This window comes from Streptomyces sp. NPDC007189, from assembly GCF_040703635.1.
GTDB lineage: Bacteria > Actinomycetota > Actinomycetes > Streptomycetales > Streptomycetaceae > Streptomyces.
In genome coordinates this window covers 228,047-283,971 of sequence record NZ_JBEYEY010000011.1, presented here as the reverse complement: position 1 = coordinate 283,971, position 55,925 = coordinate 228,047, and the positions used below count along the sequence as shown (strand labels likewise).

At 73.0% G+C, this 55,925-nt stretch carries 55 protein-coding genes (2 of these 55 running past the window's edge); 40 read left to right on the top strand and 15 right to left on the bottom strand.

Going from position 1 to position 55,925, the window contains the following annotated elements; translation table 11 throughout:
* From AB0950_RS23570 to AB0950_RS23545, 6 genes are all read left to right on the top strand, one after another.
* Positions 1–46: the final stretch of a DEAD/DEAH box helicase gene (locus tag AB0950_RS23570; protein WP_360161144.1), read on the top strand. The gene continues 2,807 nt to the left of window position 1, outside the view; 46 of the gene's 2,853 nt are visible here — the last part of the coding sequence; its start codon lies beyond the left edge, outside the window; the stop codon is at positions 44–46.
* Between the two features lie 401 nt (positions 47–447).
* Positions 448–2,115 carry an ATP-binding protein gene (locus AB0950_RS23565; RefSeq protein WP_366779344.1) on the top strand — a complete coding sequence of 556 codons (1,668 nt, stop codon included), beginning with the start codon at positions 448–450 and terminating at the stop codon, positions 2,113–2,115.
* On the top strand, positions 2,112–2,516 hold the full coding sequence (locus tag AB0950_RS23560) for a roadblock/LC7 domain-containing protein (RefSeq protein ID WP_360161140.1): 405 nt from the start codon (positions 2,112–2,114) through the stop codon (positions 2,514–2,516). Before AB0950_RS23565 ends, AB0950_RS23560 begins: the two co-directional genes overlap by 4 nt.
* The gene (locus tag AB0950_RS23555; RefSeq protein WP_366779343.1) at positions 2,513–2,929 is read left to right on the top strand and encodes a DUF742 domain-containing protein; all 417 of its coding nucleotides are present in this window, start codon (positions 2,513–2,515) and stop codon (positions 2,927–2,929) included. Before AB0950_RS23560 ends, AB0950_RS23555 begins: the two co-directional genes overlap by 4 nt.
* Entirely contained in the window at positions 2,910–3,530 is a 621-nt protein-coding gene (locus tag AB0950_RS23550; RefSeq protein WP_360161136.1) for an ATP/GTP-binding protein, read from the top strand. The genes AB0950_RS23555 and AB0950_RS23550 overlap by 20 nt, the downstream gene beginning before the upstream one ends.
* Before the next feature lie 59 nt (positions 3,531–3,589).
* Positions 3,590–5,065 carry a cytochrome P450 gene (locus AB0950_RS23545; protein WP_360161134.1) on the top strand — a complete coding sequence of 492 codons (1,476 nt, stop codon included), beginning with the start codon at positions 3,590–3,592 and terminating at the stop codon, positions 5,063–5,065.
* Positions 5,066–5,158: 93 nt separating this feature from the next.
* On the opposite strand, the gene AB0950_RS23540 is transcribed toward AB0950_RS23545, so the two are convergent.
* A complete protein-coding gene (locus AB0950_RS23540; protein WP_360161132.1) occupies positions 5,159–6,109 on the bottom strand; it encodes an RluA family pseudouridine synthase in 951 nt (316 codons plus the stop codon).
* 65 nt (positions 6,110–6,174) lie between these two features.
* Here AB0950_RS23540 and AB0950_RS23535 point away from each other — a divergent pair, with 65 nt between their 5' ends.
* From AB0950_RS23535 to AB0950_RS23515, 5 genes are all read left to right on the top strand, one after another.
* Positions 6,175–6,756: a GNAT family N-acetyltransferase gene (locus tag AB0950_RS23535; protein ID WP_366779342.1), complete on the top strand. Its 582-nt coding sequence runs from the start codon at positions 6,175–6,177 to the stop codon at positions 6,754–6,756.
* A gap of 100 nt (positions 6,757–6,856) precedes the next feature.
* On the top strand, positions 6,857–7,480 hold the full coding sequence (locus tag AB0950_RS23530; RefSeq protein WP_360574034.1) for a PadR family transcriptional regulator: 624 nt from the start codon (positions 6,857–6,859) through the stop codon (positions 7,478–7,480).
* A 171-nt stretch (positions 7,481–7,651) separates the two neighbouring features.
* Entirely contained in the window at positions 7,652–8,659 is a 1,008-nt protein-coding gene (locus AB0950_RS23525) for an ATP-binding cassette domain-containing protein (protein ID WP_366779341.1), read from the top strand.
* The gene (locus tag AB0950_RS23520; protein WP_360161126.1) at positions 8,656–9,432 is read left to right on the top strand and encodes an ABC transporter permease; all 777 of its coding nucleotides are present in this window, start codon (positions 8,656–8,658) and stop codon (positions 9,430–9,432) included. The genes AB0950_RS23525 and AB0950_RS23520 overlap by 4 nt, the downstream gene beginning before the upstream one ends.
* Positions 9,433–9,443: 11 nt before the next feature.
* The gene (locus AB0950_RS23515; RefSeq protein ID WP_360161124.1) at positions 9,444–10,376 is read left to right on the top strand and encodes a 5'-nucleotidase; all 933 of its coding nucleotides are present in this window, start codon (positions 9,444–9,446) and stop codon (positions 10,374–10,376) included.
* Between the two features lie 12 nt (positions 10,377–10,388).
* On the opposite strand, the gene AB0950_RS23510 is transcribed toward AB0950_RS23515, so the two are convergent.
* Together AB0950_RS23510 and AB0950_RS23505 are read right to left on the bottom strand one after the other, a co-directional pair.
* Positions 10,389–11,234, bottom strand: a complete 846-nt coding sequence (locus AB0950_RS23510) for a siderophore-interacting protein (RefSeq protein WP_360574012.1) — start codon at positions 11,232–11,234, stop codon at positions 10,389–10,391.
* A gap of 111 nt (positions 11,235–11,345) precedes the next feature.
* A complete protein-coding gene (locus AB0950_RS23505) occupies positions 11,346–12,275 on the bottom strand; it encodes a 5'-3' exonuclease (RefSeq protein ID WP_360161120.1) in 930 nt (309 codons plus the stop codon).
* Between the two features lie 154 nt (positions 12,276–12,429).
* On the opposite strand from AB0950_RS23505, the gene AB0950_RS23500 reads away from it, so the two are divergent.
* The 4 genes from AB0950_RS23500 to AB0950_RS23485 all read left to right on the top strand — a co-directional run bounded on the left by AB0950_RS23500 (position 12,430) and on the right by AB0950_RS23485 (position 17,019).
* Positions 12,430–13,506, top strand: a complete 1,077-nt coding sequence (locus AB0950_RS23500) for a glycine betaine/L-proline ABC transporter ATP-binding protein (protein ID WP_360574008.1) — start codon at positions 12,430–12,432, stop codon at positions 13,504–13,506.
* Positions 13,499–15,316: an ABC transporter permease/substrate binding protein gene (locus AB0950_RS23495; protein ID WP_366779340.1), complete on the top strand. Its 1,818-nt coding sequence runs from the start codon at positions 13,499–13,501 to the stop codon at positions 15,314–15,316. Before AB0950_RS23500 ends, AB0950_RS23495 begins: the two co-directional genes overlap by 8 nt.
* Positions 15,317–15,727: 411 nt before the next feature.
* Positions 15,728–16,300, top strand: coding sequence for a helix-turn-helix domain-containing protein (locus AB0950_RS23490; protein ID WP_360161114.1), 573 nt, complete (start codon positions 15,728–15,730; stop codon positions 16,298–16,300).
* The gene (locus tag AB0950_RS23485; protein ID WP_360574004.1) at positions 16,300–17,019 is read left to right on the top strand and encodes a helical backbone metal receptor; all 720 of its coding nucleotides are present in this window, start codon (positions 16,300–16,302) and stop codon (positions 17,017–17,019) included. The genes AB0950_RS23490 and AB0950_RS23485 overlap by 1 nt, the downstream gene beginning before the upstream one ends.
* On the opposite strand, the gene AB0950_RS23480 is transcribed toward AB0950_RS23485, so the two are convergent.
* Positions 16,931–18,094, bottom strand: a complete 1,164-nt coding sequence (locus AB0950_RS23480; RefSeq protein ID WP_366779339.1) for a TDT family transporter — start codon at positions 18,092–18,094, stop codon at positions 16,931–16,933. The two genes, AB0950_RS23485 and AB0950_RS23480, sit on opposite strands and share 89 nt — an antisense overlap.
* A 79-nt stretch (positions 18,095–18,173) precedes the next feature.
* Here AB0950_RS23480 and AB0950_RS23475 point away from each other — a divergent pair, with 79 nt between their 5' ends.
* Positions 18,174–19,130 (top strand): LysR family transcriptional regulator, encoded by a 957-nt coding sequence (locus AB0950_RS23475; protein WP_366779353.1) that lies wholly within the window; start codon positions 18,174–18,176, stop codon positions 19,128–19,130.
* 743 nt (positions 19,131–19,873) lie between these two features.
* On the opposite strand, the gene AB0950_RS23470 is transcribed toward AB0950_RS23475, so the two are convergent.
* A complete protein-coding gene (locus AB0950_RS23470) occupies positions 19,874–20,572 on the bottom strand; it encodes a gamma-glutamyl-gamma-aminobutyrate hydrolase family protein (protein ID WP_366779338.1) in 699 nt (232 codons plus the stop codon).
* Positions 20,573–20,619: 47 nt separating this feature from the next.
* Complete coding sequence (locus tag AB0950_RS23465; protein WP_360161106.1) at positions 20,620–21,357, bottom strand: FCD domain-containing protein; 738 nt, start codon at positions 21,355–21,357, stop codon at positions 20,620–20,622.
* A 98-nt stretch (positions 21,358–21,455) separates the two neighbouring features.
* Here AB0950_RS23465 and AB0950_RS23460 point away from each other — a divergent pair, with 98 nt between their 5' ends.
* Genes AB0950_RS23460 through AB0950_RS23450 form a run of 3 tightly spaced genes read left to right on the top strand, consistent with a single transcriptional unit; the run spans position 21,456 to position 24,978 of the window.
* Positions 21,456–22,814 (top strand): glutamine synthetase family protein, encoded by a 1,359-nt coding sequence (locus tag AB0950_RS23460; protein ID WP_366779337.1) that lies wholly within the window; start codon positions 21,456–21,458, stop codon positions 22,812–22,814.
* An 11-nt stretch (positions 22,815–22,825) separates the two neighbouring features.
* A complete protein-coding gene (locus tag AB0950_RS23455) occupies positions 22,826–24,199 on the top strand; it encodes an aldehyde dehydrogenase family protein (protein WP_366779336.1) in 1,374 nt (457 codons plus the stop codon).
* Entirely contained in the window at positions 24,196–24,978 is a 783-nt protein-coding gene (locus tag AB0950_RS23450; RefSeq protein ID WP_360573998.1) for a 3-oxoacyl-ACP reductase, read from the top strand. Before AB0950_RS23455 ends, AB0950_RS23450 begins: the two co-directional genes overlap by 4 nt.
* A gap of 9 nt (positions 24,979–24,987) precedes the next feature.
* On the opposite strand, the gene AB0950_RS23445 is transcribed toward AB0950_RS23450, so the two are convergent.
* Entirely contained in the window at positions 24,988–26,190 is a 1,203-nt protein-coding gene (locus tag AB0950_RS23445) for an amino acid deaminase/aldolase (protein ID WP_360161099.1), read from the bottom strand.
* A gap of 1,237 nt (positions 26,191–27,427) precedes the next feature.
* Between AB0950_RS23445 and AB0950_RS23440 the strand changes: the two genes are divergently transcribed.
* Positions 27,428–28,318 carry a hypothetical protein gene (locus AB0950_RS23440; protein WP_360573996.1) on the top strand — a complete coding sequence of 297 codons (891 nt, stop codon included), beginning with the start codon at positions 27,428–27,430 and terminating at the stop codon, positions 28,316–28,318.
* On the top strand, positions 28,315–29,508 hold the full coding sequence (gene mycP / locus AB0950_RS23435) for a type VII secretion-associated serine protease mycosin (protein WP_366779335.1): 1,194 nt from the start codon (positions 28,315–28,317) through the stop codon (positions 29,506–29,508). Before AB0950_RS23440 ends, mycP begins: the two co-directional genes overlap by 4 nt.
* Before the next feature lie 52 nt (positions 29,509–29,560).
* Here mycP and AB0950_RS23430 read toward each other — a convergent pair whose 3' ends face one another.
* Entirely contained in the window at positions 29,561–30,520 is a 960-nt protein-coding gene (locus AB0950_RS23430) for a serine hydrolase (RefSeq protein ID WP_360161093.1), read from the bottom strand.
* A gap of 193 nt (positions 30,521–30,713) precedes the next feature.
* Between AB0950_RS23430 and AB0950_RS23425 the strand changes: the two genes are divergently transcribed.
* The gene (locus AB0950_RS23425) at positions 30,714–31,445 is read left to right on the top strand and encodes an SseB family protein (protein ID WP_366779352.1); all 732 of its coding nucleotides are present in this window, start codon (positions 30,714–30,716) and stop codon (positions 31,443–31,445) included.
* A gap of 1 nt (position 31,446) precedes the next feature.
* On the opposite strand, the gene AB0950_RS23420 is transcribed toward AB0950_RS23425, so the two are convergent.
* Entirely contained in the window at positions 31,447–31,812 is a 366-nt protein-coding gene (locus AB0950_RS23420) for a DUF1844 domain-containing protein (protein ID WP_360161091.1), read from the bottom strand.
* A gap of 377 nt (positions 31,813–32,189) precedes the next feature.
* Between AB0950_RS23420 and infC the strand changes: the two genes are divergently transcribed.
* The 7 genes from infC to pheT all read left to right on the top strand — a co-directional run bounded on the left by infC (position 32,190) and on the right by pheT (position 39,665).
* On the top strand, positions 32,190–32,858 hold the full coding sequence (gene infC, locus AB0950_RS23415) for a translation initiation factor IF-3 (protein WP_360161089.1): 669 nt from the start codon (positions 32,190–32,192) through the stop codon (positions 32,856–32,858).
* 113 nt (positions 32,859–32,971) lie between these two features.
* A complete protein-coding gene (gene rpmI, locus AB0950_RS23410; protein WP_003977225.1) occupies positions 32,972–33,166 on the top strand; it encodes a 50S ribosomal protein L35 in 195 nt (64 codons plus the stop codon).
* 97 nt (positions 33,167–33,263) lie between these two features.
* On the top strand, positions 33,264–33,647 hold the full coding sequence (gene rplT, locus AB0950_RS23405) for a 50S ribosomal protein L20 (RefSeq protein WP_004002577.1): 384 nt from the start codon (positions 33,264–33,266) through the stop codon (positions 33,645–33,647).
* A 197-nt stretch (positions 33,648–33,844) separates the two neighbouring features.
* Positions 33,845–34,699 (top strand): RNA methyltransferase, encoded by an 855-nt coding sequence (locus tag AB0950_RS23400; RefSeq protein WP_360573991.1) that lies wholly within the window; start codon positions 33,845–33,847, stop codon positions 34,697–34,699.
* Positions 34,700–34,750: 51 nt separating this feature from the next.
* Positions 34,751–35,884 carry an ATP-binding protein gene (locus AB0950_RS23395; protein ID WP_360161084.1) on the top strand — a complete coding sequence of 378 codons (1,134 nt, stop codon included), beginning with the start codon at positions 34,751–34,753 and terminating at the stop codon, positions 35,882–35,884.
* 137 nt (positions 35,885–36,021) lie between these two features.
* The gene (gene pheS, locus AB0950_RS23390) at positions 36,022–37,143 is read left to right on the top strand and encodes a phenylalanine--tRNA ligase subunit alpha (RefSeq protein ID WP_360161082.1); all 1,122 of its coding nucleotides are present in this window, start codon (positions 36,022–36,024) and stop codon (positions 37,141–37,143) included.
* Positions 37,143–39,665 (top strand): phenylalanine--tRNA ligase subunit beta, encoded by a 2,523-nt coding sequence (pheT, locus tag AB0950_RS23385; protein ID WP_366779334.1) that lies wholly within the window; start codon positions 37,143–37,145, stop codon positions 39,663–39,665. The genes pheS and pheT overlap by 1 nt, the downstream gene beginning before the upstream one ends.
* Positions 39,666–39,722: 57 nt before the next feature.
* Here pheT and AB0950_RS23380 read toward each other — a convergent pair whose 3' ends face one another.
* The gene (locus AB0950_RS23380) at positions 39,723–40,409 is read right to left on the bottom strand and encodes a hypothetical protein (protein ID WP_366779333.1); all 687 of its coding nucleotides are present in this window, start codon (positions 40,407–40,409) and stop codon (positions 39,723–39,725) included.
* Between the two features lie 154 nt (positions 40,410–40,563).
* Between AB0950_RS23380 and AB0950_RS23375 the strand changes: the two genes are divergently transcribed.
* The 3 genes from AB0950_RS23375 to AB0950_RS23365 all read left to right on the top strand — a co-directional run bounded on the left by AB0950_RS23375 (position 40,564) and on the right by AB0950_RS23365 (position 43,707).
* A complete protein-coding gene (locus AB0950_RS23375; protein WP_360161074.1) occupies positions 40,564–41,646 on the top strand; it encodes a PP2C family protein-serine/threonine phosphatase in 1,083 nt (360 codons plus the stop codon).
* Between the two features lie 118 nt (positions 41,647–41,764).
* Positions 41,765–43,105, top strand: coding sequence for a transcriptional regulator (locus tag AB0950_RS23370; protein ID WP_360161072.1), 1,341 nt, complete (start codon positions 41,765–41,767; stop codon positions 43,103–43,105).
* Positions 43,106–43,170: 65 nt separating this feature from the next.
* Positions 43,171–43,707 carry an NUDIX domain-containing protein gene (locus tag AB0950_RS23365; protein ID WP_360161070.1) on the top strand — a complete coding sequence of 179 codons (537 nt, stop codon included), beginning with the start codon at positions 43,171–43,173 and terminating at the stop codon, positions 43,705–43,707.
* 12 nt (positions 43,708–43,719) lie between these two features.
* Here AB0950_RS23365 and AB0950_RS23360 read toward each other — a convergent pair whose 3' ends face one another.
* Both AB0950_RS23360 and AB0950_RS23355 read right to left on the bottom strand, forming a co-directional pair.
* Entirely contained in the window at positions 43,720–43,977 is a 258-nt protein-coding gene (locus AB0950_RS23360; protein WP_360161068.1) for a hypothetical protein, read from the bottom strand.
* Between the two features lie 214 nt (positions 43,978–44,191).
* On the bottom strand, positions 44,192–45,067 hold the full coding sequence (locus AB0950_RS23355) for a 3-hydroxybutyryl-CoA dehydrogenase (RefSeq protein ID WP_360161066.1): 876 nt from the start codon (positions 45,065–45,067) through the stop codon (positions 44,192–44,194).
* Positions 45,068–45,237: 170 nt separating this feature from the next.
* Between AB0950_RS23355 and AB0950_RS23350 the strand changes: the two genes are divergently transcribed.
* Entirely contained in the window at positions 45,238–46,467 is a 1,230-nt protein-coding gene (locus tag AB0950_RS23350) for a family 10 glycosylhydrolase (RefSeq protein WP_366779332.1), read from the top strand.
* On the opposite strand, the gene AB0950_RS23345 is transcribed toward AB0950_RS23350, so the two are convergent.
* Positions 46,437–46,658: a DUF1918 domain-containing protein gene (locus tag AB0950_RS23345; RefSeq protein WP_360161062.1), complete on the bottom strand. Its 222-nt coding sequence runs from the start codon at positions 46,656–46,658 to the stop codon at positions 46,437–46,439. The genes AB0950_RS23350 and AB0950_RS23345 overlap by 31 nt on opposite strands.
* A 20-nt stretch (positions 46,659–46,678) precedes the next feature.
* The gene (locus AB0950_RS23340) at positions 46,679–47,590 is read right to left on the bottom strand and encodes a DMT family transporter (RefSeq protein WP_360161060.1); all 912 of its coding nucleotides are present in this window, start codon (positions 47,588–47,590) and stop codon (positions 46,679–46,681) included.
* Here AB0950_RS23340 and AB0950_RS23335 point away from each other — a divergent pair.
* Together AB0950_RS23335 and AB0950_RS23330 are read left to right on the top strand one after the other, a co-directional pair.
* Positions 47,589–49,115 carry a PLP-dependent aminotransferase family protein gene (locus AB0950_RS23335; RefSeq protein ID WP_366779331.1) on the top strand — a complete coding sequence of 509 codons (1,527 nt, stop codon included), beginning with the start codon at positions 47,589–47,591 and terminating at the stop codon, positions 49,113–49,115. The two genes, AB0950_RS23340 and AB0950_RS23335, sit on opposite strands and share 2 nt — an antisense overlap.
* 73 nt (positions 49,116–49,188) lie before the next feature.
* Positions 49,189–49,782, top strand: a complete 594-nt coding sequence (locus AB0950_RS23330) for a histidine phosphatase family protein (protein ID WP_360161056.1) — start codon at positions 49,189–49,191, stop codon at positions 49,780–49,782.
* Here AB0950_RS23330 and AB0950_RS23325 read toward each other — a convergent pair.
* Positions 49,779–50,231 (bottom strand): DUF6314 family protein, encoded by a 453-nt coding sequence (locus tag AB0950_RS23325; RefSeq protein WP_360161172.1) that lies wholly within the window; start codon positions 50,229–50,231, stop codon positions 49,779–49,781. The genes AB0950_RS23330 and AB0950_RS23325 overlap by 4 nt on opposite strands.
* 282 nt (positions 50,232–50,513) lie before the next feature.
* Here AB0950_RS23325 and AB0950_RS23320 point away from each other — a divergent pair, with 282 nt between their 5' ends.
* The 5 genes from AB0950_RS23320 to argJ form a co-directional block, all read left to right on the top strand.
* On the top strand, positions 50,514–53,057 hold the full coding sequence (locus AB0950_RS23320) for a YfhO family protein (RefSeq protein ID WP_366779330.1): 2,544 nt from the start codon (positions 50,514–50,516) through the stop codon (positions 53,055–53,057).
* 24 nt (positions 53,058–53,081) lie between these two features.
* Entirely contained in the window at positions 53,082–54,032 is a 951-nt protein-coding gene (locus tag AB0950_RS23315; protein WP_360161052.1) for a glycosyltransferase family 2 protein, read from the top strand.
* A complete protein-coding gene (locus tag AB0950_RS23310; protein WP_360161050.1) occupies positions 54,032–54,409 on the top strand; it encodes a GtrA family protein in 378 nt (125 codons plus the stop codon). Before AB0950_RS23315 ends, AB0950_RS23310 begins: the two co-directional genes overlap by 1 nt.
* A 44-nt stretch (positions 54,410–54,453) precedes the next feature.
* Positions 54,454–55,482 carry an N-acetyl-gamma-glutamyl-phosphate reductase gene (gene argC, locus AB0950_RS23305; RefSeq protein WP_360161048.1) on the top strand — a complete coding sequence of 343 codons (1,029 nt, stop codon included), beginning with the start codon at positions 54,454–54,456 and terminating at the stop codon, positions 55,480–55,482.
* A gap of 88 nt (positions 55,483–55,570) precedes the next feature.
* A protein-coding gene (gene argJ / locus AB0950_RS23300; protein ID WP_366779329.1) for a bifunctional glutamate N-acetyltransferase/amino-acid acetyltransferase ArgJ crosses the window boundary here: on the top strand, positions 55,571–55,925 show its start. It continues 824 nt past the right edge of the window; the window shows 355 of its 1,179 coding nt (coding positions 1–355); the start codon lies at positions 55,571–55,573; the stop codon falls past the right edge of the window.

Below are 55,925 nucleotides of genomic sequence, written 5' to 3'. Positions count from 1 at the left end.
GGATCAGCTGCTGCGGGGCGTGGTCGCCTACTCGTCGGTCGGCTGATCCGCCGCATCGCGGGTGCGGGTGAACTGCGGCCGGCCGCGCAGTTCCCCGCGCCCGCTTCCGCGTTGCCCCACCCGGCGCCCTGACGGGCCGCGACTCACCTGCTCATTCACTCATCACGGTGAGTCGCTTTCGCATGCCTGTACGGCGTGACCGAACGTGTTCGAACGAACGCCCTTCGTATAAATGGAGCCGAGCGTACTCCTGTCGTACGGGCGATTTCAGGTGCTTGCCGAATATGACACGGCGATGATCCGGTCGGACTAAGCTCGCCCGCGGCGCACCCAGTTGAGGTGAATTCGTGCGCCTGTTCCCAATGATGCGTTAGATCCCGACAGTTCCATGAACCTTCCCCCCGCAAGCTCTTCCGACACCCAGCCGATTCGTCTCAGAAGGCATCCATGGTGAGTGTGCAGAAGCCTCCCGGTGGCCGTGAACGTCCCTACGCGCGCGTGCTGTTGCCGCCGGCCATAGTGATGGCCGCCGCGATCGGCGCGGCCCTCGCCCTGGGCCCGGCGTCGGCCCGGATCGCCGTCGGCGCGGTCGGCGCCGTGGCCCTGCTCCTGATCGTCGCCACGGGCGCGGAGGCCGCCCGCCGCGGCAGGACGCTGCGCGCCGAACGGGCCGAGAACGCCCGGCACACCGCGTATCTGGAGCACCGGCTCGCCGCCCACGACGAGCTGATGATGCGCTTCGCCACCGAGGTCATCCCCAACGGCCATCTGCGGCTGCGGGCCGGCGAACCGCTGCGCGACGTGATGGTCAACGGCTACGACGTCGACCCCGAACTGCGCGGCCTGCCCGACTCCTACCGCGAGATGTTCCGGGCCGCGATGCGCGGCGCCGACCGCGAGATCTCGATGCGCGACGCCACCGAGCGCTCCTACGTGAGCGTCGCCCGCCGCGTCCAGGCCATCGTCCACCAGCAGTCCAACGAACTGCGGGAGATGGAGGAGGACCACGGCCGCAACCCCGAGGTCTTCGACGACCTGCTGCGCATCGACCACGGCACCTCGCTGATCGGCCGTCTCGCCGACACCATCGCCGTCCTCGGCGCCGGCCGACCCGGTCGCCAGTGGCCGCTGCCGGTCTCCCTCTACAGCACGCTGCGCGGCGCGATGTCGCGCATCCTGGAGTACCGCCGCATCCAGCTCAGCTCCATCGTCAACATCAACATCAAGGGCACCAGCGTCGAGCCGGTCATCCACGCCGCCGCCGAACTCCTCGACAACGCCACCCGCTACTCGCCGCCCACGGCCAAGGTGCACGTCACCGCCACCGAGGTGCAGGCCGGTATCGCCATCGAGATCGAGGACGCCGGCGTCAGCCTCACCGAGGAGTCCCGCGCCCGCATCGAGAAGATGATCGAGGACGCCAAGAACCTCGACGACGCGCACAACCTCGGCGACAGCCCGCGCCTCGGCCTCGCCGTCGTGGGACGGCTGTGCCGGATGTTCGACATGGAGGTCTCGCTGCGGGCCTCCGCCTACGGCGGCTGCCGCGCGATCCTCATCGTGCCGCGCGTGATGACGACCACCGAGCCCGGCGTGGGCGCCGCCCACGGCATCGGTGCGACCGGCACCCCGATGCCCGAGCTGGGCGCCGTCGAGGGCCCCAAGCGCCCGCCCAAGCGGCGCCGCCCCACCAGCCCCAAGATCCCGGCCGGGATCTCCATGGAGGACGACGTCCCGGTGGTCACCGAGTGGACGGCCGGCGGCCTGCCGCAGCGCCGCAGCCGGGTGAAGACCCCGATCAGCCAGCGCTTCGCCGAGCAGGCCGAGATCGAGCAGGCCGAGCGCGAGGGCAGGCCGACGATCTGGTCCCAGCCCCGGCCCGAACCCGAGCCCGAGATGGACCCCGAGATCAAGAAGCTCAGGGAGCGGCCCATCGGCCAGGGCATCGAGGACTTCTGGAACGGCCTGCGCAAGGGCATGCCCGAGGACGCCACCGGGCCGGAACTGACCGACTTCACGCGGCACCCGGAAAAGTACGTGCACCTGCTCAACGACTACGCGGACGAGCCCGCCGAGGGCGCCATCGAGGCCGACGACGAGGGGGACCTCAAGTGATCCAGCAGCGAGGCAACATCGACTGGATGCTCAAGCAGCTCAACGACGGCGTGCCGGGCATCGAGATGATCGTGGTCCTCTCCGCGGACGGGCTGCGCATCGCCCGCTACGGCGGCGAACCCGACGCCGCCGACCGGGTGGCCGCCGCCTGCGCGGGCGTGCAGAGCCTGGCCGGCGCCATCATCCAGGAACTGCCGGGCGCCGGTGACCTGAAGGTCGTCGTCTTCGAGATCGACGGCGGCTACTTCTACCTCATGAACGCCGGAGACAACGCCTACCTCGCCGTCCTCGCCGACGTGACCTGCGAACCCGGCCGGATGAGCGGCATGATGCGCGACCTCGTCGTCCGGATCGGCGCCCATCTCACCAGTCCGCCGCGGCGGAACGGGCAGACCGTATGACTCCTCCACGACGCAAACGGCGCGAGCCGGCCCCCCCACCGACACCCCGGCCGGCGCCGCCCCCGCCCGCGGAGGGCCAGGCCCCGCCCAAGAACCCCGAACGGCTCTACGCCGTCGCCGGGTCCGAGGACGGCGCACGCGCCGAACTCGACCTCGTGACGCTGATCGTGGCGCGGGACGCGCCCGAGCCGGCCGCCTCACCGGAGCAGACCGCCGTCCTGCGGCTGTGCGCCAACCCCCTGTCCGTGGCCGAGCTGTCGGCCTACCTGAACCTGCCGTTCAGCGCGATGACCGTCCTGATCACGGAGCTGATCACGGCCGAACTGGTGCAGGTGCGCGCCCCGGTCGTCCGCCAGGCGCTCCCCGACCGTTCACTCCTCGAAGCGGTGATGCATGGACTTCAACGCCTCTGACACCATCCCCGGCCCACGCACCGAGGACCACCTGCCGCACACCGCCCAGGCCGCGGTGAAGATCGTGATCGTGGGGGGCTTCGGCGTCGGCAAGACCACCATGGTTGGTTCCGTCAGCGAGATCAGACCGCTGACCACCGAGGAGACCATGACCCAGGCCGGCATCGGCGTGGACGACAACTACGGCTCCGAGTCCAAGACGGCGACCACCGTGGCCATGGACTTCGGCCGGATCAGCATCAGCGACAAACTGGTGCTCTACCTCTTCGGCACCCCCGGCCAGGAGCGCTTCTGGTTCCTGTGGAACGGGCTGTTCGAGGGCGCGCTCGGCGCGGTCGTCCTCGTCGACACCCGGCGCCTGGAGGTCAGCTTCGACGTGATGGGCCGGCTGGAGGAACGCGGCGTGCCCTTCGTCGTCGCCATCAATTCCTTCCCGGACGCGCCCCGTTACCCCGTCGACGAACTGCGCACCGCGCTCGACCTGACCCCGGAGATCCCGATCGTCGACTGCGACGTACGCCGCCGGGCCTCCAGCAAGGAGGTCCTGATGACCCTGATGCGCTTCCTGCACTCCATCGCCCTGTCCCGCGCCCTCGCCTGACCGCGCGCCGACCGACGACCCCGACCCCCGCACCGTCCTTATCGCTCCGGAGCGACACCGTGACGTCTGAAACCCCCTCGCTGACCGACACCGACCCCACCCCCGGACCGCCGCCCGGCTGCCCCGCGCACGGCCTCGGCCCCGGCGGGCTGCGCCGGCTCTACGGCCCCGACGCCGAGGACCTGGGCGCCCTCTACGAACGGCTGCGCGAGGAGCACGGCCCCGTGGCGCCCGTGCTGCTCCACGACGACGTACCGATGTGGGTGGTCCTCGGGCACGCCGAGAACCAGCACCTGGTGCGCAGCCCCTCCCTCTACACCCGGGACAGCCGGATCTGGAGCCCGCTGCAGGAGGGCATGGTCAAACCCGACCACCCGCTCATGCCGCACATCGCCTGGCAGCCGATCTGCTCGCACGCCGAGGGCGACGAACACGAGCGGCTGCGCGCGGCGGTCACCGCGGCCATGGCCCCCATCGACCACCGCACCCTGCGCCGTCACATCGGCCGCTACACCCAGGGCCTGGTCAACAGGTTCTGCGAGCGCGGCCGGGCCGACCTGGTCTCCCAGTTCGCCGACCATCTGCCGATGGCCGTCATGTGCGAGATCCTCGGCATGCCCGAGGAGTACAACGACCGGATGGTGCAGGCCGCGCGGGACGCCCTGAAGGGCACCGAGACCGCCCTGCAGAGCCACGCCTACGTCATGGACGCGCTGAGCCGGCTCACCACCCGGCGCCGCGCCCAGCCCGAGGACGACTTCACCAGCCACCTCATCGCCCACCCCGCCGGACTCGGCGACGACGAGGTCCGCGAACACCTGCGGCTCGTCCTCTTCGCGGCCTACGAGGCCACCGCGAACCTGCTCGCCAACGCGCTGCGCATGGTCCTGACCGAGCCGGGCTTCCGCGCCCGGCTCAGCGGCGGCCAGATGACGGTGCCGGAGGCGATCGAGCAGTCCCTGTGGGACGAGCCGCCGTTCAGCACCGTGTTCGGCTACTACGCCAAGCAGGACACCGAGCTGGGCGGGCAGCGCATCCGCAAGGGCGACGGGCTGCTGTTCGCGCCCGCGCCGGGCAACCTCGACCCGCGCATCCGCCCCGACCTGTCCGCGAGCATGCAGGGCAACCGCTCCCACCTCGCCTTCGGCGGCGGCCCGCACGAGTGCCCCGGCCAGGACATCGGCCGGGCCATCGCCGACGTCGGCGTCGACGCGCTGCTGACGCGGCTGTCCGACATCCAACTCGACTGTGCTGTCGAGGAGTTGCGCTGGCGTTCGTCCATCGCCTCGCGGCACCTGGTGGCCCTGCCCGTGCGCTTCGAGCCGAAGCCGCAGCAGGACGTCAACATGCTGCCGAAACCCGCGGCCGTCCCGCCGCAGCGCACCTGGCAGACCGGCGCCCAGGTCCCCGGCCGGACCGCTGCCGCAGAGCCCGCCCACCCCGCCGCGCCCGCGCCCTTCGCCGCGGCACCGCAGACGGCGCCGCGCCGGCCGGGCGTCTGGCGGCGGCTGCTCGACTGGTGGCGGGGCGAGTGACGGCCGCTTCGCGGTGAGGCGGCGGGCGCGGCCGCCGGCCGTGTGAGGCGGCAACCGTACGTCAACGCGGCCTCACGCGCGTTCGGTGCGTCTCTAGCCCCGGCCGGCCCAGGCGTCGTACGACTCCCACGCCTGGAGCACGCGTCCGCTGACGAACGTGTGCTCCACGCCGGTGACCGGATCGGTGAACTCCAGCCTGCGGGCGAGCAGTTGCAGAGGGCGCCGGAAGTCGCCGGGCGGCACCGGGGCGGTCACCTCGGGATACAGCGGATCGCCGAGGACGGGTACGCCGAGCGCGTTCAGATGCACCCGCAGCTGATGGGTCTGCCCGGTCGCCGGCAGCAGCCGGTACCGGGCGAGACCGCCCCGGCGCCCGGCCAGTTCGACGTACGTCTCGGCGTTCGGCTCGCCCTCCACCTCCCGGGCCGCCTGCACTCCGCGCTCCTTCACGATCCGGCTGCGTACGGTCCGGGGCAGCTCCAGCGCGGGGTCGTACGGCGCGACCGCCTCGTACTCCTTGCGCACCCGCCGGTCCCGGAACAGGGTCTGGTACGCGCCGCGCTCCTCGGGCCGGACCGTGAACAGCACCAGCCCCGCCGTCAGCCGGTCGAGGCGGTGCGCGGCGGTCAGCGCCGGCAGGCCCAGCTCGCTGCGCAGCCGGGCCAGCGCGGTCTCGGCGACATGGCTGCCGCGCGGGGTGGTGGCCAGGAAGTGCGGCTTGTCGGCGACGACGATGTGCTCGTCCTGGTGGACGACCTCCACCGGGTACGGCACCGGAACCTCGGCCGGCAGTTCGCGGTGGAACCACACGAACATCCCCGGCACGTAGGGCGCGTCCGGCGGCACCGGCCGCCCGTCGGCGCCGACGACCGACCCCGCGTCGAACATCGCCTCGACCATGCCGGGCGCGGCTCCCGTCAGCCGCTGCACCAGATGCTCCCGCACGGTGGCCCACGTCCCGCCGTACGGCAGCCGCACCCGCACGGCGTCGACGCCGTCGCGCTGGGGGAGCGGGGCGGGCGGGGGCGGCGTACGGCGTCTCATCGGGGTCAAGGGTACGAGGCCGAATTCGGTGGGCGGCGGGGCCCGCGGTCGGCAGGATGTCGATCATGCCGTATCTCACCAGGCCGGTCGTCCCGGCCGGCACCCTCGCCCGCATCCCCCAGCCCGGCCTGCCCACCGGCGACGGCCTGCTCCTGCGCCCCTGGCAGGCGAAGGACGCGCCCGCGGTGTACGCCGCCTTCCAGGACCCGCTGATGCGCCAGTGGCACATCAGGTCCGCCGACTCCGAGGAGGAGGTCACCGGCTGGATCACCCAGTGGCAGAACGGCTGGAAGGACGAGCGCGAGGCCCACTGGGCCGCCGTGGACGCGGACACCGACGAGCTGCTCGGCCGGGTCGCGCTGCGCCGCGTCCTGCTCGGCGACGGCTGCGCCGAGGTCGCGTACTGGACGGTGGCACGCGCGCGTGGACGGGGTGTCGCGGTGCGGTCCGCCACCACGCTGTCCCGCTGGGCGCTGGACGAGATCGGCCTGCACCGGCTCGAGCTGTCACATGCCACCGCCAACCGGGCCTCCTGCCGGGTCGCGGTGAAGGCCGGATTCGTCGCCGAGGGGACCCGGCGCAGCGCGCTGCTGCATGCCGACGGCTGGCACGACATGCACCTCCACGCGCGCGTGCGGGGCGACTGACCGTCCGTCCATACGCGATACATCGTGTGCATTGACCAACGCGACTGGAACGCGATATGTTCGCTCACGGATATTCGGGAACGAGGTGATCGCCGTGGCCATGAAGCGTCGCAAGCTGGGCAACCCGCTGGCGCTCGCGGTGCTGGCGACCCTCTGGCAGAAGCCCATGCATCCGTACGAGATCGCCCAGACGCTGCGCCGCCAGGGCAAGGACACCAGCACGAAGATCAAGTACGGCTCGCTCTACACGGTCGTGCAGAACCTGGAGAAGCACGGCTTCGTCGAGGTGACCGACGTGGAGCGGGCGGGCAACCGCCCCGAGCGCACGGTGTACGGGCTGACCGACGCCGGGCGCGAGGAGCTGACGGAGTGGCTGTCGGACCTCATCGCCGTCCCGGTGAAGGAGTACCCGATCTTCGAGACCGCCCTCTCGCTCATGGGCGCCCTGCACCCGGACGAGGTGGTGCGGCTCCTCGAGGAGCGGCTCACGGCGCTGGAGATCCAGGTGGCGAGCGGCAGAGGCGCGCTGCAGAAGCTGTACGAGACGCTGCCGCGGCTCTTCCTCGTCGAGACCGAGTACCAACTGCACATGACCGAGGCGCAGGCCGCATGGGTCCGCGGCTTCCTGGCCGAGATCAAGGAGGGCACGCTGCCGAGGGTCGACGACTGGCGGCGCTACCACGAGACGGGGGAGCTGCCGCCGGACATCACCGCGACCCCCTGACCCAGAACACGACCCCGGCGTGGCTGTTGCAGCAGCTCCGCCGGGGTCTCGAACCCCGAATCGGATCCGCCGTGCGGCGGCTCCGGGCGATCGAGGTGCGGCACACCCAGGATAGCCCGGCGCTCTTCACGCGGATCTTCCGTCCTTCGCACCCGCAGGAGAGCAGTCGTCATGAACACCCGTGCGCCCGCAGTCGAGGCGCGCCAGCTGACCAAGACCTATCCCGGTGGTGTCACCGCGCTGAGCGGCATGGACATCACCGTCGCACCGGGCACCGTCTTCGGGCTCCTCGGCCCCAACGGTGCCGGCAAGTCCACCACCGTCAAGATCCTCACCACCCTCGCCCGCCCCGACTCCGGCACCGCCACCGTCGCCGGGCACGACGTGCTGCGCCACCCCGACCGGGTGCGCCGCGCGATCGGCGTGGTCGCCCAGCGCTCCGGCGCCGACCCGGTCGCCACCGGCCGGGAGAACCTGCACCTGCAGGGCCGGCTGTACGGACTGACCGGCGCGGCGCTGAACCGCCGGGTGGACGAACTGCTGGAGCGGTTCGCCCTGGCCGACGCCGGCCGCCGGCAGGTCAAGGGCTACTCGGGCGGTATGCGGCGCCGCCTCGACGTCGCCCTCGGGCTGGTGCACCGGCCCGAGGTGCTCTTCCTGGACGAGCCGACCACCGGCCTCGACCCCGAGGCGCGCACGGCGATGTGGGAGGAGATCGCCCGGCTGGCCGGCGAGGAGGGCCTGACGATCCTGCTCACCACCCACTACCTTCAGGAGGCCGACCGGCTCGCCGAGCGCGTCGCGATCGTCGACCGCGGCCGGATCGTGGTCGAGGGCACTCCGGACGCCCTCAAGGGCGAACTGCGCGGCGACGCCGTCCACCTGGAACTCGCCGAACCGGTCGGCGAGGCCGGCCGCACGCCGCTCACCGGCACCCTGACCGCCCTGCCCGGCGTGCACGAGGCGCTGTGCGAGGGGCGCCGGATCAGCGTCCGCGCCGACGACGGCGCGGCCCGCGTGCCCGCGCTGCTCGCCGCGCTGGACCGGGCCGGGGTCACCGTGACCTCGGCCACCGTCGCCCGGCCCTCGCTGGACGACGTCTACCTCCGTCACGCGGGCCGCCGGTACACGGAGGCCGAGGCGGAGACCCGGAGCGTGCTCGCCGGAGGTGCGCGATGAGCGCCGCCCTCACCCAGACCTGGTACATGACGCAGCGTCAACTGCGCGTGTTCGCCCGGCAGCCCGCCTACGCGGTCATCACCCTGATCCAGCCGGTGATCTGGCTGTTCCTGTTCGGCAGCCTCTTCAAGAAAATCGTCCAGCTGGGCGGCTTCGGCACCACCTCCTACCTGGACTACCTGGTGCCCGGCGTGGTGGTGATGAGCGCACTCAGCTCCAACATGTGGGCGGGGATGGCCACCTTGGAGGAGATCCAGCGCGGCACCCTGGACCGGTTCCTGACCACCCCGGTCAGCCGGGCCGCGCTGATGAACGGCAACGTCGTCAACAACGGCCTGGTCACCGCGTTCCAGTCGGTGGTCATCGTGCTGCTCGGACTGCTCGGCGGCGCCGACTACCCCGGCGGCACCGGCGGTGTGGCGGTCCTGGTGCTGGCCGCCGTCCTGCTCGGCACGGTCTTCGGGGCGCTGTCCAACGCGCTCGGCATGCTCGTGGGCGAACGGGAGTCGATCATCGGCATCAACACCTTCCTGCTGCTGCCGCTGACCTTCCTGTCCAGCGCGTTCATGGCGCCCTCGCAGATGCCCGGCTGGATGCGGCACATCGCCGACTTCAACCCGCTCAACTGGGCCATGGTGGCAGGCCGTTCGGCGATGTCCGCACAGCCCGACTGGGGCGTCGTCCTCGGCCGCGGCGGCGCGCTGCTCGGCCTGGCGACCGTGGCGGTGTGGCTGTCCATCCGCACCTTCCGCTCCTACCAGCGGTCGGTGTGATGATGTAGGGCATGCCGCCCTACGACCTCGCGAACCGGCTCGTCGTCGGTGTCGCCTCCAGCGCCCTGTTCGACCTGAGCGAGTCGGACGCCGTCTTCCGCGAGCAGGGCGAAGAGGCCTACCGGGCCTACCAGGAGGAGCACGTCGACGACACGCTCACGCCCGGTGTGGCGTTCGCGTTCATCCGCAGGCTGCTGTCCCTCAATGACCTCGGCGAGCCCGACGACCCGCTCGTCGAGGTCATCATCCTCTCCCGCAACGACCCCGACACGGGCCTGAGGGTCATGCGGTCCATCCAGGCCCATGAACTGCCGGTCACCCGGGCCGTGTTCATGCAGGGACGGTCGCCGCACGCGTTCATGACCGCGCTGAACATGTCCCTGTTCCTCTCCGCGAACGGCGACGACGTGCGCGCGGCGGTCACCGCCGGCCTGCCGGCCGGACATGTGCTCGGCTCGTCGTACGCCGACGACCCCGACGACCCGGAACTGCGGATCGCGTTCGACTTCGACGGCGTCCTCGCCGGCGACGCCGCCGAGCGGGTGTACCAGTCGGGCGGCCTGGAGGAGTTCCGGGCCCACGAGACCCGTAACGCGGCCACCCCGCACGACCCCGGGCCGCTGCGTGACTTCCTCGCCGGGGTGAACCGGATACAGCGCCGGGAGGAGGAGCGGCGCAGGACCGACCCGGACTACCCGAGCCGGGTCCACGTCTCCATCGTGACCGCGCGGGCGGCGCCGGCGCACGAGAGGGCGGTGCGGAGCCTGAAGCAGTGGGGCCTGACCGTCAACGGCGCCTTCTTCCTCGGCGGCATCGACAAGGGCGCGGTGCTGAAGGTGCTCAGGCCCCACATCTTCTTCGACGACCAGGTGACCCACCTGCGCAGCACGTCCCGCACCACGCCCAGCGTGCACGTCCCGTTCGGAGCGATCAACCAGCCCTGAGCGGGCGTACGTTCACGCCGCCGCCGCGCTGCTCTCCTGCTCGGCCTCGATACGGGCGTTCCACTCCCGCTTGGAGGCCTGCCAGCCGTCCTCGTTGTGGCCCAGGCGCCAGTAGCCGGAGATCGACAGGTCCTCACGGGGGATGTCCAGCTCCACCCGCAGCAGCCGGCGCAGCTCCTTCACGAACCCCGCCTCGCCGTGCACGAACGCGTGCACCCGGCCCTCGGGGAACCGAAGCCCGCGTACGGCCTCGAGCAGCGCCTCGCCGACCGGCCGGTCCCCGCGGTGCAGCCAGACGACCTCCACATCGGAGTCGATCTTCTGCTCCTCCTCGGGGCCGGACACCTCCACGAAAGCATGGGCGCGGGCGCCTGTGGGCAGCGCCTCCAGGGACCGGGCGATCGCGGGCAGCGCGCTCTCGTCCCCGGCGAGCAGATGCCAGTCGGCGACCGGGTCGGGCGCGTAGGCGCCGCCGGGGCCCATGAAGCGCACGGTCTCGCCCGGCCGCACCCGCGTGGCCCACGGCCCGGCCAGGCCCTCGTCGCCGTGGACGACGAAGTCGAGGGTCAGCTCGCGGTGCCCGGGATCCCAGGCGCGCACGGTGTAGGTGCGGGTCACCGGCCACTGCTCGCGCGGGAACTCCGCCCGGATCCGCTCCAGGTCGAAGGGCTCGGGATAGGTGACGCCCGCGGGGCCGAAGAGGAGCTTCACATAGTGGTCGGTGCAGGTGTCCGCCGAGAAGTCGGCCAGACCCTCCCCGCCGAGCACCACCCGCTGCATGTGCGGGGTCAGCCGCTCGGTGCGGACCACATGGGCGGTGCGGGTCTTGCGCGGCTTTCGCGCGGGACGCTCTGCCATCACGACCTCCAGCAAGATGGTTAGGTTTACCTAAGTTAGCATCCCCTCAGTGGTAACACCTCTTCCTCGAGTACCGCCGGAGAGACCTTTGCCGGAATATTCCGATCAAGGTCATGCACGCGGCTCGGTGAGGGTGGTCACCAGCCGCTGCAACGAGCCCCCGAGCCCCCACCGCTTGGCCAGCTGCTCCAAGGCCGCCGGGTCGCGCGGGGCGCGCGGCAGCACGGTGTCGACCTCCGGCAGCGGCACGTCGTCGGCCACCCGCACCACCTTCGGCGCGACCGCGACATACGGCCGGGCCTCGTCGAGCCGCCTGCGCTGCGACGGCGTGAGCTTCGCCCCCGGGTCGTCGACCGCCGTCATGATCCCGGCCAGGTCCCCGAACTCGGCGAGCAGCTTGGCGGCCGTCTTCTCGCCGATCCCGGCAACCCCGGGCAGGCCGTCGCTCGGATCGCCGCGCAGCAGCGCCAGATCCGCGTACCCCCGCCCGTCGACGCCATACTTCTCGCGCAGCACCGCCTCGTCGGTCAGCTGCAGCGAGCCGACCCCCTTCAGCGGATACAGCACCCGCACCCCGCGCGCGTCGTCCACCAGCTGGTACAGGTCCCGGTCGCCGGTGACGATGTCCACCGGGCCCGTGGCGCGCGCGGTGAACGTGCCGATCACGTCGTCCGCCTCGTACCCCGCGACGCCCACCCGGGCGATGCCGAGCGCGTCCAGCACCGCCTCGATGACCGGCACCTGCGGGGACAGGGTGTCCGGCACCTCCTCCGCGTCCGGCGCGTCCTCGTGCTCCTCGGCGACCCGGTGCGCCTTGTACGTGGGGAGGAGGTCCACCCGCCACTGCGGCCGCCAGTCGGCGTCCATGCAGGCCACCAGGTGCTCGGGCCGGTGGTCCTTCACCAGCCGGTCGATGAAGTCCAGCAGCCCGCGCACGGCGTTCACCGGCGTGCCGTCCGGCGCCTTCACGGAGTCGGGCACGCCGAAATAGGCGCGGAAGTACAGCGATGCGGTGTCGAGGAGCATGAGTCGTCCGGTCACGCTCGCATCATGCCGCACCGCACCGACAGTCACCGGCCGGCGACGGCAGCCGGCGTGAGGGGAGACCTGGTGTGAAGTGAGCCACTTAAAAGTTTGACCATCTCGATCGTGGGGAGGCGCGGCCACTGTCCACACCCCCAGACGAGAGGTACGCGTGCACCCCAGGCTTGAGGCCGAGCACCTGTTCAAGGTCTTCGGCAGACGACCGGACCGAGCGGTGGACCGCTTGCGGCAGGGCGCCGACCGGGAGGAGCTGCGCGCCGACGGCACCACCGCCGCCGTGATCGACGCCTCCTTCCGCGTCGAGGAGGGCGAGATCTTCGTCGTCATGGGCCTGTCGGGCTCCGGCAAGTCCACCCTGCTGCGCATGCTCAACGGCCTGCTGGAGCCGACCGCCGGCAGTGTCCGCTTCGACGGCCGGGACCTCACCGGGCTCACCGTCCGCGAGCTGCGCGAACTGCGTTCGAAACGGATCAGCATGGTGTTCCAGCACTTCGCGCTGTTCCCGCACCGCAGCGTCCGCGACAACGCCGCCTACGGCCTCGCCGTGCAGGGCGTGCCCCGCGCCGAGCGCGAGCGCCGCGCCGACGAGGCGCTCGCCCTGTGCGGCCTGGCCGGCTGGGAGGACTCCTGGCCCGACGAGCTGTCCGGCGGCATGCAGCAGCGCGTCGGCCTCGCCCGCGCCCTCGCCACCGACGCCGACCTGCTGCTGATGGACGAGTCCTTCAGCGCGCTGGACCCGCTGATCCGCCGCGACATGCAGGACCAGCTCCTCGAACTGCAGAAGACGCTCAAGAAGACCATCGTCTTCATCACCCACGACCTCAACGAGGCCATGCGGCTCGGCGACCGCGTCGCCGTCATGCGCGACGGCCGCATCGTGCAGACCGGCACCGCCGAGGACATCCTGCTGCGCCCGGAGAACGACTACGTCGCCTCCTTCATCCAGGACGTCGACCGCTCCCGCGTGCTGACGGCGGGCGCCGTGATGGACTCCTCGGTCACCGGCGACGCGCCCCTGTGCCGCTGCGAGACGGTCACCCGCGAGACGCCGTTCGTGGAGCTGTGCGCGATCAGCGCCCGGCTGTCGCACCGCGTCTCGGTGGTGGACGAGGCGGGCCGGGTGATCGGTGCCGTACCCCGGCAGCGGCTGGTCGGCTTCCTCGGCGACGAGACGGCCGAACCCGCGCCCTGCGACAACCCGGACGGGAAGGTGATCGGCCGTGCCTAGGATCCACCTCGGCGACTGGGTCGACTCCGGCGTCAACTGGCTGGTCGACCACCTCTCCTGGCTCTTCGACGCCATCCGGGCGGTCATGGAGGGCATGTACGACGGCATCGACGCCGTGCTCGGCGCGCCCCAGCCCCTGCTGATGGCCGGCATCCTCGCCGTCATCGCCTGGTGGCTGCGCGGCCTCACCGCCGGCGTCCTCGCCTTCGCCGGGTTCGCGCTGGTCGACTCGCTCGCCCTGTGGGACCAGGCGATGTCCACGCTCGCCCTGGTCCTGGTGGCGACCGTGATCGCGCTGGTGATCTCCCTCCCGCTGGGCGTCTGGGCCGCCCGCTCCAGGACTGTCGGCGCCGCCGTGCGCCCGGTCCTGGACCTGCTGCAGACCATGCCGTCGATGGTCCTGCTGATCCCGGCCATGCTGTTCTTCGGCCTCGGCACCGCGGCGGGCGTCGTCGCCACCCTGATCTTCGCGCTCGCCCCCGGCGTCCGCATGACCGAGCTGGGCATCCGCCAGGTCGACGCCGAACTGGTCGAGGCCGCCGAGGCGTTCGGCACCACCCCGCGCGACATCCTGTGGCGGGTCCAGCTGCCGCTCGCCCTGCCGACCATCATGGCCGGCGTCAACCAGGTGATCATGCTCGGCCTGTCCATGGTCGTCATCGCCGGCATGGTCGGCACCGGCGGCCTCGGCGGCGCGGTCAACGAGGCCATCGGCCAGCTCGACATCGGCTACGGCTTCGAGGCGGGCGTCGGCATCGTCGTCCTCGCCATCTACCTCGACCGCGTCACCGGCGCCCTCGGCACCCAGCTGTCGCCGCTGGGCCGCAGGGCCGCCGCCAAGGCACGCACGCGTGCGCGGTCGTACCGGCCGCGCCCGGCGGTCGCCGTCGTCGGCGTGGTCGTCCTCGCGCTCGTCGCGGGCGGCCTCGGGATCTTCGGCTCCGGCGCCGGCACCACCTCCGAGGCCTCCGGCACGAACGTCGGCAAGGGCAAGGAGATCCGCATCGGTTACATCCCCTGGGACGAGGGCATCGCCTCGACCTTCCTGTGGAAGGAGATCCTGGAGGAACGCGGCTTCAAGGTCGCCACCACCCAGTACGCGGCCGGCCCCCTCTACACCGGCCTCGCCACCGGCCAGCTCGACTTCGAGACCGACTCCTGGCTGCCCACCACCCACGCCGAGTACTGGAAGAAGTACGGCAAGCAGCTCGACGACCTCGGCTCCTGGTACGGCCGGACCTCCCTGGAGCTGACCGTCCCGTCCTATGTGAAGGACGTGAACTCCCTGGCGGACCTCAGGGCCCACGCCGCCGAGTTCGGCGGGAAGATCGTCGGCATCGAGCCCAGCGCGGGCGAGATGGGCCTGCTCAAGAGCAAGGTCCTCAAGGCGTACGGCCTGGACGGCTCCTACCAGGTGATCGACGGCTCCACCCCGGCCATGCTCGCCGAGCTCAAGCGCGCCTACGCCAGGAAGCAGCCGGTCGTCGTCACCCTGTGGTCCCCGCACTGGGCGTACAGCGACTACGACCTGAAGAAGCTCAAGGACCCCGAGGGCGCCTGGGGCAGCGGCGACGGCGTGCACACCCTGGCCCGCAAGGGCTTCGCCGCCGACAATCCGCAGGTCGGCCGCTGGCTGAAGCACTTCTCCATGACCGAGAAGCAGCTCACCGGCCTGGAGGCGCGGATCCAGAAGGCCGGCAAGGGCCACGAGCAGGACGCCGTCCGCGGCTGGCTGCGCGAACACCCCGGCCTGGTCGACACCTGGGCCCCGGTCGCCGGGAAGGACGTCAAGAGCCGGGCGGCCGGCTGAGCCGAGAGCCTGGCGGCCGGGTGACCTGACGACTGGCCCGGACCGCCTCCCGAGGGGCGGGCACCGCCGGACGCCACCGTGCGCCCGGCACGTGCCCGCCCTCGCGGATTTCCGGCACGAGAAGAATCCGGCCAATCACCGTACGTGACGACCGTCGGCCCGTGCGGGGGCCTGCGGCCCGGCTGGACGGGGTGTTCGCCACCTGCCGGCCGGGAGTTCCGGTGGCTCCTGGCCCCTGGCACACTGGCGCGAACCGCGAGGGCGGGGGACTGGACACCATGCCGGGTTTGTGACAGCCGCGTGAAACGGTTTGCCGAACATGCGTAGGGTGCAGAGAAGTCATCAGAAGGGGTGCGCCGCAGAGCGGGCACCCGGAGAGCGGCACGACGAGCGAGGGAGGGAGCCGGAGCGATGGGCGACCACAAAGAGCAGCAGCCCGTGCGGGTGGGCGCGGCCGTCCGGCGGCGCCGTCGTGCCCTGGAGCTGACCCTCGCCGTCGTGGCCGAGCGCAGCGGCCTTTCGGTGCCCTTCCTCAGCCAGGTCGAGAACGACCGGGCCCGGCCCAGCCGCACCTCGCTGGAGCGGCTGGCCGATGCCCTGCGCACCACCGCTGTGGAACTCCTCGCCGCCGCCGATCCGGCGGCGAGCGTGGACGTCGTCCGCGCCGACCCGGCAGTGGAGGACGACTTCGCGCCCCGCACCCGCTCCCTGGTCCGCGGCCACCACCAGCTGCACGCCTCCGAGTTCACCGGTGACCACGACGCGGGCCGCGAGTTCCAGCACCGCAACGACGAGCTGATGTACGTCGCCGACGGCGCGGTGGAGATCGAGGCGGAGGGGCGCGCCTACCGCCTGGGCCGGGGCGACACCCTGTACCTGACGGGCGGGGTCAGGCACCGGTGGCGGGCGACGGTGCCGGACACCCGGGTGGTGGTCGTGGCGGTCGCCGAGCACATCGAGGCCGTGCAGGACAGGTCCCGTTAGTGCGGGTCGTCTCCCTGGTCCCGTCCCTCACGGAGGCGGTGGCCCGGACCCTGCCCGGCGCGCTCGTGGGCGCCACCGACTGGTGCACGCACCCGGCGGACCTCGACGTCACCAGGATCGGCGGCACCAAGAACCCCGCACTCGACCGCGTCCTCGCCCTCGCCCCCGACCTCGTGATCGCCAACGAGGAGGAGAACCGCGCCCCCGATCTCGACGCCCTGCGCGCCGCGGGCCTTGCCGTGCTGGTCACCGAGGTGCGCAGCGTCCCGCAGGCCTTCGCCGAGCTGGACCGGGTGCTTCAGGCGTGCGGCGCGCGCGGGCGGCCCCGCTGGCTGAAGGAGGCGGAGGCGGCCTGGGAGGCGCTGCCCGCACCGGACGGGCGCAGGACGGCGGTCGTACCGGTCTGGCGCCGGCCCTGGATGGTGCTCGGCCGGGACACCTTCGCCGGTGACGTGCTGGCCCGTCTCGGCGTCGACCACCTCTACGCCGGCCACCCCGACCGCTACCCCCGCGTGCCGCTGGACGAGCTGCGGGCGGCGGCGCCGGACCTGGTGGTGCTGCCCGACGAGCCGTACCGCTTCACCGCCGACGACGGCCCCGAGGCCTTCCCCGGCCTGCCCTGCGCCCTGGTCAGCGGGCGGCATCTGACCTGGTACGGCCCGTCCCTGAGCGAGGCGCCGAGGGTGCTGTCCGAGGCGCTGCGAGCAGCGCGCCGCTGAGCAGGCCGCGTACGGTGCCGGAGGCGGCCGCGAGCCAGCCGGCGGCGAGCAGCGCGTAAAGCCCGACGGCCAGCCCGTCGTACACCACGAGACCGGTGTGCCGGGCGAGCGCCATGGCGCCGGTGACGCACGTGCCCACCGGGAAGGTGAACGCCCACCAGGTCAGCGCGAACCCCATGCCGTGCCGGCGGGCCCGCACCACGTGCGCCGCCGCCAGCGCGAGCCACAGCAGCGCGAACCCCATGACCGGCACCCCGTACAGGACGGCGAAGACGTCCAGGCCGCGCGCGTACGGCGCCGGTACGACCCGCGCGGCCGCGTCCGCGATGTTGCCGACCGCGGTGGTGGACTGCCCGAGCGGGCCCAGCACCAGGAACAGCGTCGGGGTCAGCGCGGGCGGCAGCGGACCGGAGAGTAGCCGGCCGAAGACCAGCGGCAGCATCAGCAGCGTCGCGAACAGGCTCAGCCCGAACAGGGCGAGACAGCCCAGCAGCAAGGTCGCGCGGGCCTGGCCCGGCGGCAGATGCGGCACCAGCAGCGGGCCGAGCGCGGCCGACACCATCGGCGCGACCAGCGGCAGCAGCCAGGCGGGGGCCGCCTGCGCGGGCTCCACCCGGTGCCGTACGGCCATCAGGTACGGCACGGCCACCGCGGCCGCCAGCCCCACCGCCGTACCCGCGGTGAACAGGACGGCGTCCAGCACGACGGCCGTGCGGTCGCCGATCACCTGCTGCCCGGCGGTCAGGGCCCCGCCGCCGACCGCCAGCAGGGCCATCGACAGACAGCCGTAGAACGGGGCCACGGCCGGGTCGAGGAGATCGGCGCGGGCCTGGTCGCGGTGGTGGGCCCAGTGCAGGGACCGGGCCGCCAGCAGGGCCACCAGCAGGATCAGGGACAGCACCCAGCAGGCGCCGAAGACGGCGCGCAGCACCGCCGCGTGGGCGGGCAGCGCCACGCCGGCCGAGCCGAGGACGGCGGTGCCCATGACGGCGGCGTACCAGTTGGGGCCCAGGTGGCGGACCCGGGCGGCGGGCGTGACGGAGACGGCGGACAAGGGCTGGGCTGCGGTGACCATGGCCCCACGGTCCCGCCGTCCATCGCGCCTGACCAGGGAGTTCCGTCCTATGAGGACATAAGCTGGTCTTATGAGCGAGATGGCGGGGCGGCGAGAGTGCACATCGGATCGCACGGCACCGGACCACGCCGAGCCCGACCGCACGGCATCACTGGCCCACCGGGTGCCCGACCTGGCCGCCCTGGAGCTGCTGCTGGCGGTGGCGCGGCTGGGCAGTCTCGGGGCGGCGGCGCGCGAGGTGGGGATCACCCAGCCCGCCGCCAGCAGCCGGATCCGGTCCATGGAACGGCAGCTCGGCGTGGCCCTCGTCGACCGCTCGCCCCGCGGCTCCCGGCTCACGGACGCCGGCGCGCTGGTGACGGACTGGGCCCGCCGCGTGGTCGAGGCGGCGGCCGCCTTCGACGCGGGCGCGCGGGCGCTGCGGGACCGGCGGGACTCGCGGCTGAGGGTCGCGGCGAGCATGACCATCGCCGAGTACCTGCTGCCCGGCTGGCTCCTCGCCCTGCACGCCGAGCGGCCCGACACCGCGGTGTCGCTGCTCGCGGGCAACTCGGCGAAGGTCGCGGAACTGCTGCTCGCGGGCGAGGCGGACCTCGGGTTCGTGGAGGGCCTGTCCGTGCCCACGGGGCTCGATTCCGCCGTCATCGCCCGCGACCGCCTGATCGTCGTCACCGCGCCGGCCCATCCCTGGGCCCGCCGCCGGCGCCCCCTGACGGCGGACGAGCTGGCGGCCACCCCGCTGATCCTCCGGGAGCGCGGCTCCGGCACCCGCCAGGTCCTCGACGCGGCGCTCGGCGGTCTCGCCCGCCCCCTGATCGAGCTGTCCTCCACCACGGCGGTCAAGGCCTCCGCGGTCAGCGGCGCCGGCCCCTCGGTCCTCAGCGAACTCGCGGTGGGGGAGGAACTGGCCATGCGGCGCCTGGTCAGCATCCCGGTCGAGGGCGTCTCGCTCCGCCGCGACCTACGCGCGGTCTGGCCGACGGGCCACCGCCCCACGGGCCCGGCGCGGGAGCTGCTGTCGCTGACGCGGGGATGACGCGCGCTCCGCGGCCGGGCGGAACGCGTCCCGCGCCCGGTACCGGCAGGGCGCCCAGCGCTGCTGCCGGCCCCCGCGGGCGGGTTGCCGCGACGCTGACAAGTCGACGGTGCTGCAACGCCCCAGGGGCGCGGGGAACTGCGCGACCAGCCACAACGCACCCGCACCCGGCAGACGGCCCGCAGCGCGACGGCGATACCCGCCCGGCACCCATAACGCACCCGCAGCCCGCAGACGGCCTGCGCGCGGCGGCGATACTCGCCCGGCACCGACAATGCGCCGGCACCCGCAGACGTCCCGCAGCGCGACGGCGATACCCGCCCGGCACCCACAACGCACCCGCAGCCCGCAGACGCCCCGCGGCGCGGCGGCGATACTCGCCCGGCACCGACAATGCGCCGGCACCCGCAGACGTCCCGCAGCGCGACGGCGATACCCGCCCGCACCCACACGCACCCGCAGCCCGCAGACGCCCCGCGGCGCGGCGGCGATACTCGCCCGGCACCGACAATGCGCCGGCACCCGCAGACGGCCCGCAGCGCAACGGCGATACCCGCCCGGCACCCACAACGCACCCGCACCCCGCAGACGGCCCGCGGCGTGTCGGCGACGCCGGCCCGGTACCCACAGTCGGCGCCAACCGTCATACCGCGGCGGAGCCGGCGGCAGCCACACGGCAGTCGGCGCCAACCGTCATACCGTGGCGGAGCCGGCGGCAGCCACACGGCAGTCGGCGTCAACCGTCATACCGTGGCGGAGCCGGCGGCAGCCACCAGCGCGCGCATCACCCGCACGTCCTCGCCCATCTCCGGGTGCCACTGCACGCCCAGCGCCCAGCCCCGGCCGGCCGGCAGCTCGATCGCCTCCACCGTGCCGTCCGCCGCGTAGGCCGACGGCACCAGGCCCGCACCGAGGCGGTCCACGGCCTGGTGGTGGTAGGTCGGCACGGTCGTCTCCTCCGGGACGATCCCGGCGTACAGGGTCCCCGGCACCGGCTTCACCGGGTGGCCGCCGAACACGCCGACCACCTCCGCGTGCCCCTCCAGGTGCTGGACCAGCGTCCCGCCGAGCGCCACGTTCAGCAGTTGCATGCCCCGGCAGACGCCCAGCAGCGGCACCCCCGCCGCCAGCGCGGCGTCGATCAACGCCAGCTCCCACGCGTCCCGTTCGAGCGCAGGGGGCCCCGTGCGCGGGGAGCGCTCGGCGCCGTACCGGGCCGGGTCCACGTCCGGGCCGCCGGCGATGACCAGCCCGTCCAGCCGGGCCACCGTCTCCGCGGCGCGCTCGGGCGCGTCCGGCGGGAGCATCACGGCCAGGGCGCCGGCCCGCTGCACCAGCCGCGGATAGCCGGCCGGCAGCAGCGCCGCGTCCAGCTCCCACACCCCCCACCGCGCGGCGGACTCCAGATAGGTGCTGACGCCGATCAGCGGTCGTACGGTCATGCCGCCCTCCCCGGGAGTCAAAGGTTTCATTGCGTACCTTTCCAGGGTCATGCGAGGAAGCCCCGCAGCAGGGCCGCCGTGCCCGCGCAGTGCTCGCGCATCATCTCCCGCGCGCCGTCCGCGTCCCCGTCCAGCACCGCTTCCACCAGCGCGGTGTGCTGGCGCTGCGAGTGCTCCAGGTTGCGCACCAGCAGCGGGATGCAGTCGAGCAGGTCGTTCACCTGCGCCCGCACCGCCGCGTACTGCGCGGTCAGCGAGGGGGAGCCGCACAGCTCGGCGAGGGTCAGGTGGAGCAGGGTGTCCAGGCGGCGGTAGTCCGCCAGCGGGGCGTCGTGCGTGCGGGCCAGCGCCTCGCGCAGCCGGTCCGCCCGGCCGTCCGTGAGACCGTGCGCCGCGCACAGCCCGGCCGCGCCCACCTCCAGCACCTCACGGAACCGCAGCACGTCCTCGAGGTCGACCCCGGCGACCCGCCGGCGCAGCTCGTCCTCGCCGCCGCCGTCCGCGCGCGGCAGCACGAACGTTCCGCCGTAACGCCCGCGTCGCGCCTCCACCAGCCCCTGGTCCTGGAGCACCTTCAGCACCTCGCGCAGCGTCACCCGGCTGATCCCGAGCCGCTCCGCCAGCTCCCGCTCGGCCGGCAGCCGCTCGCCGCCCGGCACCAGGCCGAGCCGTACGACCTGGAGGATCTGCTCCAGCGCCTCCTCGAAGCCGTTGCCCGCCCGCACCGGCCGCAGCACCGCGGCCAGCCGGTCGCCCACCCCCTGGGGGTGGCTCTCCCACGACATCCGGCCGTACCCCCTTCCCAGGCAATGGTTGTGAGCAATACCTTATGGCTCCCGGCTCGGCCGAAAAAGCGCTTCAGGCGCCGAAGGAGGCTTCTCCCGTGGCAGACCGCACACCCCCGCTCAGCGTCGAGGAACTGCACGCCCTCGTCGCCAGCGGTGAGATCGACACTGTCGTCCTGGCCTTCCCCGACATGCAAGGGCGCCTCCAGGGCAAGCGGTTCGCCGCCCGCTTCTTCCTCGACGAGGTCCTGCACCACGGCACCGAGGGCTGCAACTACCTCCTCGCCGTCGACACCGAGATGAACACCGTCGACGGCTACGCGATGTCCTCCTGGGACCGCGGCTACGGCGACTTCGCCCTGCACCCCGACCCCGCCACCCTGCGCCGCATCCCCTGGCACCCCGGCACCGCCCTGCTCCTCGCCGACCTCGCCTGGAACGACGGCTCACCGGTCGTCGCCGCCCCGCGCCAGATCCTGCGCCGCCAGCTGGACCGGCTCGCCGCACTCGGCTACACCGCCCAGGTCGGCACCGAGCTGGAGTTCATCGTCTTCAAGGACAGCTACGAGGCGGCCTGGGACGCCGGTTACCGGGGCCTCACCCCGGCCAACCAGTACAACATCGACTACTCCGTCCTCGGCACCGGCCGCATCGAGCCCCTGCTGCGCCGGCTGCGCAACGAGATGGCGGGCGCCGGCCTCACCGTCGAGTCCGCCAAGGGCGAGTGCAACCCCGGCCAGCACGAGATCGCCTTCCGCTACGACGAGGCCCTGCGCACCTGCGACCAGCACGCCCTGTACAAGACCGGAGCCAAGGAGATCGCCGCCCAGGAGGGTGTCTCGATCACCTTCATGGCCAAGTACAACGAGCGCGAGGGCAACTCCTGCCACATCCACCTCTCGCTCGCCGACGCAGACGGCAACAACGCGATGGCCGACGGCGACGGGATGTCCGAGGTCATGCGCCGGTTCCTCGCCGGGCAGCTCGCCGCCCTGCGCGACTTCTCGCTCCTGTACGCCCCGAACATCAACTCCTACAAGCGGTTCCAGCCCGGCTCCTTCGCCCCCACCGCCGTCGCCTGGGGCCACGACAACCGCACCTGCGCGCTCCGGGTCGTCGGCCACGGCCGCTCGCTGCGCTTCGAGAACCGCCTCCCCGGCGGCGACGTGAACCCGCACCTCGCCGTCGCCGGCCTGGTCGCGGCCGGCCTGTACGGCATCGAGCACAAGCTCGAACTCCCCGAACCCTGCCCCGGCAACGCCTACACCGCCGACTACGAGCACGTCCCGACCACCCTGCGCGAGGCCGCCGAGCTGTGGGAGAACAGCCCCATCGCCAAGGCCGCCTTCGGCGACGAGGTCGTGGCCCACTACCGCAACATGGCGCGCGTCGAGCTCGCGGCCTTCGACGCCGCGGTCACCGACTGGGAGCTGCGCCGCTCCTTCGAACGCCTGTGAAAGGTCATCCCGTGACTGACCCGCACCAGCTCGTCGTCCTCAACCCCGCCACGGAGGAGGTCGTCGCCACCGTCCCGGCCGCGAGCGAGGAGGACGTGGCCGCCGCCGCCGTCCGGGCCGTACGCGCCCAGACCGGCTGGGCCGCACTCGCCCCCGCCGACCGGGCCCGGCTGCTGCGCCGCTTCGCCGACACCGTCGACGCGCACCTCGAGGAACTCGCCCGGCTGGAGGTCCGCGAGGCCGGCCACACCGTCGGCAACGCCCGCTGGGAGGCCGGCAACGCCCGCGATCTGCTGCTGTACGCGGCCGGCGGCGCCGAACGCCTCCTCGGCAAGCAGATCCCGGTGCCCGGCGGCTGGAACGTCACCTTCCAGGAGCCCCTCGGCGTCGTCGGCGTCATCGCCCCCTGGAACTTCCCCATGCCGATCGCCGCCTGGGGCTCCTTCCCGGCGCTCGCGGCCGGCAACGCGGTCGTCCTCAAACCCGCCGAGACCACCCCGCTCACCGCGCTCCGCCTCGCCGAACTCGCCCTGGAGGCAGGGCTGCCCGAGCACGTCTTCCAGGTGCTGCCCGGTCACGGCCACACCGCCGGACGCGCCTTGGTCGACCACCCGGACGTCGCCAAGATCGTGTTCACCGGCTCCACCCGCACCGGCCGCGAGGTCATGGAGCGCTGCGCCCGCCTGGTCAAGCCGGTCACCCTCGAACTCGGCGGCAAGAGCCCCAACATCGTCTTCGCCGACGCCGATCTCCCCAGTGCCCTGGACCCGTTCTCCTTCCTGGACAACTCCGGCCAGGACTGCTGCGCCCGCACCCGCATCCTGGTGCAGGAGCCGGTGCTTCAGGAGGCCCGCGCGTTCCTCGCCGACGCCCTGGCCTCCGTCGTCGTGGGCGACCCGGCGGACGAGAAGACGAAGATGGGCCCGCTGATCTCTCGTCAGCAGCTCGACCGGGTGCGGTCGTACGTCCCCGAGGACGCCCCCGCCCTGCGCGGCAGCGCCCCCGACGGCCCCGGCTTCTGGTTCCCGCCGACCGTCCTGACGGGGGAGCGGTACGACAGCCGGGCGGCCCGCGAGGAGATCTTCGGGCCGGTCGCCGTCCTCCTCCCCTTCACCGACGAGGCCGACGCGATCCGGCTCGCCAACGACACCCCCTACGGCCTCTCCGGCTCCCTGTGGACCCGGGACCTCGGCCGCGCCCTGCGCGTCTCCCAGGCCGTCCGCGCCGGCAACCTGTCCGTCAACTCTCACTCCAGCGTCCGCTACTGGACCCCGTTCGGCGGCTACAAGCAGTCCGGCCTCGGCCGCGAACTCGGCCCCGACGCCCTGACCGCCTTCACCGAGACCAAGAACGTCTTCATCAGCACGGAGGGCCCCGCACAGTGACCGAAGACATCATCTGCCGCCGCCTGAGCGGTCGTACCGCCGTCGTCACCGGCGCCGGCAGCGGCATCGGCCTCGCCACCGCCCGCCGGCTCGCCTCCGAGGGCGCGCACGTCGTCTGCGCGGACGTGGACGAGGTCCGCGGCAAGGCCGCCGCCGACGAGATCGGCGGACTCTTCGTGAAGACGGACGTCACCGACCCCGAGCAGGTCGAGGCGCTGTTCAAGGCGGCGTACGACACCTACGGGAGCGTCGACGTCGCCTTCAACAACGCGGGCATCTCACCGCCCGACGACGACTCCATTCTTCAGACCGGCCTGGAGGCCTGGAAGCGGGTCCAGGAGGTCAACCTCACCTCCGTCTACCTGTGCTGCAAGGCCGCCATCCCCTACATGCGCCGCCAGGGCAAGGGGTCCATCATCAACACCGCGTCCTTCGTGGCGCGGATGGGCGCGGCCACCTCGCAGATCTCCTACACGGCCTCCAAGGGCGGCGTCCTCGCCATGTCCCGCGAGCTGGGCGTGCAGTTCGCGCGGGAGGGGATCCGGGTGAACGCCCTGTGCCCGGGTCCGGTCAACACCCCTTTGCTGCAGGAGCTGTTCGCGAAGGACCCGGAGCGGGCCGCCCGCCGTCTCGTCCACATCCCGGTCGGGCGGTTCGCCGAGGCCGAGGAGATCGCCGCCGCCGTCGCCTTCCTGGCCAGCGACGACTCCTCCTTCGTCAACGCCACCGACTTCCTGGTGGACGGCGGCATCGCGGGCGCGTACGTCACGCCCCTGTAGGCCGGCCGGTCACAGGAAGGTCCGCCCCTCACCCCGGTAGGTGGGCGCGGTCGCGGTCACCGCGTCCCCCTCGACGAGGTGCAGGGTGTCGAACCGCTCGCACAGCTCGCCCGCCTTGGCGTGCCGGAACCACACCTTGTCGCCGATCAGCAGATCGTCGGCGGGCGAGCCGAGCAGCGGGGTCTGCACCTCGCCGGGGCCCTCCTGGGGGTCGTACGCCAGGCCCTCAGGCAGGTACGGCACCGGCAGCCGGTCGGGTCCGGCGGCCCCGGAGGCCGGGTAGCCGCCGCCGAGCACGGTGACCACCCCGACGCCCGGCCGCCGTACGACGGGCAGGGCGAACAGGGCCGCCGGACGGCCGGTGAACGACGTGTAGTTGTCGAAGAGCCGGGGCACGTACAGGCCCGAACCGGCGGCTATCTCCGTCACGGCGTCCTCGGCGGCGGTGTGCTGCACACTGCCCGTGCCGCCGCCGTTGACGAACTCCAGGTCCGGGACGACCGCCCGCACCGCGCACACCACCGCGGCCCGCCGGTCGGCCAGTTCGCGCCGGGCCGCGGCCTGCATCAGCCGGATCGCCCGGGACCGCAGCGGCCGCCCGGCCACCGCGTCCCCGACGCCCGCGATGTGCCCTTCGTACGCCATGATCCCCACCAGCCGGAAACCCGGCCGCCGGGCCACCGAGCGGGCCAGCTCGGCCAGTTGGTCGGGGGAGTGCAGGGGGCTGCGCCGGGCGCCGACCCGGACCCGGCCGCCGAGCAGCTTCAGCGAGGTGTCCAACTCCAGGCAGACCCTGACGACTTCCCGCCCGCCGTCCCGCGCGGCGTCGATGAGGTCGAGCTGCGCGGGGTCGTCGACCATCACGGTGACGGCGCCGGCGAGCTTGGGGTCGGCGGCCAGCTCGGCGTAACCGGCCCGGTCGGCGGACGGATAGGCCAGCAGGATGTCGTCGAACCCGGAACGCGCCAGCCACAGCGACTCCGCCAGCGTGAACGACATGATCCCCTGGAAGCCGTCCCTGGCCAGAACCCGCTCCAGCAGGGCACGGCAGCGGACCGACTTGCTGGCGACCCGGACCGGCTTGCCCGCGGCCCGGCGGACGAGATCGGCCGCGTTGGCGTCGAAGGCGTCCAGGTCCACGATCGCGAGAGGGGCGTCCAGATGGGCGGTGGCCCGGTCGTAACGGGCCCGGTCGGCGGCGCGCGCAGTCATGACGGCAGCCTGCCAGACAGGATTACCGCAGGGTAGGGGGACGTTCCGGGCAGATGCCCCGGCACCCCGGACTGGTTCTGATTCCGGTCCTCAGAGCCCGTAGAGTGACGCGCACGTACGCGGAAGGCGCCCGGCCGCTTCACCTGAACCGGGATGCCGGTCCCGCCGTACGGGTATGCGTGCCCGGGACGGAGCTTCCGCGCCGGGCGCGACCGGGCGGCACAGCGGCCCGCGCACAGCAGGACGGCCCGGGCACGAGGAGAGGACGGCCCGGGGACGAGGAAACGGGGGGTGCATGACCACGGAAGCGCGCCACGCTCCCATCCCCCCACGCCCGTCCGCTCCCCCCGCCGACCCCGACGACGAGCCCTCGGTCTTCACCCCCCGCCAGGGCCGCCCGCAGCGGGGCGACGCCGTGCAGCAGGAGGACGCGTCCGGGGGCGGTACCACGCAGCAGGGGCACGCCTCCGGAGGCACCGCCCCGGGCCAGGACCGTGCGTCGGCTGGGGATTTCGCGGGCCAAGGGGCGCCTTCTGCCGCGGCGTCCGCAGGCAACGGCCCGGCCACTGCCAGGGGATCGGCGGGTAAGGGCTCGCCCTCCGGTGGGCGGGCCGCTGGCGGCGGCGCGTCGGACGGGCAGGCCGCCGCGCGTGACGGCCGGACGTCCGGGGGCTCCGGTTCCGGCCTCGGGCAGCAGGTTCGGCCGGGCGCGCCGCGGCCCGTCGTGCCGGCGGCCGGTGTGCCCGTGAGCCCGCCCCCGCCACCCGCCTCGGCCCGGTTCCCCGACGCTCCGCCGAGCACGGGGCGTGAGGCACACCGGCCCGCAGAGGATCCCCGGCGGCCGGGAGCCCCGGCGGAGGCCCCCTCCGAGACGACGGCCCGGCTCCGCCCGATCACCACGTCGGAGACGAGCGCCCAGCCCGGGTCGGCCGGCGCGCCCGGGCCCACGGCCCCGCCTCGCCCTGCCAGCGCGTCCAGGCCTACGGCCCAGCCCGGCTCCGTCACCGCGTCCCGGTCCTCGGCCGCACCTCGCCCTGACGCCGCCTCCCGGCCTTCGGTCCCGCCTCGCCCTGCCACCGCGGCCGCGCCCCGCCCCGCCACCCCGTCGGAGACCACCGCCCGGCTCCGTCCGGTTACCGGTGCCCCGGAGGCGCGGCGGGGCGGGGCGGGGCCTGCTGCCGGGGTGGGTCGTACCGGGGCCGGTGCCGTGGGTGCGCAGGGGCGGGCCTGGAGTCCTATGGCGCCCGCTCATCCCGTCGGGCCGCCGCCCGGTGTGGCCGGGCCGGATCCGGCGCTGTCGTGGGGTGCCGGGGCGGCCGTACGGCCCGTGGTGTCGTTCGGGGAGCCGGAGGCCTTCAGCGAGCGGCCGGGGCACCGGGTGGCGCCCCGGACCGCCGTCGCCGCCGCCTGCCTCGTGCTCGGTCTCGGCCTCATCGGCGGCGCCGCGACCGGGAGTTGGCTCACCGACGGCGGCGGGGACGCCGGCGCCGGCGACCACTTCGCCACCGCCGGGGCGCTGTGGCACAGCGTGCCCGTCGACCAGCTCTTCCCGCCCACCGTCCAGGGCCCCGGCGCCGGCCCCGGCGGCGCCGACCGCACCTGGACCCGGATCGCCGTCGCCCCGGACGGCGGCTGCGCGCACGCCTTCGACCCGCTCCTGCAGAAGGTGCTCGCCCCGGTCGGCTGCCGGCGGCTCCTGCGCGCCACCTACACCGACGCCACCCAGAGCTATGTCACCACCGTCGGCCTGCTGTTCACCAAGGCCGACCCCGCCGCCATGTCCGCGCTCGCACACCGCTTCCGCACCGAGCGCCTGGACCGGCGCGCCGACCTGATGCCACGGCCGTACGCGGCCAAGGGCACCGCCGCCGCCGGCTTCGGCGACCGGCAGCGGGCCTCCTGGACGATCTCCGTCCTCACCGACGCCCCCGTCGTCGTCTACGCCGTCTCCGGCTGGGCCGACGGCCGCGACGTCGACACGCCCCAGCCCGCCGCCGACGCCGTCACCGACGGCGCCACCACCGCCCCGGCCCAGGCCGGTCTCGGCAACGAGGCCCAGGGCCTGGCCGACCGCATCGAACGGCGGCTGCGCCAGAACCTCGGCACGGCCACGGAGAAACCCTCATGAGGCGAACGAGGCCCGCGCCCCGCGGCCGCCGCACGGCCCGCGCCGGCGCCGCCCTGAGCCTGCTGCTCACCGGCGCCCTCACCCTGCTGCCCGTCACCGAGGCCCACGCCGACGGCATCCGCGCCCAGCAGTGGGGCCTGTCCGCGCTGCACCTGGACCAGGCCTGGCGCGTCACCAAGGGCCGGGGCGTCACCGTCGCCGTCCTGGACACCGGCGTCGAGGCCGACCACCCGGACCTCGCCGGCAACGTCCTGCCCGCCAAGGACATGATCGGCTTCGGCGCCAGTCAGGGCGACCGCGACTGGGCGCGGCACGGCACCGCCATGGCCGGCATCATCGCCGGGCACGGCCACGGCCCCGGCGGCAGCGCCGGTGTCATGGGCGTCGCCCCCGAGGCGAAGATCCTGCCCGTGCGCGTGATCCTGGAGGACGGCGACTCCGCCCGCGCCCGGGCCCGCACCACCCGCGGCAACGCCCTCGCCGACGGCATCCGCTGGGCCGCCGACCACGGCGCCGACGTCATCAACCTCTCCCTGGGCGACGACTCGAACTCCGCGCACCCCGAGCCCAGCGAGGACGAGGCCGTGCAGTACGCCCTGAAGAAGGGCGTGGTCGTCGTCGCCTCCGCGGGCAACGGCGGCGACAAGGGCGACCACATCTCCTACCCGGCCGCCTATCCCGGCGTCATCGCGGCGACCGCCGTGGACCGCTACGGCACCCGCGCCTCCTTCTCGACCCGCCGCTGGTACGCGGCGGTCAGCGCGCCCGGCGTCGACGTGGTCATCGCCGACCCGGACCACAAGTACTACGCGGGCTGGGGCACTTCGGCCGCCTCCGCCTTCGTCTCCGGCGCGGCGGCCCTGGTCAGGGCGGCACACCCCGAGCTGAGCCCGGCCCAGATCAAGAAGCTCCTGGAGGACACCGCACGGGACGCGCCGGCCGGCGGCCGGGACGACTCCCGCGGCTTCGGCATGATCGACCCGGCGGCGGCCCTGCGCGCGGCGGACCGGCTGAAGCCGCGGAGCCTGCGCGCGGCGTCGTACGGGAAGACGTACTTCGGCGACGGGCCGGACGCCCCCAAGACCGCCTCCTCGACCGCCGACTGGGCGGGCCCCCTGGCCGGCGGCACCGGCGGGGTCCTGCTGGTGGCGGGCGTGGTACTGTGGCGGGGGCGTCGGCAGACGGCCTAGGCGCGCCCGGTACGCCACGGCCACCCCTGGTCTCCCGCCGCAGTCCACCCCGTCACGTGCCGGTGAACGCCGACACCGCCGCCTTGGCCGCCGCCTCCACCAGTGCGATGCCCTTCGCCTGGCTCTCGGTGCCCTTCGACAGCACCGCCACCAGATAGTCGGTGCCGTCCACCGTCACCCGCCCGATGCTGTTCACGTCCCACAGGCCCGTCGTACTGCGCGCCAGCCAGCCGTTCTTCAGCAGCGTCGAGGCGTTGCCCTCCGCGACGGCCGACACCCCCCACCGCTGGTCCGGCTCGACCGACTTCATCAACCCCTGCACATAGCTCCGGGAGGCCGCGCTCAGCTCGGACTCCTCCCCGAACACCTGCTGGAGCAACAGCAGTTGGTCGGCGGCCGTGGTCTGCGTCAGCCCCCACAGCTCGCCCTCGCCGCCGGAGGTCGAGGTCAGCCCGAAGCGCTTGTTCGCGGCGTCCAGGCCCTCCGCCCGCCCGATCGCGCCCCACAGCGCCGTCGCCGACGCGTTGTCGCTGTTCTCGATCATCTTCGTGGCGTACGCCTTCTCGGCCGTCGTCAGCCGCCGGTCCGCGTCCTGCGCCTGGAGCAGCAGCGCGGCCAGGATGTCGACCTTGACGATGCTGGCCGTGTCGAAGGCCGCGTCCCCGTACGCGGCGCTCTCCCCGGAGTCCACCGCCAGCACCGCCGCCGACACCCGCGCGCCCGCCGGCACCTTCACCGCCGTCATCGCCTTGCTCAACAGCGCCGTCCGGTCCACCGCCGGCTCCGTCACCGGTTCCACCGAGGCCTCCTCGCCCGCCCCGGCCGAGGGGGAGGCCGGGGGCGTCGCCGCCGACGATACGGCCGCCGTCTGCGGGTGCGCCCGCGCCTTCACGTACACCGTGCCCCCGGCGGTCACCCCGGCCACGGCGACCAGGACGAGCACGAGGGACGGAAGCGGACGGCGCCGGGACGGGCGCGCACGACGGCCATGGCGGGCTCTGGGGGACTCCATGCCCGCGATGCTCGGCGCGCGTGCTGTGCGCTCCGTCGGTCCGGGCTGTGACAGGGATCAGGGAATGCTGAGATTCCTGTGAAGACTCCCGTGCCCACGGGCCGCGTACCGGCCGATGGGGTGGATGACCGTGCCGATGGGCCAGGTGACCGTGCCGATGGGCTCGATGACCGTGGCGATAGGGTCGGTGACCGTGGCGAACAAGAACATTCCCGACCCCGGCTTCTCCGGCGACGACGGCTCCGCCGACCCCCGGCTGAGCGCCGCGCTCGCGGCCTGGGCCGAGGACCGCAGCGCCCTCGGGCCGGTGCTTAAGGCACTGAAGGGCGCCCGCCTGCTCGTCCCGGTCGTCGCCGTGCTCGGCGAGGTGGAGGAGGACGAGAACGGGCTGCGCCGCGAGAAGACCAGCGACATGGCCGTACCCACCCTGAAGGCCGGCGACCGCACCGCGCTGCCCGCCTTCACCTCCACCGACTCCCTGGCCCGCTGGGACCCGGCGGCCCGCCCGGTCGCCGTACCCCTGCACCAGGCGCTGCAGGCCGCCGCGCACGAGAAGGCCGACACGGTGGTGCTGGACCTCGCCGGGCCCGTGCCGTTCGAGCTGACCGGCCCGGCGCTGCTGGCCCTCGCCGAGGGCCGCACCAGCACGGACCCCCTCGCCGACCCGGCGGTGACCGAGGCCGTCCGTACGGCCGTGGCGGCGGAGCCCGCCGTGCTGCGCGCCCACCTCGGGCCCGGACGCGCCGACGGCACCCTCGCCCTCGTCCTCGACCCGGCCGCCCCGCCCGCCGAGGCCGCCCGCGCGGTCGCCGAGCGCCTGGCGGCCGACGAAACGCTGAGGGCCCGCCTGGTGCGCGGCCTCGACCTGGCACTGCTGCCGGCCGGGACCATGCCTCCGGGCGAGCCCCTGTACGTGAAGGAATAGATCAGCCGTAGATCGGGCCGGTGTACTTCTCGCCCGGCCCCTGGCCCGGCTCGTCCGGCACGACGGACGCCTCGCGGAACGCCAGCTGCAGCGACTTCAGGCCGTCGCGCAGCGGGGCCGCGTGGAAGGAGCTGATCTCCGTCGTGCTCGCGTCCAGCAGGCCGGCGAGCGCGGTGATCAGCTTGCGGGCCTCGTCCAGGTCCTTGTACTTCTCGCCCTCCTCGCTCAGCCCGAGCTTCACCGCGGCGGCGCTCATCAGGTTGACGGCGACCGTCACGATCACCTCGACGGCGGGGACCTCGGCGATGTCCCGGGTCATCGCGTCGAAGTCGGGGTTCTCGGGATTCTCAGGAGGGGTCTCACTCATGCCCCACACGATAGGCGGTGCCGGATCACCGCTTCGCCCGAGCCTTGTCGAGCGCTCTCCGGTTCGCCCTTGTCAAGCGATCCTGCTAACCTGGTTCACGACCGGCCGGGCATGCCCTGCGTGCAACAGAGCTCCCGGCCCACAAGTGGAGGCTCCGATCTCCCACCTGACCGTCCTTCGGGACGGCGGGTCACCCGGTCAGGCGGCCACCATCGTTCCGTACGGACGATGGAGTCGCCCGAAAGCGCGCCCCGCGGCATCGCGGCGGTGCTCCGGTAGTGCTTTGGAGCCCCGCCTGTGATCGTCCGGGGCATTTTTGCTGCTTCGGCGCGGTTAGGTCTAACGAAAAGACATACGCGGCTGTCCGCCAGACAACCGTGTGGTGCTACCGAGGAGGATCCATCAGCGCCGAGCCCCGCATCAACGACCGGATTCGCGTTCCCGAGGTGCGACTTGTCGGTCCCAGTGGCGAGCAGGTCGGCATCGTGCCGCTCGCGAAGGCACTGGAGCTTGCGCAGGAGTACGACCTCGACCTGGTCGAGGTCGCGGCGAACGCCCGTCCGCCCGTGTGCAAGCTCATGGACTACGGGAAGTTCAAGTACGAGTCGGCCATGAAGGCCCGTGAGGCGCGCAAGAACCAGGCGCACACGGTCATCAAGGAGATGAAGCTCCGGCCGAAGATCGACCCGCACGACTATGACACCAAGAAGGGTCACGTCGTCCGGTTCCTCAAGCAGGGCGACAAGGTCAAGATCACGATCATGTTCCGTGGTCGCGAGCAGTCCCGTCCCGAGCTGGGCTACCGACTGCTGCAGCGCCTCGCGGAGGACGTCCAGGACCTCGGTTTCGTCGAGTCGAACCCGAAGCAGGACGGCCGCAACATGATCATGGTCCTCGGTCCGCACAAGAAGAAGACCGAGGCCATGGCCGAGGCCCGGCAGGCACAGGAAGCCCGCAAGGCGGAGGCGAAGGCCCACCCCGGTCGTTCGCAGAACCCCGCCGAGGCCGAGGCCGAGGCGTCCGCCGAGGAGCCCGCCGAGGCGTGATCCCGGGGGACACCCGTCCCCAGTGGATGTAACCGAAAGAAGAGCGACGCTCCACAGTGCCCGGTTTTCGCGACCGGGCACCGGAGCGCCACCGACGAGGAGATAACGGCGCTATGCCGAAGAACAAGTCGCACAGCGGTGCCAGCAAGCGCTTCAAGATCACCGGCTCCGGCAAGGTGCTCCGCGAGCGCGCCGGCAAGCGCCACCTGCTCGAGCACAAGTCGTCCCGCGTCACGCGTCGCCTCACCGGCAACGCCGAGATGGCCCCGGGCGACGCCGCGAAGATCAAGAAGCTTCTCGGCAAGTGACCTGCGGCGCCGCCTGAGCGCCGTACGTCTGGACCGGGACCGAATCGTTTCCGGGTCGTGTGAGGACCACCACGACCCCGCTACAAGGAGTTAACAAGTGGCACGCGTCAAGCGGGCAGTCAACGCCCACAAGAAGCGCCGGGCGATCCTCGAGCAGGCCTCCGGCTACCGCGGTCAGCGTTCGCGCCTGTACCGCAAGGCCAAGGAGCAGGTCACCCACTCGCTGGTCTACAACTACAACGACCGCAAGAAGCGCAAGGGCGACTTCCGTCAGCTGTGGATCCAGCGCATCAACGCCGCTGCCCGCGCCAACGGCATCACCTACAACCGCTTCATCCAGGGTCTGAAGGCCGCGAACGTCGAGGTCGACCGCAAGATCCTGGCCGAGCTGGCCGTCAACGACGCGGGCGCGTTCGCCGCACTCGTCGAGGTCGCGCAGAAGGCGCTGCCTTCGGACGTCAACGCGCCCAAGGCCGCGTGACGCTGCGCTGGCTTTAGCCGACGTTCACTGGGACCCGCAGGCTTTTGTGGCTTGCGGGTCCTGTTGTTGAGTGGCTCGGTCGTTTTCCGGCCGCGGGCCGGTGGGGGCTGGTCGCGCAGTTCCCCGCGCCCCGTTCGGGGCGCTGCCAGCCCCCGGTGCCGCAAAGTGAAGACTTTCTCGAAGGTGAAGAACACAGGATGTCCAGCCCCGAGCTGATCTCGCCCCGGTCCGCGCGTGTCTCTGCTGCTCGGCGGCTTGCCAAGCGGAATTTTCGGGGTAAGGACCGGCTGTTTCTGGCGGAGGGGCCGCAGGCTGTCCGGGAGGCGGCTGGGCATCGGGTCGGTGCTGCTCCCAGCCTGGTCGAGCTGTTCGCCACGGTGGAGGCCGCGGAGCGGTACGCCGATATCGTCGGGGCCGCGCGGGACGCGGGTGCGCGGGTGCAGCTCGCCTCCGAGGAGGTGATCGCCGACATCTCCACCACCGTCACCCCGCAGGGGCTCGTCGGGGTGTGCCGGTTCCTGGACGTGCCGTTCGAGGAGATCCTCGCCGCCCGGCCGAAGCTGGTCGCCGTGCTGGCGCATGTGCGCGACCCCGGGAACGCCGGGACCGTGCTGCGGTGCGCCGACGCCGCCGGGGCCGAGGCCGTGATCCTCACCGACGCCTCCGTCGACCTGTACAACCCCAAGGCCGTACGCGCCTCCGTGGGCTCCCACTTCCATCTGCCGGTCGCCGTGGGCGTGCCCGTCGAGCGGGCCGTCGAGGGGCTGAAGGACGCCGGTGTGCGGATCCTCGCCGCCGACGGGGCGGGGGACCGCGACCTGGACGAGGAGCTGGACAAGGGCAGCATGGGCGGGCCGACCGCCTGGGTGTTCGGCAACGAGGCCTGGGGGCTGCCGGAGGAGACCCGCGCGCTCGCCGACGCCGTGGTGCGAGTGCCGATCCACGGGAAGGCCGAGAGCCTGAACCTCGCCACCGCCGCCGCCGTATGTCTCTACGCGTCGGCCCGTGCGCAGCGCGCCTCCGGAGGGTGCCGCTCCGTCACCCAGAGCTAGTAGGGTGACCAGCTCGGGGCCCTGCGCCGTCGAAAGAGGTGGGGTACGGGGATGAGTGTGGCCGGCACGAGCACCGCGCCGGAGGGACGGGACGCGCGGGGCGCATCCGCGTCCCGGTGCGCAGAGCACCCCGGCATCGACCCCGACCAGCTGCCCGACGGCCTCGTCGTCGCCGACGAGGAGGGCCGTGTCGTCTGCTTCAACGCCGCCGCCGCACGGATCGCCGCCGTACGCCCCGCCGACGCCCTCGGCCAGCCCCTGGAGAAGGCCCTGCCGTTAGAGGACCTGGAGGGCCGCCGCTGGTGGCAGCTCACCGATCCCTACGGCGGCCTCGCGACCCGCACCCGGCAGCCCGAGCGCAATCTGCTGCTGCCCGGAGGCAGGGAGGTGCTCGTCTCCGTCCGGTACGTGCGAGAGCGGCCCCTGGGGCCCGTCCAGCGGGTCGTCGTCTCGCTGCGGGACACCGAGGCCCGCCGCCGCACCGAGCGCAGCCACGCCGAGCTGATCGCCACCGTCGCCCACGAGCTGCGCTCGCCGCTCACCTCGGTGAAGGGCTTCACGGCCACCCTCCTCGCCAAGTGGGAACGCTTCACCGACGACCAGAAGCGGCTGATGCTGGAGACCGTCGACGCCGACGCCGACCGCGTCACCCGGCTCATCGCCGAGCTGCTGGACATCTCGCGGATCGACTCCGGGCGGCTGGAGGTGCGCCGCCAGCCCGTCGACATCGGGGCCGCCGTCTCCCGGCACATCCAGGCCTACGTCACCGCCGGCCAGCCCGCCGACCGCTTCCTGCTGCGCATCGAGCAGCCGCTGCCCGCCCTGTGGGCCGACCCCGACAAGATCGACCAGGTGCTCAGCAACCTCATCGAAAATGCGGTGCGGCACGGCGAGGGAACCGTCACCATTGACGTCATGCCCTGCGCGTCCCCGCGCGAGGGCGAGCAGACCGGCACGTCGGTCACGGTGAGCGACGAGGGTCCCGGCATCCCGGAGGAGTCCATGAACCGCGTCTTCACCCGCTTCTGGCGGGGCAGCAAGCGCGGTGGCACCGGCCTCGGGCTGTACATCGTCAAGGGCATCGTCGAGGCCCACGGCGGCACCATCACGGTCGGCCGCGCCCCCGGCGGCGGCGCCGAGTTCCGATTTACGTTGCCCGTGGCGGCGCCGGCGTATCTCGCCTAGTGGCCCACGGGCGCATTCGTCTGCCTCCACCCCGTTAGACTCGGCCTTTGGCACCTTTGCGTCCTTCACGCGGCTGTCACAGCGCTGAGAGTCGGTGTCGGGGACCATCCGCCAGCCAATCGGAAGCACGGGAAGAGATGTCGGCACCCAATAAGTCGTACGACCCTGTCGAGGTCGAGGCGTTGAAACCGGAAGAGATCGAGCGCATGCGGGACGAGGCGCTCGCCGCCTTCGCCGCCGCGGACTCCCTCGACGCGCTCCACGAGGCCAAGGTCGCCCACACCGGCCCCGCCTCCCCGCTGGCCCTCGCCAACCGCGAGATCGGCGCCCTGCCCCCGCACGCCAAGGCCGACGCCGGCAAGCGCGTCGGCATGGCCCGCGGCGCCGTCAACAAGGCCCTCGCCGCCCGCCAGGCCGAGCTGGAGGCCGAGCGCGACGCGCGCGTGCTGGTGGAGGAGGACGTCGACGTCACGCTGCCGTACGACCGCGTCCCGGCCGGCGCCCGCCACCCCCTCACCACGCTCTCGGAGCGCATCGAGGACATCTTCGTGGCCATGGGCTACGAAGTCGCCGAGGGCCCGCAGGTCGAGGCCGAGTGGTTCAACTTCGACGCCCTGAACATCGGCCCGGACCACCCGGCCCGCGGCGAGGCCGACACCTTCTTCGTGCAGGGCCCCGACGGCGGCGCCGAGTCCGGCGTGGTGCTGCGCACCCACACCTCGCCGGTGCAGATCCGCTCGCTGCTGGAGCGCGAGCTGCCGGTGTACGTGATCTGCCCCGGCGTCGTGTACCGCACCGACGAGCTGGACGCCACCCACACCCCCGTCTTCCGCCAGGTGGAGCTGCTCGCCGTGGACGAGGGCCTGACCATGGCCGACCTCAAGGGCACCCTGGACCACATGGTCCAGTCGCTGTTCGGCGAGGGCATGAAGACCCGGCTGCGGCCGAACTTCTTCCCCTTCACCGAGCCCAGCGCCGAGATGGACATGCTCTGCTACGTCTGCAAGGGCGAGTCCGTCGGCAACCCCGACCGGCCCTGCCGCACCTGCTCGTCCGAGGGCTGGATCGAGCTGGGCGGCTGCGGCATGGTCAACCCGCGGGTGCTCACCGCCTGCGGCGTCGACCCGGAGAAGTACAGCGGCTTCGCCTTCGGGTTCGGCATCGAGCGGATGCTGATGTTCCGCCACAACGTCGAGGACATGCGAGACATGGTCGAGGGTGACGTCCGGTTCACCCGGCCGTTCGGGATGGAGATCTGATGCGGGTCCCGCTTTCTTGGCTGCGGGAGTACGTCGACCTGCCGGCCACCGAGACCGGCCGCGACGTCCAGGCCAAGCTCATTTCGGCCGGCCTGGAGGTCGAGACCGTCGAACAGCTCGGCGCCGACCTCAAGGGCCCGCTGGTCGTCGGTCAGGTGCTGACCATCGAGGAGTTGGAGGGCTTCAAGAAGCCGATCCGCTTCTGCACCGTCGACGTCGGCCGGGCCAACGGCACCGGCGAGCCCCAGGAGATCGTCTGCGGCGCCCGCAACTTCTCCGTCGGCGACAAGGTCGTGGTCGTCCTCCCCGGCGCCACGCTGCCCGGCGGCTTCTCCATCGCCGCCCGCAAGACCTACGGCAAGACGTCCCACGGCATGATCTGCTCCAGCGACGAGCTGGGCATGGGCGACGACGGCAGCCACGGCATCATCGTGCTGCCGCCGGAGACCGAGGTCGGCAAGGACGCCATCGAGCTGCTGGAACTGGTCGACGAGGTCCTGGACATCGCCGTCACCGCCAACCGCGGCGACTGCCTGTCCATCCGCGGCGTCGCCCGCGAGACCGCCATCGCCTACGGCCTGCCGCTGCGCGACCCCGCCCTGATCGACGTGCCGGCCCCGAACGCCTACGGCTACCCGGTCCAGGTCACCGACCCCTTCGGCTGCGACCGCTTCACCGCGCGCACCGTCACCGGCCTGCGCCCCGAGGCCCGCTCCCCGATCTGGCTGCAGCGCCGCCTGCAGAAGGTCGGCATGCGCCCGATCTCGCTCGCCGTCGACGTCACGAACTACGTGATGATGGAGCTGGGCCAGCCGCTGCACGCCTACGACCGCTCCCTGGTCCAGGGCACCATCGGCGTGCGCCGCGCCCAGGAGGGCGAGAAGCTCGTCACCCTCGACGGCGTCGAGCGCACGCTGCACGCCGAGGACCTGGTCATCACCGACGACCGCGGCCCGATCGGCCTCGCCGGCGTGATGGGCGGCGCCAACACCGAGATCGCCGACCACGAGATCACGGAGAACGGCTCGAACGGCACCACGGACGTGGTCATCGAGGCGGCGCACTTCGACGCCGTCGCGATCGCCCGCACCTCCCGCCGGCAGAAGCTGCTCACCGAGGCGTCCCGCCGCTTCGAGCGCGGCGTCGACCCGCAGGCCGCCGCGGCCGCCGCGCAGCGCACGGTGGACCTGCTGGTGCTGCTCGCGGGCGGCACGGCGGAGGCCGGTGTCACCGAGATCATCGCGCCCTCGGCCCCGCGCACCATCACCATCCCGGCCGACCACCCGGACAAGGTCGCGGGCGTCGTCTACGGCCGCGAGACCGTCGTACGCCGCCTCCAGCAGGTCGGCTGCGACGTCTACGGGCAGGACGAGCTGATCGTCACCGTCCCGTCCTGGCGGCCCGACCTGGTCGACCCGAACGACCTGGCCGAAGAGGTCATCCGCCTGGAGGGCTACGAGAACCTGCCCTCCACCCTGCCCAAGCCGCCCTCCGGCCGCGGCCTGACCCAGCGTCAGCGGCTGCACCGCCGGGTCGGCCGCGCCCTGGCCGGCGCCGGCTATGTCGAGGCGCCGAACTACCCCTTCCTCGGCGAGCAGGTCTTCGACCAGTTCGGCCTGGAGACCGACGACCCGGCCCGCCGCGTCGTCAAGCTGGTCAACCCGCTCAGCGACGAGGAGCCCGCGCTGCGTACGACGCTGCTGCCGGGCCTGCTCGGCGCGCTGCGGCGCAACGACGGCCGGGGCTCGCACGACCTGGCGCTGTTCGAGACCGGGCTGGTGTTCCAGCCCCGCGAGGAGCAGCGGGTGGCCACGCATCTGCCGGTCGACCGGCGTCCCACCGACGAGGAGATCGCCGTGCTGAACGCCGCGCTGCCCGAGCAGCCGCGGCACGTGGCCGTCGTCCTCGCCGGCGCCCGCGAGCAGGCCGGCTGGTGGGGCAAGGGCCGTCCGGCGGACTGGGCCGACGCGGTCGAGGCGGCGCGCGTCGTCGCCCGTGAGGCCGGTGCCGGACTGACCGTCCGCAAGGGCCAGTACGGCCCCTGGCACCCCGGCCGCTGCGCCGAGCTGGTGATCGGCGCGGACGGCGCGGAGCGGGTCGTCGGCCACGCGGGCGAGCTGCACCCGCGGGTGCTGAAGGCCCTGGGGCTGCCGGAGCGCACCTGCGCGATGGAGCTGAACCTGGACGCGCTGGAGACGGTGGGCGACGGCGTCCCGCGGGCGCCGCGGATCTCCACGTTCCCGGTCGCCACGCAGGATGTCGCGCTCGTCGTCGACAAGCCGATCCCTTCCGGCGAGGTCGAGGCGGCGCTGCGCGAGGGCGCGGGTGAACTCCTCGAGTCCATCCGGCTGTTCGACGTCTACGAGAACGCCGAGCAGCTGGGCGAGGGCAAGAAGTCCCTGGCGTACGCGCTCCGCTTCCGCGCGGCGGACCGCACGCTGACGGTGGACGAGGCGTCGGCGGCCCGCGACGCGGCGGTCGCCCTCGCGGGCGAGCGGACCGGGGCGGTGCTTCGGGGCTAGTCGCCGTAGGGGTTCTGTGCGCGGCCGGCTGCGGGTCTTCCGTGGCCGGCCGCGCCGTCAGCAGACGCTGAGTTCCCGGATGCCCTCCCGCGCACGTGCCTCCGCGTGCTGGTTGCCCAGTCTCCGGGCCAGAGCGAGGGCCTCGTGGTGCAGCCGTAGGGCCTCTTCCGGGCGGCCGGCGAGGCGGTGGGTCTCGGCGTAGCCGTCGAGGAAGTGGATCTTCCAGTGTTCCTCGAACAGCTCGTCCAGCAGCGCGAACGCCTCCCGGTGGCTGGCCGGCGCCAGCGCCCGGCGCAGCTGCTCCGCCGCCTCCTCGCGTTCCTCACCGGCGACGGCCAGGCCGAGCGTGATCCGGGCCGTCAGACCGGGCGGCCAGGACGGATCGGCGTGGGGGAGGGCCGGCACCGCCCGGGCCCGCTGCGCCGCCTCCGTACGGTGTCCCAGCTGGAGCATCGTCCCAGGCCTCCGCCGCGGCCGCCTGCGCCGCGCCCGCCGGGCAGCCGGCCTGCTCCTACAGCTTCCCGGCCAGCCGGAAGAGGCCAGCGGCTCCTCCACCTGGCCCGCGTCCCGGCTCAGATAACCGCGGCGGACGGCGAGTTCGGCTTCCGCGCGCGGGTCGCCGGTCCGGGAGAGCAGGCGCCCGGCGGTCTCGTACGCGGCGGCGGCCTGAGCCGTCCGGCCCGCGTTGTAGCGCGCGAAGCCCAGATCGCTGTGCGCCTGGGCCGGTTGCACCGGATCGTCCACGCATAAATGCAGGTTGACCGGCGTGGGCTCACTCGATCGGGTGGGAACCGGAGGCGATCCGGTCTCCCCGGGCCATGCCCTCGACAGAATCGGACCGGCCTTTCGGGGTCGGTCCGTCTGCCCTGTCAGGGACTCTCCATGGGGGACCAGTGGCATGATCCGCATCAAGGCACGGGCGCCCACCGCGCGGGGAGCCGTACTGCCCATGGTCTGGGGAGCCGTGGCGGTCGGTTACCGGTTCGGCTGTCCCCTCGCCCAGCAGCAAGGGCTCGGCGCTCGCATTCTCACCAGCGCTGTGTTCTTCGCCGTCGGCACCGGACTGATCGTCCACGCCCGCCGCGCGCCGCTGCGGGAGCTGCGGCAGGCCCGCCGGGTGGCGCGGGCCGCGCAGAGCGTCGTCCTGCGGCCCCTGCCGCCCCGCCTCGACGGGCTGAACCTCGCCGCGGCCCAGCTGTCCGCGGAGCGGGGCGCGTGCGTCGGCGGCGACCTGTACGAGGCGATCGCCACCGAGCACGGGGTGCGGGTGGTGATGGGCGACGTCCGCGGGCACGGCCTGGCGGCGCTCGGCACCGTCGCCGCCGTCCTCGGCAGTTTCCGCGAGGCCGCCCACGACGAGCCCGACCTCACCGGCGTCCTGCGCCGGCTGGACCGCGCCCTCGCCCGCCACCTGCGCGAACGCGCCCGCGCCGAACACCCCGCGCACGGCGCCCCGGACCCCGACCAACCGGTCGCCGAGGAGTTCGTCACCGTGCTGCTCCTGGAGATCGACCGCGCGGGCGAAGTGCACGCCCTCAACTGCGGTCACCCCTGGCCGTACCGGCTCAGCGGCACCAGGGTCGAGCCGCTGACGCGCGTCGAACCCCTTCCGCCGCTGGGCCCGTTCCCGCTGCCGGCCGCGCTGGAGGCCCGGGGCTGCGGTCATCTGGGTCCCGGTGAGTTCCTCGTCCTCTTCACGGACGGGGTGGAGGACGCGCGGGACGGCCGGGGGCGGTTCTTTCCGCTGCCCCAAGCCCTGAGAGACGTCGTACGGGATCGTCCGGTCTCCGCCCAGGCGGTCCTGGGCGCCCTCTTCACAGCGCTCCTGCACCACACGGCCGGCGCTCCCACGGACGACACAGCACTACTGGTCCTGCGCAACGACCGAAACCCGGCACGGTGCAATGCCCTTGCCGCCCTTCGCCCGGCCAAGCCACCGCTTTTCGAGGGGGAGCCGGCGGCTTGGCCGGAAGCCCAGTGAACCGGAAGGCCACGCTGAGCGACACCGCATGCACTCTGCGGATGCGAGCACTCCGTTCACACCCCGTGCGAAGCCGGACCCACTACGCTGAACCGCACAGGCCATTCGGGGGGCATCCATGCAGCCCAACACTCTGCTCGACGCGATCCTGGACGAGGCGGGGATCTCGCACGCCGGCCTCGCCGCCCACGTCAACCAGGCGGGCCGGAAACGGGGCCTCGCGCTCCGGTACGAACACACCGCCGTGGCACGGTGGTTGAAGGGCCAGCGGCCGCGCGGCCAGGTCCCCGACCTGATCTGCGAGGTGCTCGCCGCCCGCCTGCACCGCCCCGTCACCCTCGACGACATCGGCCTGGGCGTGCCCGGCGAGCCCAGCACCCCGCACGCCGGCTCGCTGAACGGCTTCGTGGAGCGGGCCACCGCCCTGTGGCGCTCCGACGAACAGCAGCGGCCGCATGTGCTCGGCGCCCCCGCCGTCACCGGGACCCCGGCCGTGATGCCGGTGTGGGAGTGGGAGAACCCGCCCGAGGACGTCGACGTCTCCCGCGGCGGCCGGCACCGGGTCACCCCCGCCGACATCGAGATGCTGCGGGCCGCGCGCACGCACTACGAGCAGATGTACCGCAAGGCCGGCGGCATCGCGACCCGCAGCCGCATCGTCGGCTTCCTCAACGCCGAGGCGGCGCCGCTGCTGCGCGGCAGCTACACCGACGCCACCGGACGCCAACTGCACCGGGCCACCGGCGGCTTGGTGGCGATCGCGGGCATCTGCGCCTACGACTCCGACGCCCACGGGCTGGCCCAGCGCTACTTCCACCAGGCGCTCAGGCTGGCGAAGGCCAGCGGGGACCGGGGACTTGGGGCGTACGTGATAGCGCTGCTGGTCAACCAGTCGTTGTTCATGCGGGAGTACCGGCAGGCCGTCGCCTTCGCGGAGGCCGCGCTGCGGGCCGCCGGCAAGCACATCACCCCGGCGCTCGCCTCGGATCTGTACGCGATGCAGGCCAAGGCCTACGCCCACCTCGGCGACTCCGCCGGCGCGCTGTCCTGCATCCGGCGCGCGGAGGCGGCCGCCGAACGGATCCGGCGCGGTTACGAGCCCGACGAGACCGGCTACGTCCAGCCGGGCCTGGTCAATGTGCAGGTGGCCGAGGCGCTGCTCAGCCTCGGCGAGCTGGCCGCCGCGGCGGAGCACGCGGCGGCGGCCGTCGGCAACCCGGCCCACGACCGGGGCCGGGTGCACCGGCTCGCCATGCTCAGCACCATCGAGCTGCGCCAGGGCAACGCCGACAAAGCGGTGGCCACCGCCGTGCAGATGGCGGAGCAGGCACGCGGGATGGAGTCGCAGCGGCTGCGCGACAGACTCCGCGCGGTGCGCGAACACCTGGTGCGCTGTGGCTCGGCCGGGACCGCCGAAGCCGCCGAACTCATCGACGGAGCACTGCGCGTACCGCTGTAGGCCCACTGTGGGCACACAGTTCCTGCTGCGATATTGCCACTTACTCGGCGGAAGGTGGCAGAACCGTGCAGTGGACGAAACTGAACGAACAAACTGTGTACGCAAACCGCTGGTTCAGCGTCAATCTCGCAGATGTCGAGCTGCCGGACGGCCGGCATCTGGACCACTTCCTGATCCGGCTGCGGCCCGTGGCCGTGGCCACCGTGGTCAACGACGCCAACGAGGTGCTGCTGCTGTGGCGGCACCGCTTCATCACCGACAGCTGGGGGTGGGAACTGGCCGCGGGCGTCGTCGAGGACGGCGAGGACATAGCCGAAGCGGCCGCCAGGGAACTGGAGGAGGAGACCGGCTGGCGGCCGGGGCCCCTGCACCACCTGATGAGCGTGGAGCCGTCCAACGGCCTCACCGACGCCCGGCACCACATCTACTGGTCCGACCGGGGCGAGTACGTCGGGCACCCCGTGGACGACTTCGAATCGGACCGCCGGGAATGGGTTCCGCTCAAACTCGTTCCCGACATGATCGCCCGCGGGGAGGTCCCGGCCGCCAACATGGCGGCCGCGTTACTCCTGCTGCACCACGCGAGGCTCGCCGAGGGCTAGCGGGCCCCGCGCCTAGCGGCCCAGCGTCTGCCAGACCGTCGCCACCAGCGCGCCCAGCGCGGTGAGCACGGCGAGGGAGGGCAGCGGCCAGCGTGCGTGTTCCAGCGAGACGATCCGGGAGTTCAGCTCGTCCAGCTCCTTGGCGGTCTCCTCGGTGCGATGGCTCAGCAACGCCAGCCCTCCCTCGACACGGGCGTAGGCCACGTCGAGGCGGCGGCGTAACTCTGCGAGTTCTCCCTGGACCACGGGATGCTCCGGATCGGCGGTCACGAGTCCGCTCCTTTCTGTAGTCGAACAGGTGGTTCCGCATCCCTTGCATGCGCATGAGGAGTCAACTCTCCTGGTGGGCGCGTGGGGAGCGTGTGCGAGCGGCATATGCGTGCCCGCCGCGCACACGGTGTGTGAAACAGATGGGCCCGGCACCGAGTTCGGTGCCGGGCCCGCGAGCGTAGCTCTGCGTGATCAGTCGTGAGGGGAGAAGCGATCAGCCGTAGGTGTAGAAGCCCGAGCCGGTCTTCCGGCCCAGACGGCCCGCCTCGACCATGCGCTGCAGCAGCGGGGGAGCGGCGTACAGCGGCTCCTTGTACTCCGCGTACATGCTGTTGGCGATGGAGACGATGGTGTCCAGGCCGATCAGGTCGGACAGCTTCAGCGGGCCCATCGGGTGGGCGCAGCCCATCTCCATGCCGTTGTCGATGTCCTCGCGGCTGGCGATGCCCGACTCGAACATCCGGATCGCGGAGAGCAGATACGGCACGAGCAGCGCGTTGACGACGAAGCCGGAGCGGTCCTGGGCGCGGATGGAGTGCTTGCCGAGCACCTTCTCGGCGAAGACCTGGGCGCGGCTGAGGGTGCCCTCGGAGGTGGTGAGCGCCGGGATCAGCTCGACCAGCTGCTGCACCGGGGCCGGGTTGAAGAAGTGGATGCCGACGACGTGGTCCGGGCGGGAGGTGGCGACCGCCAGCTTCACCAGCGGGATCGAGGAGGTGTTGGAGGCGAGGATCGCGTCCGGGCGGGTCACCACCTGGTCCAGCACCTGGAAGATCTCGGTCTTGACCGGCTCGCTCTCCACCACGGCCTCGATCACCAGGTCGCGGTCGGCGAACTCGCCGAGGTCGGTGGTGAAGGTGAGCCGCGCCTGGGTGGCGTCCCGCTCCTCCTCGGTGATCTTTCCGCGCTCGGCGGCCTTGTCCACGGAGTTGAACAGCCGGGTGCGGCCGATCTCCAGGGCCTCGCCGGTGGTCTCGGCGACCTTCACGTCCAGTCCCGCGCGGGCGCACACCTCGGCGATGCCCGCGCCCATCTGGCCGCAGCCCACGACTCCGACGCGCGTGATATCTCCCGATGGGAAGCCTGTCACATCGACCCCTTCGCTGGTTCTCCGGCTCGCTGGCAGGACTTCCGGGTTCGGCGCCTGCTCCGATCGAGCACGTTACCGTCAAGTATCGATGATCGATCGGCGGGGTGGGGGCCATCCTGGGGCGCGGAACGATCCGTGACGAAGCGGATCCCGAGCGTAAGGGTGTGCCGATGCCTCCTCTGTCCCGGCGAGCCTTCGCCCTGGCGCTGCCGACGCTGGTCGCGGCGCCGGGCGCGGCGGCCGCGGCTCCCCGGACCGGCGCGGCCCGCCGGGTCACGGAGATGCGCGGGGTGTGGCTGGCGACCGTGTCCAACCGGGACTGGCCGTCCCGGCCCGGCCTGCCGGCCGCCGCGCAGCGCAAGGAGCTGATCGCCCACCTCGACAGGGCGGCCCGCGACCGGCTCAACACGGTGGTCTTCCAGGTGCGGCCCACCGCCGACGCCCTGTGGCCGTCCCCGTACGAGCCCTGGTCCGAGTGCCTCACCGGCACCCAGGGCAGGAGCCCCGGCTGGGATCCGCTCGGCACCGCGGTGCGGGAGGCCCACGCCCGGGGCCTTGAGCTGCACGCCTGGTTCAATCCGTACCGGATCGCGGTCCACACCGATCCCGGCCGGCTCGCCGCCTGGCACCCGGCCCGCAGGCACCCGCACTGGGTGGTGCGATACGGCGACGGCCTCTACTACAACCCCGGCCTGCCCGAGGTCCGCGCCTTCGTGCGGCGGGCGATCCTGGACGCGGTCGCCCGGTATCCCGTCGACGCCGTCCACTTCGACGACTACTTCTACCCGTACCCGGTCGCCGGGCAGACCTTCGACGACGACGACGCCTACGACCGCCACGGCGGCGGCTTCCCCGGCCGGGCCGCCTGGCGGCGCGCCAACATCGACGCGCTGATCAGGGAGACGGCCGCCGCCATCCGGCGCGTCCGGCCCGGCACCCGCTTCGGGATCAGCCCCTTCGGGGTGTGGCGCAACGCCTCGGCCGACCCGCGCGGCTCGGACACCCGGGCGCGCGTGCAGTCGTACGACGACCTGTACGCCGACACCCTCGGCTGGGTGCGCCGGAACTGGATCGACTACGTCGTCCCGCAGCTGTACTGGCACATCGGCGCGGCCGACGCCGACTACGCCACGCTCGTCGCGTGGTGGGCGGATGCCGCGAAGGGCAGCGGGACGCACCTCTACATCGGCGAGGCGCTGTACCGGGCGGGAGCGGCCGGGCAGCCCTCGGCCTGGCAGGACCCGGTCGAGCTGTCCCGGCACCTCACCCTCGCCGCCGGCCACCCGCAGGTGCGCGGGCATGTCTTCTTCGCCGCCACGGAGGTGGCGGCCGATCCGATCGGCGCGATGTCACGCGTGATCAGCGACCACTACGGGCGGTCGGCGAAACCGCCGCGCTGATTCCTCTCCTCGTGGTGCTTGACCTGGCAGTCGGGTCCGGGGGACATGATCGCCTCGTGGCCGTCCTGGAAACGGACGCGATAGGGCGGGTTGCCCTCGGGGCCCAGTACTTCGACCACTTCCGAGACCTGGTCGTGTTGGCCGACCACCCTGCCGTGCTGGACAAGACGGTCGCCCTTGGATGCACGCATGTCGCAGGCCCTCCTCATGATCACGACCGCTGGGTGACGGCGATGCAGACGAGCACGGCGACGGCGGTCACGGGAGCGGCCGCCGTGAAGTGCTCGCCCAGCAGCAGCGCCGACCACACCAGTGTGAGCAGCGGCTGAGCCAACTGCAACTGGCTGGCCCGCGGGACGCCGATGTCCGCCATGCCCCGGTACCACACGACCAGGCCGAGGAACTGCGAGCCCAGCGCCACCCACAGCAGGCCGGCGATGCCGTGCCCGGTGAGGTGGACCGGCTCGTACGCCAGGGCCACCGCGGCGGCCGGCACGCTCAGCGGCAGGCACAGCACCAGCGCCCAGCCGATCACCTGCCAGCCCGGCATGACCCGGGCCAGCCGGCCGCCCTCGGTGTAGCCGGCCGCGCACACCAGCAGCGCCGCGAACAGATAGCCGTCGGCGAGCGTGAGCGCGCCGCCGCTCTGTCCGACGGTGAACGCGACCACGGCCGCGGCCCCCGCCAGCGCCGCCAGCCAGAACCGGCGCGAGGGGCGGCTGCCGGTGCGCAGGGCGGAGAACACGGCGGTGGTCAGCGGCAGCAGCCCGACCACGACGGCGGCGTGCGCGGTGGTGGAGGTCCGCAGGGCGAGCGTGGTCAGCATCGGGAAGCCGAACACCACGCCGGCCGCGACGACGGCGAGACCCGGCAGATGCCGCCGCTCCGGCAGCGGTACCCGCAGCACGAGAAGGCAGCCGCCCGCGACGAGCGCCGCGAGGACGCTGCGCACGGCCACCAGTGACCAGGGGCCGAAGCCCTCGAGGCCCCAGGCGGTGGCCGGGAAGGTCAGGGAGAAGGAGGCGACACCGAGGGCGGCGAGGCCGGTGCCGAGGCCCCGGCGCTCGCGGGGAGCGGTGACCGCTATCGGGCTGACGGCAGTAGCGCTACTCTGTGTTCTCATGGACCAGCGTAGCAGTGTCGGCGAACTGGCAGAACAGCTCCGGCGGGACCTTGACCGCTACTCTCCTGGTGGAAAGCTCCCATCGAGCCGGGCGCTGGTCGAGCGGTTCCGGGTGAGCCCGGTGACCGTCTCGCGCGCGCTCGCTCAGCTGGCCGCCGAGGGGCTGGTGGTCACCCGGCCCGGAGCCGGCGCCTTCCGGGCCCGGCCGCGCACGGACGAGACGCCCGCCGGGGACACCTCGTGGCAGGAGGTGGCGCTGAGCGCCGACGGCGCCACCGACCTCGTACCGCGCACGGTCGACGCCTCCGGGGTCACGGTCTCGCTGGCCGCGCCGCCGCCCGGCGTGCTGGAGTTCAACGGCGGCTATCCGCATCCCTCCCTCCAGCCGGAGCGGGCCATGGCCGCGGCCCTGGCCCGGGCCGGACGGCGGCCCGGCGCCTGGGGGAGGCCGCCGCTGGAGGGGCTGCCGGAGCTGCGGGAGTGGTTCGCGCGCGACATCGGCGGGGGCGTCACCGCGGCCGAGGTGCTGATCGCGGCCGGCGGCCAGTCGGCGCTCACCACCGCCCTGCGCGCACTCGCCCCGCCCGGCGCTCCGGTGCTCGTCGAGTCGCCCACCTACCCCGGCATGCTGGCCATCGCCCGCGCGGCCGGCCTGCGGCCCGTCCCGGTGCCGGTCGACCCCGACGGCGTGCGCCCCGGCCTGCTCGCCGACGCCTTCCGGGCCAGCGGCGCCCGGGTGTTCGTCTGCCAGCCCCTGTTCCAGAACCCGACCGGCGCCGTGCTCGCCCCCGACCGGCGCGCCGAAGTGCTGCGCATCGCCCGCGAGGCCGGCGCCTTCATCGTCGAGGACGACTTCGTACGGCGCCTGGTGCACGCCGACGCCGGCCCGCTGCCCCGGCCGCTCGCGGCCGACGACCCCGACGGCGTGGTGGTGCACGTCGGCTCGCTGACCAAGGCCACCTCGCCCAGCTTCCGGGTGAGCGCGCTGGCCGCGCGCGGCCCGGTGCTGGAGCGGCTGCGCGCCATCCAGGTCGTGGACAGCTTCTTCGTGCCCCGCCCGCTGCAGGAGGCGGCCCTGGAACTGGTCGGCTCCCCGGCCTGGCCCCGCCATCTGCGCGCACTGTCACAGGAGTTGAGGGCCCGCCGGGACGCCATGACGGCCGCCCTGGCCGGGCGCCTGCCCGAACTCGCCCTGCCGCACATCCCCTCCGGCGGCTACCACCTCTGGCTGCGCCTGCCGGAGGGAACCGACGAGACCGCCCTCGCCGCGGCCGCCCTCCGCGCGGGCGTGGCCCTCACCCCCGGCCGCCCCTACTTCAGCGCCGAACCCCCCGCGGCCCACCTGCGGCTGAGCTTCGCCGCGGTCGCCGGGACCGGGGAGATCGCCGAGGGGGTACGACGGCTGCGCGCGGCCTGCGACGAGGTGTTCCAGGGCACGGTGACCATGCCGCAGCCGACCTCCGGTGACGCGCCCCGAAGCGTGCCACCCGTCACGGAGAACACCGCTTCCCGGCCAGTCGAGTAAGCAGCCGCTTACCGCGAGTAGCCCACAGGCAACAGCTCTTGACCAGCGCACACAATCGGCACACCATCACCGCATGCCACTGAGGGTGACGTTCGTCGCCGCCGCGCGGAGCGCCCCGCTGCTGGCGGAGCGCTTCCAGGACGACCGGCCGCTGGACCAGGCCGGCTGGGAAGAGGTGCAGCGCGCCGCCGGGGACCTGCTGCCGCTGGCGGCGGCCGAGCTGCGGTACTGCTCGCCCACGCCGCGCAGCCGGGCCACCGGCGACGCGCTGGGGTACGCCCCGCTGGTCCAACTCGCCCTGCGGGACTGCGACATGGGCCGCTGGAGCGGACTGACCCTGGGCGAGGCGATGGCCCGCGAACCCGACGCGGTGGACGCCTGGCTCGCCGACCCCCGTGCGACCCCGCACGGCGGCGAGTCCCTGCTCGCGTTCATCTCCCGGGTCGGAGGCTGGCTGGACACCCGCCCGGCCGACGACGGCGGCCGGATCGTCGCCGTAGCCGAGCCCGCCGTCATCCGCGCGGCCCTGGTCTACGCCCTGAAGGCGCCGCCGTCGACCTACTGGAACATCGACGTGCGCCCGCTGTCCATGACCACCGTCACCGGCCGCGCGGGCCGCTGGAACCTGCGCCTCGACGGGGTCTCGGCCCAGCCCTCGCACACCTAGCGCCCGGCCTCGCGCACGTAGTCGGTGGTGAGGAGGAGATCCTTCGCGGGGCCGCCGACCCGCCACACCGTCCGCCAGTGGTCGGCGTCCCGGACGGTGAACTCGCCCCGGTAGAGGTCGGCCGCGCACGGGTGCTCGGCGATCCAGTGCCCGGTGCCGAGGTCCAGCTCGTGGAAGGGCCGCCCGTCGGCGAACCGGACGTCGGCCGTGCCCGGCGTCGGCCCGGGCAGGAACCGCAGCGTACGGGTGGCCGGCCGGGTCACACCCTGCCAGGTGAAGGCACCGGACTCCTCGTGCAGCAGGGCTCCGCCGGGCAGCGCGGTGAAGTCGACGACCCCTTCGAAGCGGCCCTCGTCCCCGCTCGCCAGATCCCGCACGTCCCGCTCGACACGCCAGCGGCCGGCGAGATGCGCCAGCACATCGGCCACCGGCCAGAACTCGCCGTCCATCACCATGCCTTCCGTCCGCACCGAGCTTAGCGGTGCCAACAGCGTCCCCTTCACCCCGGCCGCCGGCAGATCCGCAAGGCCGGTTCACCGTAAAAACACCTCCCGTAAATCAGAGATTTCCCGGGACGTCATCAAATTCATCCGGTGTTTTCCGTATTCGGAGGGCGGTGCATCACTTTTCGGTGAGCGCACAACCAACCGGAAATCCGGGCCGTCTACGTCGGCGAAATAGCGGCCATATGCGTGGGGGGACACGGGGAAATGAGACCGGGTGGGAAACCGATGTCGCGTCCGCGGCGCGCCGCAGCCCTGCTCGGCGCGGCCGTCGCCGTCATAGCGTTCTGCGCCGGGGACGTCCTCGCCCGCAGCTACCCCTTCGGCCCCCGCACCCGCAGCGTCAACGACCTCGGCAACCAGTACGTGCCCTTCCACGCCCACCTGTGGGACCTGCTGCACGGCCGCGCCGACGGCGGCCTCCTCGTCAACTGGCAGTCCGGCTACGGCTCCAGCTTCCTGCCCGACCTCGGCACCTATCTCGGCAGCCCCTTCGCGCTGCTCGTCGCCGTCTTCCCCAGGGACCGGATCGACATCGCCGTCTACGCCGTCACCGCCTTGAAGATCGCCTGCGCCGCGGCCGCCATGGCCTGCCTGCTGCTCACCCTGCGCCCCGGCCGCTGGTGGGCGGCGGGCCTGCTCGGCGCCTCGTACGCGCTGTGCGGCTGGACCCTGGCCGACGCCGACTACAACCCGATGTGGCTCGACGGCCTGATCGCCCTGCCGCTGCTGTGCCTGGTCGGGGAGTGGGCGCTCACGGGGCGCCGACGGCTCCTCGGCGTCCTGGTCGTCGCCCTCGCCTGGACCGCCGACTTCTACACCGCCTACATGGCCACCCTCGGCGCCGCGCTCGTCCTCGCCCTGCGCCTGCTGCTCGCCCGCCCGCCCCGCCGGGAGGCGCTCGCGGCGGCCGGACGCGCCACCCTCACCGTCGCCCTCGGCACGGGCCTGGCCGCCCCGCTCGTCGCGGTGGTCTACTTCGGCACCCGGCACGCCTACCCCGGCCGCGTACGGCCGTTCACCCCCGTACCGGGCGAGGACCTGCTCGCCCGGCTGCTGCCGGCGACGTACGGCTTCGGCTCCCCGGCCCTCTACGTCGGCGTCACCGCCCTGGTGCTCGCCCTCGCCCTGCCCTTCCACCGCGCGGTGCCCGCCCCGGTCCGGGCGGGCTGGACCGCGCTGGTGCTCCTGGTCGCCCTGTCCCTGCAGTGGGCGCCCACCAGCCTGGCCTGGCACGCCTTCGCCACCCCGCAGGGCAGCTCCTACCGGCAGGCCTTCGTCCTGTGCGGGCTGCTGGTGATCGCCGCCTGGCACGCCCTGGCGTACGGCCCGCCCGACGGGCGCACGCTCGGCGCCGCGACCGCGTTGCTCGCCGTGCTCACCGCCGTGGCGAGCCGCAGCGCGCTGGTACGGCCGCACACCTGGCCGGTGCTGCTGCTCGCCGTCGCCGGCACCCTGGCCGGGCTCGTCCTGCTGGGCCGCGCCGGGCCGCGCACACGACTCGCCGGAGCCGCCGTCGTACTCCTCCTCGGCGCGCAGGTCGGCGAGAGCGCCGCCACCTCCGCCGTCGCCGCCGGGCTGCGCCTGAAGCACCTCGACGACTACGCGCCCTGGGGCGAGCGGCAGCAGCGGCAGGCCGCGGTGATCGCCGAGAACGACGGCTGGCCCCGCTACCGCACCGACCCCGGCCGCGAGCAGACCGTCGGCAACGACCCGCTGCTGGTCGGCGGCCAGGGCGCCCAGTACTACAGCAGCCTCACCTCCGACGTCCTCAGCCGCACCCTCACCGCGCTCGGCGGCGGCTGGACCTCGCGCGGCCGCAGCGTGCAGAGCCTGGACAACGCCGTCACCGACGTCCTCTTCTCCGTCGGCGCCCGGCTGCACGACCCGCCCGACCCGCACCAGGGAACCCCGGCCCGGGGAAGCGACCGGACCACCGTCACCCGGCGCGAGGTGCCGCCCCTGGTGACCGTGCGGACCGCTCCCGACACCGCCCCGTTCGGCGACTCGCCCTACCGCAACCAGGAACTGCTGCTCGGCAGCCGCGTCTACACCGTCCCCCGGCTCGCGGTGCGGGACGACCTCGGCAAGCCGGTGACCAGCCGCTACGTGGGCTCCGGGAGTGCCCTGACCGGGCCCGTGATCACCGCCCGCTGCCCGGCCGGGACCCAGGTCGACCTGTGGGCGCCGCACTTCTCCGGCACCGCGCGGCTCGCGGGAAGCGGCACCGGCGCGCCGTTCCGGTTCACGTACGGGCGCAACCGGGCCGCCATGGCGCCGCTCGGCACCGCACCGGCCTCCGGACGCGTGCGGATCGAGCTGACGCCGGACCGGCCCGGCCGCATCCCGCCCGGCGCGGTCGGCTGCCTGGACACCGCCCGGCTGGACGCGGCCGCCGCGCGTCTGAAGGCCACCGGCGCCACCGGGGTGACCGTTTCCGACGGCACCCTCCGGGCCCGGCTGCCCGCCGGCAGCAAGGGCATCGCGGTCGTCGCCGCACCCCGCATCGCCGGCTGGCGGTGTGCCACCGGCGAGCGCGCGGCCCGGCCCGCCGGCGACTACCACGGGCTGATCTCCGTCCCGCTCGACGGCCGCTCGACCACCGTGACCTGCACCTTCCGCCCGCCCGGCCTGCGGCTGGGCACGACCGTCTCACTCGCCTCGCTCACGGCCCTCGCCGTACTCAGCGCCCTCACCGCCGTCCGCCGCCGGCGCGTCCCCGCGCCGCCCACGAGCACACCACCACGCGAGCGCGTGACCACCGCACCCTGACCGCGCCCCTGGGGGGAACCCGCCATGCTGATATCGATCGTCGCGCCCTGCTACAACGAGGAAGCCGTCCTCGACCGCTTCCACGACAGGATCCAGGCCGTCGCCGAGGACCTGCTGCCGCTCGGCCACGACATGGAGTTCGTGTACGTGGACGACGGCAGCCGCGACCGTACCCTCGCCGTCCTCAAGCGCCTCGCGGAGCGCGACGCACGGGTGCGTTACGTCTCCTTCAGCCGCAACTTCGGCAAGGAGGCCGCCCTGCTCGCCGGCCTGAGGCACGCCTCCGGGGACGCGGTGGTCGTCATGGACGCCGACCTCCAGCACCCGCCCGAGCTGATCCGGCGGATGGTCCGGCTGCGCGAGGAGGGCCACGACCAGGTCATCGCCCGGCGCACCCGCACCGGCGACGGCCTCGCCCGGACCCTGACCGCGCGCCTGTACTACCGGCTGGTCAACCGCCTGGTCGACGTCGAACTCGTCGACGGCGCAGGCGACTTCCGGCTGCTGTCGCGCCGCGTGGTGGACGCCGTACTGGCCCTGACCGAGTACAACCGCTTCTCCAAGGGCCTGTTCGCCTGGGTGGGCTTCCCGAGCACCGTCTTCGCGTACGAGAACGCCGCCCGCGAGGCCGGCCGCAGCTCCTGGAACCTGCGCGGCCTGCTCAACTACGGCATCGACGGGCTGCTGTCCTTCAACAACCGCCCGCTGCGCGCCGCCCTCTGGCTCGGCATGGCCCTGCTGTGCTGCGCGGGCCTCTACACGGCCTGGATCGTCGGCGCCGCCCTGATCCACGGCGTCCAGACCCCCGGCTATGTGACCATCATCACCGCCGTGACCGCCCTCGCGGGCGTCCAGATGGTCATGCTGGGAGTGATCGGGGAGTACACCGGCCGCATCTACTACGAGGTGAAGGGCCGCCCGCACTTCCTGGTGAAGGCGACCAACGTCGAACGGACGAAAGACCTCATCCCCTGATGTCCAGACAGATAGCCGTCTTCGCCGTCGTCGGCGGCGTCAACACCGCCACCTATTACGGTCTGTACCTGCTGTTCCTCGCTTTCCTTCCGTATCTGGCCGCGCACGTCCTGGCATTTCTGCTGAGCATGGTCGGCTCTTTCTTCCTGAACGCGCGCTTCACCTACCGGACGCGGCCCACCTGGCGGAAATTCCTGCTGTTCCCGCTGACCAACCTCACGAATTTCGTCATCACCACGGCCGGGGTGTACGTGATCGTGGACGTCCTGCACGCGGGGAGCCGCTTCGCCCCGCTCCTCGCCTCGGCGGCCGCGATCCCGGTGACCTTCCTGCTCTCCCGCCGCATCATGCTGCCCGGCCCGGACGCCGTTGCATAAAACTGCAGCGGAACGTATAGTCATGCCATCCAGAGGAGGGTGACATGGCGGTACGTGCGGCGGTGGCCGGAGCGAGCGGGTACGCGGGCGGCGAGGTCCTGCGCCTGCTCCTTGCGCACCCCGAGGTCGAGATCGGTGCCCTGACCGCGAACTCCAACGCCGGCCAGCGGCTCGGCGCGCTCCAGCCGCACCTGCTGCCGCTGGCCGACCGGGTGCTCACCGAGACCACGGCCGAGGCGCTCGCCGGGCACGACGTGGTCTTCCTCGCGCTGCCGCACGGGCAGTCCGCCGCCGTCGCCGAGCAGCTCGGCCCGGACGTCCTCGTGGTCGACATGGGCGCCGACTTCCGGCTGAAGGACCCGGCCGACTGGGAGCGGTTCTACGGCTCGGAGCACGCCGGCACCTGGCCCTACGGCCTCCCCGAACTTCCGGGCGCCCGCGCCGCGCTGGAGGGGTCCAAGCGCATCGCGGTGCCCGGTTGCTACCCGACCGCGGTCACCCTCGCCCTGTTCCCGGCCTACGCCGCCTCACTCGCCGAGCCGGAGGCGGTGATCGTCGCCGCGTCCGGCACCTCCGGCGCGGGCAAGGCGCCCAAGCCGCACCTGCTCGGCAGCGAGGTCATGGGCTCCATGTCGCCGTACGGCGTCGGCGGCGCCCACCGGCACACCCCCGAGATGATCCAGAACCTCAGCGGGGTCGCGGGGCAGGGCGTGCGCGTCTCCTTCACGCCGACCCTGGCGCCGATGCCCCGCGGCATCCTCGCCACGTGCAGCGCGTCCGCCGTCGCCGGGGTGACGGCGGACTCCGTCCGCGCCGCCTACGAGAAGGCCTACGCCGAGGAGCCCTTCGTCCACCTGCTCCCCGAGGGCCAGTGGCCCGCGACGGCGTCCGTCCACGGTTCCAACGCCGTTCAGGTGCAGGTCGCGTACGACGAGTCCGTGGGCCGCATCATCGCCATCAGCGCCATCGACAACCTGACCAAGGGCACCGCGGGCGGTGCCGTCCAGAGCATGAACATCGCCCTGGGTCTTCCCGAGACCACCGGGCTTTCCACGATCGGAGTCGCCCCGTGAGCGACGCACGTGCAGCCACCGGGCCGCAGACAACGACGAAAGCCGCACCGGCGCGCTGCACGGGCGGAGAAGCGAACGAGGAGATGCAGTGAGCGTCACGGCAGCCAAGGGATTCACGGCGGCGGGCATCGCCGCCGGGATCAAGGAGAACGGCAACCCCGACCTGGCCCTCGTGGTCAACAACGGGCCGCGCCGTGCCGCCGCGGGCGTCTTCACCTCCAACCGCGTGAAGGCGGCGCCGGTGCTGTGGTCGGAGCAGGTCCTCAAGGGCGGTGAGCTGACCGCCGTCGTCCTGAACTCCGGCGGCGCCAACGCCTGTACGGGTCCCAAGGGCTTCCAGGACACCCACGCCACCGCGGAGAAGGTGGCCGAGTCGCTCAACACCGCCGGTTACGACGAGGCGGGCGGCCACGCCCCGGGCCAGGTCGCCGTCTGCTCCACCG

Excerpts from the sequence above, each read along its gene's own strand:
- AB0950_RS23555 (WP_366779343.1), top strand. The coding sequence starts at position 2,513 with ATGACTCCTCCACGACGCAAACGGCGCGAGCCGGCCCCCCCACCGACA.
- AB0950_RS23515 (WP_360161124.1), top strand. The coding sequence starts at position 9,444 with ATGCCGCCCTACGACCTCGCGAACCGGCTCGTCGTCGGTGTCGCCTCC.
- AB0950_RS23325 (WP_360161172.1), bottom strand. The coding sequence starts at position 50,231 with ATGGACGGCGAGTTCTGGCCGGTGGCCGATGTGCTGGCGCATCTCGCC.
- AB0950_RS23330 (WP_360161056.1), top strand. The coding sequence starts at position 49,189 with ATGCCACTGAGGGTGACGTTCGTCGCCGCCGCGCGGAGCGCCCCGCTG.
- AB0950_RS23540 (WP_360161132.1), bottom strand. The coding sequence starts at position 6,109 with ATGAGACGCCGTACGCCGCCCCCGCCCGCCCCGCTCCCCCAGCGCGAC.
- AB0950_RS23320 (WP_366779330.1), top strand. The coding sequence starts at position 50,514 with ATGTCGCGTCCGCGGCGCGCCGCAGCCCTGCTCGGCGCGGCCGTCGCC.
- AB0950_RS23510 (WP_360574012.1), bottom strand. The coding sequence starts at position 11,234 with ATGGCAGAGCGTCCCGCGCGAAAGCCGCGCAAGACCCGCACCGCCCAT.
- AB0950_RS23530 (WP_360574034.1), top strand. The coding sequence starts at position 6,857 with ATGAAGCGTCGCAAGCTGGGCAACCCGCTGGCGCTCGCGGTGCTGGCG.
- AB0950_RS23440 (WP_360573996.1), top strand. The coding sequence starts at position 27,428 with ATGGCGCCCGCTCATCCCGTCGGGCCGCCGCCCGGTGTGGCCGGGCCG.
- mycP (WP_366779335.1), top strand. The coding sequence starts at position 28,315 with ATGAGGCGAACGAGGCCCGCGCCCCGCGGCCGCCGCACGGCCCGCGCC.
- AB0950_RS23550 (WP_360161136.1), top strand. The coding sequence starts at position 2,910 with ATGGACTTCAACGCCTCTGACACCATCCCCGGCCCACGCACCGAGGAC.
- AB0950_RS23490 (WP_360161114.1), top strand. The coding sequence starts at position 15,728 with ATGGGCGACCACAAAGAGCAGCAGCCCGTGCGGGTGGGCGCGGCCGTC.
- AB0950_RS23480 (WP_366779339.1), bottom strand. The coding sequence starts at position 18,094 with ATGGTCACCGCAGCCCAGCCCTTGTCCGCCGTCTCCGTCACGCCCGCC.
- argC (WP_360161048.1), top strand. The coding sequence starts at position 54,454 with ATGGCGGTACGTGCGGCGGTGGCCGGAGCGAGCGGGTACGCGGGCGGC.
- AB0950_RS23520 (WP_360161126.1), top strand. The coding sequence starts at position 8,656 with ATGAGCGCCGCCCTCACCCAGACCTGGTACATGACGCAGCGTCAACTG.
- AB0950_RS23525 (WP_366779341.1), top strand. The coding sequence starts at position 7,652 with ATGAACACCCGTGCGCCCGCAGTCGAGGCGCGCCAGCTGACCAAGACC.
- AB0950_RS23345 (WP_360161062.1), bottom strand. The coding sequence starts at position 46,658 with ATGCGTGCATCCAAGGGCGACCGTCTTGTCCAGCACGGCAGGGTGGTC.
- AB0950_RS23395 (WP_360161084.1), top strand. The coding sequence starts at position 34,751 with ATGAGTGTGGCCGGCACGAGCACCGCGCCGGAGGGACGGGACGCGCGG.
- AB0950_RS23370 (WP_360161072.1), top strand. The coding sequence starts at position 41,765 with ATGCAGCCCAACACTCTGCTCGACGCGATCCTGGACGAGGCGGGGATC.
- AB0950_RS23340 (WP_360161060.1), bottom strand. The coding sequence starts at position 47,590 with ATGAGAACACAGAGTAGCGCTACTGCCGTCAGCCCGATAGCGGTCACC.
- AB0950_RS23470 (WP_366779338.1), bottom strand. The coding sequence starts at position 20,572 with ATGACCGTACGACCGCTGATCGGCGTCAGCACCTATCTGGAGTCCGCC.
- AB0950_RS23375 (WP_360161074.1), top strand. The coding sequence starts at position 40,564 with ATGATCCGCATCAAGGCACGGGCGCCCACCGCGCGGGGAGCCGTACTG.
- AB0950_RS23310 (WP_360161050.1), top strand. The coding sequence starts at position 54,032 with ATGTCCAGACAGATAGCCGTCTTCGCCGTCGTCGGCGGCGTCAACACC.
- AB0950_RS23350 (WP_366779332.1), top strand. The coding sequence starts at position 45,238 with ATGCCTCCTCTGTCCCGGCGAGCCTTCGCCCTGGCGCTGCCGACGCTG.
- AB0950_RS23430 (WP_360161093.1), bottom strand. The coding sequence starts at position 30,520 with ATGGAGTCCCCCAGAGCCCGCCATGGCCGTCGTGCGCGCCCGTCCCGG.
- pheS (WP_360161082.1), top strand. The coding sequence starts at position 36,022 with ATGTCGGCACCCAATAAGTCGTACGACCCTGTCGAGGTCGAGGCGTTG.
- AB0950_RS23535 (WP_366779342.1), top strand. The coding sequence starts at position 6,175 with ATGCCGTATCTCACCAGGCCGGTCGTCCCGGCCGGCACCCTCGCCCGC.
- AB0950_RS23400 (WP_360573991.1), top strand. The coding sequence starts at position 33,845 with ATGTCCAGCCCCGAGCTGATCTCGCCCCGGTCCGCGCGTGTCTCTGCT.
- AB0950_RS23475 (WP_366779353.1), top strand. The coding sequence starts at position 18,174 with ATGGCGGGGCGGCGAGAGTGCACATCGGATCGCACGGCACCGGACCAC.
- AB0950_RS23465 (WP_360161106.1), bottom strand. The coding sequence starts at position 21,357 with ATGTCGTGGGAGAGCCACCCCCAGGGGGTGGGCGACCGGCTGGCCGCG.
- pheT (WP_366779334.1), top strand. The coding sequence starts at position 37,143 with ATGCGGGTCCCGCTTTCTTGGCTGCGGGAGTACGTCGACCTGCCGGCC.
- AB0950_RS23315 (WP_360161052.1), top strand. The coding sequence starts at position 53,082 with ATGCTGATATCGATCGTCGCGCCCTGCTACAACGAGGAAGCCGTCCTC.
- AB0950_RS23445 (WP_360161099.1), bottom strand. The coding sequence starts at position 26,190 with ATGACTGCGCGCGCCGCCGACCGGGCCCGTTACGACCGGGCCACCGCC.
- AB0950_RS23335 (WP_366779331.1), top strand. The coding sequence starts at position 47,589 with ATGGACCAGCGTAGCAGTGTCGGCGAACTGGCAGAACAGCTCCGGCGG.
- rpmI (WP_003977225.1), top strand. The coding sequence starts at position 32,972 with ATGCCGAAGAACAAGTCGCACAGCGGTGCCAGCAAGCGCTTCAAGATC.
- AB0950_RS23565 (WP_366779344.1), top strand. The coding sequence starts at position 448 with ATGGTGAGTGTGCAGAAGCCTCCCGGTGGCCGTGAACGTCCCTACGCG.
- AB0950_RS23420 (WP_360161091.1), bottom strand. The coding sequence starts at position 31,812 with ATGAGTGAGACCCCTCCTGAGAATCCCGAGAACCCCGACTTCGACGCG.